A 57,671-nucleotide genomic window follows, 5' to 3' on the forward strand; every position below is an offset into this window, starting at 1 on the left:
AAGTTGAAAGTTGTAGCTGATATTTCATGTGATGTTAATGGACCAATCGCTTGTACCATTCGTTCGTCGACCATTGCGGAACCTTTGTATGGTTATTTTCCTTTGGAAGATCGAGAAGTAGATTTCTTTCATCCTGCTGCTGTTGCGGTGATGGCAGTAGATAATCTCCCTTGTGAAATTCCGAAAGATGCTAGTGAAGGTTTCGGAGAACAATTTATGGAACATGTAATTCCTGCTTTTTTCAATGGAGATAAAGATGGAATCTTAAAACGTGCAAAAATCACTGAAAAAGGTAAACTAACTGAAAGATTCAGCTATTTACAGGATTATGTAGATGGTAAATAAGAATTTTTGTTTCAGGTTTCAAGTTTCAGGTTATTATAAAAGGGGAGGGAATTTTAAATTTTCTCCCCTTTTTTAATTCATTTTATTCGTTCGATATTTCAGCTTGAAACTTAAAACCTGAAACAAAAAAATTAAACCATATCTTCAGGTTTAACCCAGGCGTCAAAATCCTCTGATTTTACGTAGCCTAAACGAACTGCTTCTTCTTTAAGAGTTGTTCCGTTTTTGTGAGCGGTTTGAGCAATTTCTGCTGCTTTGTAATAACCAATTTTTGTATTTAGTGCTGTTACAAGCATAAGAGAATTGTCTACTAATTCTTTAATTCGTTTATAATTTGGTTCAATTCCCTGTGCGCAATGTTCATCAAATGAAACGCAGGCATCTCCAAGTAAACGTGCTGATTGCAGAAAGTTGGCAGCCATAACTGGTTTAAAAACATTTAACTCATAATGTCCCTGCATTCCGCCAACTGCAATTGCCATATCGTTTCCAATTACTTGAGCGCAAACCATTGTTAAAGCTTCACATTGTGTTGGATTTACTTTTCCAGGCATAATAGACGAACCGGGTTCGTTTTCTGGGATATGAATTTCTCCAATTCCAGAACGCGGTCCAGAAGCCAGCATTCTCACATCATTTGCAATTTTGTTTAAAGAAACTGCTAATTGTTTTAGTGCGCCATGTGTTTCAACGATTGCATCGTGTGCAGCCAAAGCTTCAAATTTATTTTCGGCAGTTATAAAAGGGTGGTTCGTGAATTTTGCAATATATGCAGCAACTTTTACATCGTAACCTTTTGGAGTATTTAATCCTGTTCCAACTGCTGTTCCGCCCAAAGCGATTTCTGATAAATGTGCTAAAGTATTTTTTAATGCTTTTAGTCCAAACGCAAGTTGAGCCGCATAGCCTGAAATTTCCTGACCGAGTGTAAGCGGAGTGGCATCCATTAAATGCGTACGGCCAATTTTTACAACATTCTTGAATTCAATAGCTTTTTTGGTCAGTGTTGCATGCAGTTTTTCGACTCCGGGAATTGTAGTTTCTACTATCATCTTGTAAGCAGCGATATGCATTCCGGTTGGGAAAGTATCATTTGATGATTGTGATTTATTAACATCATCATTTGCTTTGATAAATTGCTCGCCTTCGCCAATTTCAAAGCCTTTAAGAACTTGTGCACGATTTGCAATTACTTCGTTTACATTCATATTGCTTTGAGTACCTGAACCTGTCTGCCAAATTACTAATGGAAATTGATCGTCTAATTTTCCTTCCAAAATTTCATCGCATACTGCGGCAATAGCATCTCTTTTTTCGATGGCTAAAACACCTAAATCGTAATTCGCATAAGCGGCCGCTTTTTTTAGATAGGCAAATCCTTCGATGATTTCTTTCGGCATCGATCCAGAATTTCCAATTTTAAAATTATTTCGAGAACGTTCTGTTTGTGCACCCCAATATTTATCGGCTGGGACTTGAACTTCGCCCATGGTGTCTTTTTCTATTCTGTATTTCATTTTGTTGTAAATATGTTGTTTGTAAAATGTATTCGGTTAATGTGAAATGTAAAATGTGCTGCTTTTTTGTTTGAAACATGTGTTTCTTTTGAAAATGATTGCCCTAGCCCTGATGGAAGCGACATCCTTTTGTGGCGGTGTTCGACACAAAAGATACAGCGTACAGCAGGTTTCAGCTCCTGGAAATACTCATGTTGTTCTACTTTAGAGAGTTGAATAATATTTTTGAAAAAAGCTTATTTAAAATGAATATAAATATACGTATAAATGTTATTTCATGAAAATTGATTTAGATTTTATTGCCAAGGAAGAATTTATAACCTACATTTGTCGTAACATTCAAAAATTCCGGAAAACATGTTTGAATTTTCACAGTACTTAGGCTTTTTACTTTTCTTAACCGTACTAACTATAGGGTTTTGGTTAATGTTTTTCTTAGTTGGTTTCGTATCTTATTGGGTTACGGGAGCAAGCTGGGAAATGTTCAAAGAAAAAAGAGCCAAAAAAAGACAAGAAGAACAATCAATTTAATATTAGATTGATTTCATAAAAAAGAACCCTTTGGGTTCTTTTTTTTTGCGCCAAAAAAGGAAATTCCAATGCTTTGAGTTTAGAACTTTATCAAAATTTTAAACTTTAGGAAAGTTGGACAGCTTAGTGAAAGACTTAAAATAAAAAAATCCAAATTCCAACTTTGAAAAATTGGAATTTGGATTTTTTAGTATTGGAGTTTAATATAGATTATCCTGGGAAATCGCCGCCGCCGTCACCGCCGCCGTCATTTCTTGGTGCTTTTTCTCTATCATTTTTAGGTTTGTTAAAACGATAAGTAAATGATAAATTAAATTGACGTTTACGAAATTGCATTTCTCCATATGATCTCTGACTTTCAAGTGTAGTATCATTTTGAAGGTAAGTGTACGATCTCATAATTCTTGAATTGAAAATATCACTGATGTTGAAAGCGATTGTTGCCTTATCTTTCATAACATCTTTGCTTAAAGCAGTATTCATTCCAAATTGACCTAAGTTTTTACCTTGTGCAGTTTTTTGTTCGCCATTGTAAGTAGCATTCAATTGCCAGTCAATTTTGTATGGTAAAGTCAATTTAGAGTTGATTCTTGCAAACCAAGAATTTGCTTGATTGTCAAGATTTTGTACTACTGTATTGCCTTTAGTGTCAACATAAGTATTTTCTCCTGTTGTTTTTACGTTGTAAAGATTGAAGTTGCTGTTTACTCTCCACCATTTAAACGGAGTGTAATTTAAAGTAAATTCAAAACCAAATTTTTGCTCTTTACCTAAGTTTATAGGTCTGCTTAAAATAACAGGAATTCCATTTACTTCTTCGCCGTTTGGAGTTCTAACAAAGCTGAAAACATCTTTGGTATCTTCAAAATAAGCTGAAGTATTGAAAGTTACTTTGTCCCAACGCTTGATGTAACCAACATCATATTTGTCTGTTAATGATGGATCTAAATCAGGATTTCCTTGAAAAATGTTAACATTACTTGAGTAGTTAACAGCTGGATTCATAAAACGACCTCTTGGTCTTGTTAAACGCTTGCTGTAACTTGCTGTAAAGTTGCTTTGATCTGAAATTTCATAACTGATAAAAGCACTTGGAAACAAGTTGTTGTATTTTTTAGTGTTGAAATCATTGTTGTCTAATAAGTTTACTTGAATATTGGTGTCTTCCCAACGTAAACCAAACAAATACGAAAATTTCTTTACTTTAAAGCCGTATTGTGTGTAAAGAGCATTAATATTCTCTTTGTATTCTAAAGTGTTTGATAAGTTTGGATCTTTTGCTCCTGAATCATCTGTAACGAAGTATTGATTATTTAAATCACCAAAGCTTCCTTTATATCCCGCTTCAAACTGACCGCCTTTTCCTAAAGGTAATACATAATCTGCCTGTAACTGAACTTGTTTTTGTACTTGATCGTTTAGTGTTGTATTGTAGTTTGGAGAAGCGGTAATAATACTGCTGTTGTTATCTGTGTTTCTGGAAATAGATAAATCAGCTGTAAGTTTGTGTCCTTTATCGTTGAAATTTTTAATCAAATTCGAAGTGTATTCTACATTTTGACTATTGGTTTCTCCGTTATTTAAACGAAACGAATTACCTGTAGGGTTACTATTTGAGTCAAAATTACTGTAATTGATTAAATCTCTGGTGTCTCCAGAATTTTTTTGGTAATTGATGGCGTTTGTCCAGAAAGTATTTGGAGCAACAGTCCATTCGATTCCTGCTCTTCCGTTAAATCCGTCAGATTCTCTTTTGGTATCACGATCTTCATCTAAGAAACCTTTTGGTGTACCATCAGCATTGTAGTAAGAGGTGTTGGTTAAACCACCTCCTTCATTAGTTCTGTGGTTATAGCCTAGAGTAGTAAAATAGTTTAATTTTTCTGTTTTATAATTTAGATTTCCTGTTAATCCATAGGCTTCAGGAAGTCCGCCAGAAGCAATAAAAGTTCCATTAAAACCTTGATTTTTACCTTTTTTAAGAACAATGTTGATGATTCCAGATCCTCCTTCAGCATCGTAACGCGCTGATGGATTTGTGATAACTTCAACTTTGTCAATTGCATCTGCAGGAAGCTGGCGTAAAGCCTCTGCAACATTTATAGCATTAGAAGGTCTTCCATCAATTAAAATTCGGATATTGTCGCTTCCTCTTAAACTTACATTTCCTTCAGTATCAACAGAAACTGATGGTACATTGTCTAGAACGTCACTAACAGTTCCGCCTTTTACAATCATGTCTTGACCAACATTATAAACTTTTTTGTCTAGTTTAATTTCTACTGTTGATTTTTCTGCACGAACAACAACTTCATTTAATTGAGCTGCATCTTCAGATAAATTTATAACACCTAAATTAGTATCTCCTTTAATACTTTTTTGCTTTAATTCAGTTGATTTAAACGAAATAAATTCAATCTTAATATCATAAATTCCCGGTGCAACTGCAACATCAAATTCACCTTTGGGATTGGTGATTCCACCAGCAATAACTTTAGTATCGTTTGGAGCAGTTATTGAAATTGTTGCATATTCCAACGGTTGTTTGCTTACTTTTTCTAAAACTTTTCCAGTAACTTTTACCTTGTTTTTTGCAGGCGGTCCCTGCTGTGCATAGTTGTAAAAACTTGTAAAAAGCAATACAAGGATTACAGCGAATTTGATTTTCTTCATTTTTTTTTTGGTTTCTTTGATTCTTTAGACCGCAAATGTAGCTTTTGGTTTAAAGTATAAGATCATAAAAAAATGTTAATTTGGTATTTAGTATTAATCTAAAAAAGAAGCCACTTTATCTAAATCTCTCCCAATAATTGCTTTTCCATTTTTTATAACAATTGGACGTTCAATTAGAATTGGATTATCTGTCATTGCTTGAATAATTTCATCATTAGTCAATGTTTTTTCTTTATAGTTTTCTATCCAAATTTTTTCTTTGGTTCTAACCAATTCAGCGGGCTGAAGGTTTAATTTTTCAAGAAGTTCTTTTAATTCACTAAAGCTTGGTGTTTCAGTTAAATATGGAATTATTTCATATTCTTGATTTGTCTGGTCAATAAAAGCGAGGCAGTTTCTTGATTTTCCGCAGCGTGGATTGTGATAAATTTGTATCATTTTGTTATATTTAAAGTGTGCTGAAATAGGTTCTCTAAAAAAAGCGGTATTTTAGCAATAACAAAAATAGGGTTTACTATTTAAATAGAATTCTCATTTTAAAAAATTAAATATATGTTTTTAGAGCAAGGTGTTAAACCTGAAAATAAATTTTGGAAGTATCTTTTAGGATCTGTTTTTATTATTACAGCTTCATTTGTAGGACAGGTGCCTTTTACGATTGCTGTTTTTTGGAAAAGTTTCTCAGATAAAACTGGTTTTCCAACGGATAATGATGCGGCATTAAAAATATTTGAACCAAATCTTACTTTGTTTTTAATAATGATTTCGTTTGTTTTTGCTCTAGCAGGTGTTTATTTTGTTGTAAAATACATACATCATCAAACGATGTTGTCGGTTACAACAGGGAGAAAAAAAGTCGATTGGAGCCGTATTTTGTTCTCTTTTATTTTATGGTCGGTTTTTTCTATTGCAAGTTTTTCTGTCTTGTATTTTCAAGCGCCTGAAAAATTTGTGTGGAATTTTAAGCTGATTCCATTTTTGATTTTAGTAGTTATAGGCGGCATTTTAATTCCTATTCAAACAAGTACAGAAGAATATGTTTTTAGAGGCTATTTAATGCAGGGCTTCGCAAATTTAGCACAGAATAAGTGGTTTCCGCTTATGATGACTTCATTAATATTTGGATTAATGCATATTTTAAATCCAGAGGTTACAAAAATGGGATACATAATAATGGTGTATTATATAGGAACAGGTTTGTTTTTAGGAATTATTACACTAATGGATGATGGAATGGAGCTGGCTTTAGGTTTTCATGCCGCTAATAATCTTGTGGGAGCTTTATTGGTTACTTCAGATTGGACGGTTTTTCAGACGCATTCAGTTTTTATTGATTTATCAGAACCTTCGGCAGGTTTTGATGTCATTTTTCCAGTTGTAGTGGTGTATCCGATATTACTTTTTATCTATAGTAAAAAATACAATTGGACCAATTGGAAAGAGAAATTAACGGGTAAAATTAATCTAACAGAATTATCAAATTAAATACAATCATGCAAAACTTAACACATAAAAATGTACACAATTATTTTAAATTAGACGGTTATCATTTGAATGCAGCCGATTTGTGTCAAATTGGATATAGTTTTATCAAAGAAGGCGATGCATATGAACGATCTATTGGTGAATTTTTTCTGGATTGGTTTGATCATAAGGATTATATCGAAATGACAACTTCTGGAACAACTGGTCTTCCTAAGTTGGTTAGACTTGAGAAACAAGCAATGATTCAATCGGCATTGGCAACAGGAGATTTCTTTGGTTTAAAACCGGGAGATAAAGCACTACTTTGTTTGCCGACTCAGTTTATTGCAGGAAAAATGATGCTGGTTCGAAGTTTAATATTGGGTTTAGAACTTGATGTTGTTGTGCCAAGTACAGAGCCTTTGGCTTATAATAACAAGCAATATGACTTTGTAGCAATGGTGCCATTACAGGTTCAAAATTCAATTGAAAAATTAAAAAACATCAAAAAGTTAATTATTGGAGGAGCAAAAATTGACAGTTCACTTGAAGAAAAATTATTGCCTTTAAAAACGAAGATTTATGAGACTTACGGTATGACAGAAACCATAACTCATATTGCAGCCAAAAGAGTAGGGGAAAGTGTTTTTTCAATTTTGCCAAATGTAAAGATTGAAAAAGATGATCGTGGTTGCTTGGTTATTTATGTGTCTTCAATTTCTGATGAACCTATTATTACTAATGATTTAGTAGATTTAGTAAATGAGAATCAGTTTAGTTTTTTAGGAAGATTTGATAATGTAATTAACAGCGGAGGAGTAAAGCTTATTCCTGAGCAAATAGAGGCGAAGTTAACTGGCAAAATTAACAGCCGTTTTTTTGTGACTGGTGTACCGGATACGACTTTAGGCGAAAAATTAATTTTAGTGATTGAAGGCGAAAAACAAGATTTTGCACCAGATTTTTTTGATGTTTTAGGGAAATTTGAAAAGCCAAAAGAAATTGTTTTTGTTCCGAAATTTAAAGAAAATGAAAACGGAAAACTACTGCGTAAACCGAGTTTACAATCTTAAAAAAGTTAAATAAAAAATCCCAAATTCCAAGTTTGAAAATTGGAATTTGGGATTTATCCCGATAGCTATCGGGAATGGAATTTATTTTAAGCTTTTCTTTCCAAAAGCGCCATGTAAAATCCGTCAAAACCAGATTCTGAAGCCAATAATTTACGATCTTCTACAAAAGTAAATTGCTGTCCGATTTCAGTTTTTAAGAACTTTTGTACTTGCTCTTGATTCTCAGATGGTAAAACAGAACAAGTTGCATAAACTAATTTTCCGCCTGGTTTTACAATTTTAGAATAGCTTTCTAAAACTTCACTCTGAACTTTACGAATATTGTCGATAAACTCAGGTTGTAATTTCCATTTAGAATCAGGGTTTCTTTTTAAAACTCCTAATCCGCTGCAAGGCGCATCAATTAATACACGATCTGCTTTTTCATGCAGTTTTTTGATCACTTTTGTAGAGTCAATGATACGGTATTCAATATTAAAAGCACCATTTCTTTTTGCTCTTAATTTTAATTGCTTTAGTTTGCTTTCATATAAGTCCATTGCAATTAGTTGTCCTTTGTTTTCCATTAAAGATGCAATGTGTAATGTTTTTCCACCTGCTCCAGCACAAGTGTCTACAACGCGCATTCCAGGTTTTACATCTAGAAAACCGGCAACCAATTGTGAGTTGGCATCCTGAACTTCAAAAAGCCCTTGTTTAAAAGCATCTGTCAAAAATACGTTTGCTCTTTCTTTTAAAACTAAAGCTTCTGGTTGGTCTTTTAAATACTCTGTTTCAATATTTAAATCCATCAGGGTATTTCTTAAGTTTTCTTTGGTACCTTTTAATGTATTGGTTCTCAGGATAACTTTAGCTGGTTGGTTTTGAGCTGTAATTTCTTTTGACCAAATTTTTTCGCCAAGTTCTTTTACGCCCAATTCGTCCATCCAGTCTGGAATAGATTCTTTTAAAGCTCTCACTTTCGAAAGCTCGTCAAAACGTCCTTTGATTTTTCTTTCAGGAGTTCCTTCTAATTGTCTCCAATCTGGGATTGGGTATCCTCTTAAAACAGCCCAAACAGCAAACATTCTCCATAGATTGTCTCTGTCATAAGGTTCTTTAACTTCTGCAATTTCTGCGTATAATCTTTTCCAACGAACAATTTCGTATATCGTTTCAGCAACAAACTTCCTGTCAGAACTTCCCCAACGTTTGTCTTTTTTTAATGCTCTGGCTACCACTTTGTCTGCATATTCTCCTTCGTTGAAAATTGCATTTAAAGAATCGATGGTAGTATAAACTAAATTTCTGTGTAATCTCATTTCTAATATTTGAGTTGCAAAGGTACTATTAATTGATTGAAAGTTAAATTTTTAATACTGAATCTTATTTCTGATTCTCATTAAAAGAAAAAACACTCTTAATTAGAGTGTTTTTTTTGAAATATTTTGGACGCTTTTTATTCTTTAGGAACAATACGTGTTAATCCAATGTTTTCTGGAGCATGAAGCACCATTGGGAATTTCTCTACTTTAACAGAACTGCTGTCTAAACCAAAAGCTCTTTCTTCAGACAAACTCAGTTTCTTGATAAAGAAATACGAGTTCATGATGATGTTTTCGTGCCATCTTAAATCGTTGTCATTTGATAAAAATTTCTCAGACAATACAAATTTAAAGTCTCCAATAATATTGTTTTTGTTCAATGATTCGTAACGACTTGTAATATCAACTTCACCACGTTTCACCATATCTCGAATTACTTCTCTAAACATTAAATTGATTTTTGTAGGTTCTCTAAATCCTAAATTAAAATCGATTCTGTAAATGTCGTCTTTAGCAATTTCTGTAACTTTATATTGTGTTTTATAAGGTTCAGTAAGAATGTTTACGTGAACAAACCAATAAATATCGGCTCTTTTTGGACGTTTTTGTAAGATCGAATAAATTACTTTTTCCTCTAATTCGTCAACGCGATTTGCATTAGTCATATAGACTAAGTGCGTAGCATATTTAGGAATAGAAAGGTCTTCGCTCAACTCCATTAATACCTTTTTGTAATCGTCAATTTTGACAACTTTTGTATAATTCTTGTTGATTTTTTTAGCAAGATACCAAATCGTCATTATTGAAATTAATATACTCGCAATGATTAAAGTTACATAACCTCCTTCGGCAAATTTTGTAATGTTTGCAATAAGGAAACTGAATTCTATTAATAAGTAAATAGTAATAAGAGGCACCATGAAATACAGTTTTACGCGTTTCATGATTAAGTAATAATTCAGTAAAATGGTCGTCATGATCATACATAAAATAATTGCAAGACCATAGGCATGCTCCATGTTTCCTGATTTTTCAAAGTGCAATACAATACCAACACAACCAAAAAACAATAACCAGTTTATTGACGGAATATACAATTGCCCTTTAACTTCAGTAGGATATTTGATTTTTACTTTTGGCCAAAAATTCAAACGCATTGCTTCATTAATCAAAGTAAATGAACCACTGATAAGTGCTTGAGAAGCAATAACTGCTGCTAAAGTGGCTACAACGATACCAAATGGTAAAAACCAATGCGGCATAATAAGGTAAAACGGATTTCCGTTTTCACCGCCTAATTGTTGTAAAGTACTTCCTTCATGATGAATAAGATAGGCAGCCTGACCAAAGTAATTTAATACTAAAGTCGTTTTTACAAACATCCAGCTTATTCTAATATTTTTTCGACCGCAATGTCCCATGTCTGAATACAAAGCTTCAGCTCCAGTAGTACATAAAAATACAAAGCCAAGAACAAAGAAACCATCAGGATGAACTGATAATAAATGATATGCGTAATATGGATTTATAGCTTTTATAACTTCAGGGAAGTGCATGATCTGAATAAATCCTAATGTTCCTAACATCGCAAACCAAATCAACATCATTGGAGCGAAAAACTTTCCAACTAGTTTAGTTCCAAATTGTTGTATGGTAAACAGAACAAAAAGAATTGCAATTACAATATAAACAATGGTTTGAGTTTCCATTGTTGGGTAGAATGCTCTAATTCCTTCAACCGCTGATGAAATTGAGATTGGCGGTGTAATAATACCATCTGCAAGCAGTGCGCTTCCTCCAATAATCGCGGGCACAATGAGCCATTGTATCTTGGTTTTTTTGACTAAAGCGTATAAGGCAAAAATCCCGCCTTCGCCGTGATTGTCGGCACTTAAAGTTATAAGCACATATTTTATAGTGGTTTGTAAAGTCAAAGTCCAAAACACACATGAAATACCGCCTAATACAATGTCGGCATTAATGGTATGGTCGCCAAGAATGGCTTTCATTACATACAATGGAGATGTACCAATATCTCCATAAATAATCCCTAATGTTATCAATAAACCCCCTATAGACAACTTACTATGTAAGTTTTTATGCGATGCGCTCATGTATATTTTTATAAAAGACGGTTGCAAATTTACTGTTTTAAAACAAATTAGCAGCTATTATAAGTAAAAAGATAAAAAAAAGCACAATCCCCAAATTGTGCTTTTAGTTTTAAATAAAAAATAGAAATATTTAAGTTATCCTCTTCGTCCGCCTTCTCTTGAACCGGAACCACTTTCTCTCTGCGGCTGGCTGCTTCTTGATTCCTGACTTCCTCTTGATGATTCAGAACGCTGTGCGCTTTGGGATCTTGAGTAAGAGGAGTTGTCAGAACTACCTCTGTTTTGAGAATAGCTTCTTGGTGATTCTGTTCTTTGTGCCGGTGCAGCTGATTGATTGACAGTTCTGTTTGTTGAACTTCTATCAGAAGAATAACCTCTTGATGATTCTGTTCTTTGTACAGGAACACTTCTTTCAGTGCTCATTCTATTATTTGAACTTGCTCTGTTTTCAGAATAACTTCTTGATGGCTGATTTGCTTGTTCAGAAACTCTGTTTGTTCTAGTTTCATAAGAAGTTCTTGGTGAAGAAACGTTCGAATTGTTTCTATTGTTCTCTGTTCTTACCGGATTTGATACAACTGTTGAATTTTCTCTGCTAGAATTTGTTGAACGATTCGTATTGTTATAATTTCTGTTAGATGTTGATCGGTTATCATTATAGCTTCTGTTGTTTCCAAAATCACTGTTAGAAGACACTCTGTTTGTGTTTGATCGATTTGAATTATAAGTGTTTTGAGATCTGTTTGATTCTCTGCTTGCAATTCGTCTTTGATCTAAATCGTATCTGTTTCCAGTATTAGCATGTCTTTGTTCAAAACTATAATTAGGTCTGATTTTTTCGTAACCATAAGTACGTCTTGACTCATAAAGTACAGGAGCTCTATAGCTTCTTCTATAGTTTACGTAGTTGTAGCGATTATTCACATTGATGCAAACGTTGATGTTATTTCTATATCTGTAAACAGGATACGGACTCCAAGCAGCATAATAAGTTGGATAATAATTCCAATACCATGATGAATAATAAGGTCTATAATTGGTAACCCAGAATGAAGAATAAATCACTGGAACGACATTGTAAACGGGCTCATAAATATAGTTTGTTCCATATAAATAAGAGTTTCCTACAATTTGAACACTTACTTTGTTGTAATTGTCTCTTTCTACATCAATAGTAGCTACGTCTTGATAAACGTCGCGATCTAATACAGCTTGAATAATTACAACGTGTGTTCTGTTTTCTACCGATTCGATAACACGCAAATAATCAACCTGATCATCGCCGTTTAAATCAAGGTTTGAAATTTGATATTTAGGATCATTTAAACGTCTTTCAAAGTCTTGAAGATTTGATGATTCTCCAAACATCGAGGCAACCGCTCTAAGATCTAAGTTATCACTAATGTCTGAGTTTTTTGCGTAAACAGTAGTTTGGCTTTGTGCTGAACAAGAACCTAAAACTAATGCTGCGAGCGCTATAAAAAGTAGTTTAGTTTTCATGATAAAATCTATTAAATATTAATATTGGGAGATATCCAATTACTGTGCCACAAATTTATTTATAGCTTAATGTGTTTTTAGATGACTGTTGTATAGTTGTTTATGTTTTATTTGGATAGAAAAGTAATTTTGTTTGATGGATATTAGAGGAGGGAAAAGTTGTTTTATAAAAAAGCGAAAACTTATTTGAAATGTTATAATAAATTGTATTTTAGCAACAGCCAAATCTTATTTTATATGAAAAAACTAGTTTTATTTTGCAGTATTTTTATTTTATTGATGTCATTTCAAACATTTAATTATAAAGCCAAAGTTAATTTCAGCAGCGGTTTTACATCAATGACAATAGATACTTTGTTTAAAGATAAAATTAGTATAAGAGCAATTTTAATCGATAAAAATAAAGTTTGGTATGGAGCTGATAATTCTCGTTTTGGCTATTATGATTTAGATAAAAAAGAGAAGTTTGAAGAGCATATTTATCGTGATACACTTAAGTTAGAATTTAGAAGCATTGCACAAACTTCAAAAAATGTGTTTCTATTAAGTGTTGCAAACCCAGCATTGCTCTATTCTGTTGATAAAAAAGACAAAAAAGTGAAACTGGTTTATAAAGAGATAAATCCGAAAGTTTTTTACGACAGTATGCAGTTTTGGAATGATAAAGAAGGTATTGCTATTGGAGATCCAACAGAAGATACTTTTTCTATAATTGTTACTCGTGATGGCGGAGAAACTTGGACTAAAATATTATCTGATAAATTGCCAACAAATGCAGTGGGAGAAGCCGCTTTTGCAGCAAGTAATACTAATATTGTTATAAAAGGGAATGATACTTGGCTGGTTTCAGGTGGAAAAAAAGCACGTGTTTTTTATTCAGCAGATAAGGCAAAAACATGGAAAGTTGTTGAAACTCCAATTGTGCAGGGAAAAGCGATGACAGGTATTTTTACTGCAGATTTTTATGATTCTAAACACGGTTTTATTGCAGGAGGTGATTATGAGATTCCGAGTAGAAAAGTAGATAACAAGGCCTTTACAAAAGATGGCGGAAAGACTTGGGAATTGATTGGGCAGAATATGGGATTTGGTTATGCATCATGTGTGCAATACGTTCCAGGAGGAAATGGAAAAGAGATTATTTGTGTAGGCTCTGAGGGAATTCAGTATTCTCAAAATGGAGGTGAAAACTGGACACAATTATCTACAGATACTAAATTTTTTACTGTTCGCTTTATCAATAGAAATACAGCAATAGCTGCAGGACATAATAAAGTAGTTCGACTTAATTTTAAGTAAAAAAAACAAGAACCCTAAATAATAAAGTAAGTATTATTATATAGGGTTCTTATCGCTGTTGTATTTTTAAGAAGCTTAATTTTTTCCTGCTTTGTCTCGGTATTGTTTTAATAATTTTCGATTAAAATCATCTTCAGATTTTTTAAGCTTTAATATTTTCTTTGCCGAAAGTATTTTTTTAAGATTTGCTGTGTATTTCTCGCGTAAAAGATACAGTTCTTTATCTGTAGATTCGATTTGAGATAATAATGCAGCTGCTTCTTTTTCTGAAAGAGAACTTAGATTATCGTCATCTAATTTACGCAGGTAAGTTTTCATTTTGTTATGACGCAGTTCATATTGTTTATCGTCATAAGTATTGTAAATTGGCCAAAATTTTTCAGCTTCAGTTGAAGTAAGTTCTAATTCAGTTGTTAAAAAAGAAACCTTATATGCTTTGATCTTTTCACGTTTATCATCTGCTTTGTCATTTTGAGCGTAAAATGAAAAGCTTACTAAAAACAGAAGGAATGTTAGTATATTTTTAGTTTTCATATTTTAATTTTTTTGTTTTTTATTCAGAAATTAAATTTTCAATATTTGGATTAGAAGATAAGATGTCTTCTAGAGTTTCTTGTTCCAGTGCAACATTTTTATTCAGCTTTTCAATGTCTTTAGTGTCTAATTCTCGAATTAAATCGTATTGATTTAAATTTGATTGGTAAGACAAGTAGGTTTCTAAAGTTGCTTCATCAAGTTCTTTTGATGTTGCATTATAATTGTTGATAATAGGAATCATTAATGCAATACCTACTAAAGCGGCAGCAATAAGGGTGATTGTTTTTTTGCGTTTGTATATCGGAATTATTTTAACTTCTTCTTCGTTTATCTGCTGTAAAACTTTTGCCGAGATTGTATCAAAATAATTTTCAGGAGTTTTAAATCCTGATGATATTTTCGGTTCGTTTTCTAGTTTAAATGCTTTCATAATAACAATAAGATAAGTTTTGCTGCAAAAGGTTTAATTTGATGTAACATATATTTCTATTTTTTTCACAGCATGATGATAAGATGCTTTTAGTGCGCCAACCGATGTTCCAAGAATTTCTGAAATTTCTTCGTACTTTAATTCTTCAAAATATTTCATTTTAAAAACCAACTGTTGTTTTTCAGGTAATGTAATTATTGCTCTTTGAAGTTTGATCTGAATTTCATCTCCATCAAAATAAACATCTGATTTTAAATTATCAATTGTTTTATTTTGCAGACTTTCAGAAGTAATACCATTTAGTTTTGCTTTCTGATTTAAAAAAGTCAAAGCTTCATTTGTGGCAATGCGATACATCCAGGAAAAAAGCCTGCTTTCTTCCTTGAAGTTTTTTAAGTATTGAAATACTTTAACGAAAGTGTTTTGTAAAACATCGTCGGCATCATCATGATTCAAAACAATATTTCGAATATGAGAATACAATGGTTTTTGATAATCAGATAGGAGTTTTTGAAACGCTGTATTTTGCGTTTTAGGATTTAATAATTGTTGTATAAATTCCTTCTCGTCTGTCAAACTTTTTGATTTATCAAACCTTTATATAGTGTTAGAATGAATTTTAAACAAAAGGTTTAATGACCTTCGAAAGTTTAAAATTCTGATTGCTCTTCTTCTTGAGTTTGTGTTGGTGGTGTTGCAGGTTTTGGAGTTGCCGGCTTTGGTGTAGCAGGTTTCGTTACGGCAGGTTTTGCTGTTTCGGGCCTTACAGTGTCGACACCTTCTTCTGGTTCAGATGAATAAACTGGTGAGTTGACTGGCGCTGCAGGCACGATTTTAGGAATAATAGGGAAGTAGATTTCCGTTAGTAATTTAGATGGGCTTTTTACATCTAATTTACTGATCGATAAAACTTCAAGATGCGACCAGCTTAATTCTGGTTTTATCTTTTGATTGTTAATATATGCTGTTGTTTTTGAAATAGCTTCGTTAGTATGTGAATAATCACCTTTTAAAGTTGTTTTCACCGCATCAAAACCATTTAATTTTCCTGATGAAATATCACTTCCAGAACTAATTGATATTTCTTTGTTTATAGGAAGACATATTGAAATTTTTGCTAATCCTGACGCAGTATCATAGGTATGATAAATGATAAATGGTTTTCCAGTTGTACTTAGACCATTGGTTTCGCTAAAGTGAATAAGTTTTGGAATAACAATTCTGGCATTTTTATTTACTTTCTGAATTTCACTGGTAAAAGTCTGTTTGATATATGGAGTTTCAGTTTTCTTTACAACCCCATTTACTTCTACAGCATAAGTTTTTGTTTCGTAATCTAAATTTTTGTCAATATTTGCGAGGCTTTTTTCGTAAATAGTTCCAATAACCTTGTCAGAACCGCCATTTAGCGCTGTGTATATTTTAAACAAAAAGCTCATGGTTCCTTTTGCTTTCCAAGTAACTTTTGTTTTACCTGCCAAAGTATCCTTAAAAGTCCAAGTTACGTCAGCTTCTGTGCCGTCGTATTTCATTTTTTGTTCAATGCTTTCACCTTCTTTTGTTTTTAGGGTAATTGCATTTCCATTGCCTTCATCACCTGACCAATAAAATGATGCTCCATTTCCGCTGGTTTTGTTCGGAAAAGTCATTTTTATTGATGGATCTTCTGTAGACCAAGATTCAAAATCTTCATAGTTTCTAAAATCATTTACATAATTATAGACTGTAGCTTTTGGCGAATTGATGACTTTGCTTCTTTCAACAGAAAAAATCCCTTTTTGGGTAGCAACAAAAACGGTTAGAGCGACTAAACTTAATAATAGTAAAAGAAATAAATATTTTAGAATCTTCATTGATGCAGGTTTTGCGTAAAGTTATAAATTTTATTGCGAGTCCAAACTAATAACAAAAATAAAAGTTGGATTCAATTTTGTTTCCAATTACTGGATTTTATAAAATAACGATTTGGGAAAGGTTAAATTGTGCTTTTCTTGAAAGTTTAAGTTTTGGGCTTATCTTTTTAGAAAGACTTTAATTACGAATAAAATCGCAATAAAAAGAAGAAATGCAATAAGGACTTTGTAATTTCCTTTGTAAAAAACTTTGTGCAGCGCTAGATCTTTACGGTAAGCAAAAATCATTATGATTACAAATGCGATAAAAAAACAGAGTCCGAAAATTAATTGTCCTTGACTAAACATACTTTAAAAATTATTTTTGACAAATTTAGAGAATTGTATACGATTTGTTGCTAATTTGCCATTTCATTTAATCAAATAAAAACATGAAGAAACAACTGGATGCAGTTACAGAATTTCATACTGCTTTTAAAATAGGTCACAGTCATACTCCAATTGCTGATTTAGGAGAAACTAAAAAACTGCTTCGTTATAATTTAATGAAAGAAGAAAATGAAGAATATCTTGAAGCGGTTCAAAATAATGATTTAGTTGAAATTGCTGATGCACTTGGTGATATGATGTATATTTTATGCGGTACAATTATCGAACATGGTCTGCAGGATAAAATTGAAGCTGTTTTTGATGAAATTCAGCGTAGTAATATGAGTAAACTTGGCGAAGACGGAAAGCCTATTTATCGTGAAGATGGAAAAGTGATGAAAGGGCCAAATTATTTTAAGCCTGATTTTTCGAAGTTGTTATAAAGAAGATTAAACGCAAAGGACGCTAAGTTTTTTTTCTGCTGTTCGTGTAAAAACGTAAAGTTCGCAAAGCTCTGCGTTATTTTTGTCATTTCGACGAAGGAGAAATCTTCGCTAGAAGCTCTACAAAGATTGGTCTTTCGTTGCGGAGTTACTTGTGGAGATTTCTCCTTCGTCGAAATGACAAGATTGTGAAAAAAAACGAACCCGACAGATTTTTAAAATCTGTCGGGTTTTTATATTTAAATATCTTTGAATTATTGAACTTTAACTGTCCATCCATAAGTATCTTCAGAAAGTTTATTTTGAAGACTTGTTAGTTTTTCTTTCAAGAATGAAGCGTATGAATTCTCTACTGGAGTCATTTCATAATATTCACCTTTATATGAGAATCCTTTAATTACACTGATTACTGCAGCAGTACCAGCTCCAAAAATTTCTTTTAAAGATCCGTTTTTAGCAGCTTCAACTAGTTCAGAAACAATTACTGGACGAACTTCAACATTTAAGCCTTCTTTTTCAGCCATTGCAATTAAACTTTTTCTGGTAATACCATCCAAAATTCTTTCGCTTGTTGGAGCTGTCAATAGAGTATCGTTAATTCTGAAGAAAACGTTCATTGTTCCAGCTTCTTCTAATTTTGTATGCGTGGCATCGTCAGTCCAAATAACTTGTTGAAAACCATCTTTGTTTGCTAAGTTAGTTGGGTAAAACTGAGCAGCGTAGTTTCCTGCTGCTTTTGCAGCACCAATTCCACCATTTGCAGCTCTACTGTAATGTTCAGCAATAATTACTTTTACTTCACCTCCATAGTAAGATTTTGCAGGAGAAAGTAAAATCATAAATTTATATTCGTCAGATGGATTTGCGATTACTCCAGGTCCTGTCGCAATCATAAAAGGACGAATGTACATACTTGCACCATTTCCTCTTTGAATCCATTCTTGGTCGATTTTTAATAATTCATTCAAACCTTCCATAAATACATCTTCTGGAACTTCCGGCATCGCCATACGAACAGCAGAATTGTTGAAACGCTTGTAATTTTCATCAGGTCTAAACAACCAAACATCATTATTCTCATCTTTGTAAGCTTTCATTCCTTCAAAAATAGCTTGTCCATAATGAAAGACTTTAGAAGATGGATCCATTAAAATAGGCGCATATGGCTTAATGACCGGAGTCTGCCATTGTCCGTCTTTATAATCACATTCTAATAAATGGTCTGTAAATACAGCACCAAAGCTTAAGTTTTCAAAGTCTACAGAGCTTATCTTAGACGATTCAGCTTTTCTGATTTCAATTTTGCTTGTTTGAGTTGTACTCATAATTATGTAAAGTTTTTATCTAATTTGTATTCTTTCAAATGAAAATCTAACGTAATGATCTGATGAAGAATAGGTTTTGTTGAATGCAAAATTACGGAAAAATATATAATTTGTTTAGTAAAACTGCATTAATTCCTGTATTTGACTGAGATTTGTTTATCTTATAATAAACCTAAAATTTTAGCGAAGTTTTATAAAGATTTTATGAAAAAAGTGTCGTTTTTTAAGGCTTTACGCATTTGTTTTGACTAAATTTGACTGAGAAAATGGACTATAAATCAATGTAAATTCATTGTAAAATTTGAAAATAGTGAAAAGAGAAATAATTAAAACGCTAGATGGTTCAACAACAATTCATTTGGAAGAATGGAACGAAAGTTACCATTCCAAACATGGTGCTATTCAAGAAGCAAAACATGTATTTATAAAAAATGGGTTGTCATTATTTGAAAGTAATCCGGTTTCTATTCTTGAAATTGGTTTTGGTACTGGTTTAAATGCGTTTATTACTTTTTTAGAATCAGAACAAAAGCAGAAGCACATTAATTATGTTGGAGTAGAAGCATATCCGATTGCTGCAAGTGAAGTTTTGGGAATGAATTATGTTGAAGAATTAGAAGCAGAAAATTTTTCGGAAGTATTTAAAAAAATGCATGAAAGCGAGTGGAATCAAGAAGTGAAAATTAACTCAAGATTTTCATTAACTAAAAGAAAACAATTTTTTGATGAAATTGATGATTTAGAAATTTTTGATTTGATTTACTTTGATGCTTTCGGATATCGAGTACAGCCGGAGCTTTGGAGTACAGCCATTTTTCAGAAAATGTACAATAGTTTAAAGCCAAACGGCGTTCTTGTTACGTATGCTGCTCGAGGAGTTGTTAAAAGAAGTATGATTGAGGTTGGTTTTACTGTTGAAAAATTAACAGGGCCTCCTGGGAAAAGAGAAATGTTTAGAGCTTTTAAAAAGGTTTAAATGAGTTGTTTAGAACGATTCTAGATTGATTTATATGTAGTAAGAAAACGTATTCGCTGCTAAAGTTTTTAAAAAAATAAGTTAAAAATTGTCTTTATGAATGATATTTGCTTAAATTTGGCTCGAGTTTAAAATAATAGATAATCCCCGAAAATCTTGTTTTATTATGTCAAAAATAATGTTTGATTACACGAAATCAATACTTGAAAGAGTAAGTTTCGATCCGATACTTTTTTGTAAAGAACTAGAAAAAGCTATCAAAACACTGTTGCCATACGAAATGGAACAATTGCAAGAATGGTTATTAAATTTTATAATTGAAAAACCAGAACTTAAACAAAGTCTACTACTAATTAAAGTATAAAAGAAAAGGAGCCGAAATTGGCTCCTTTTTTATTTTTATTTCTTTTGCAGCGGACTGATGATTTGCACGTTTTGAAAAACAATGGCTCCTTTTACGACGCCGGCAATTGTTGATCTAAGTGCATCAATAATTTGCATTTTTAATTCGCTCTTCGGGTAAATTAAACTTACTTCGCGAGCAGGTTTTGGTTCCTTAAAATTTCGCAGTTTCAGTTTATCGGATTCTTTTAAGTCTAAAGTGTGCAAATACGGAAGTAATGTTGTGCCCAAACCTTCGTCGGCTAGTTTTATCAAAGTTTCAAAACTTCCACTTTGAATTTGAAAATTATTTTGGTCAGCATCAGCACTATGTTTGCATAAATTTAAAATTCCATCTCTAAAACAATGCCCGTCTTGTAAAAGTAAAATTTCATTGATGTTTAAATCAGCAACTTCGATTTCTTCTTTTTGAAAACTGCTGTGATGTTCTGGAATATAGGCTACAAATGGCTCAAAGTATAAAACGATCTCTTTTATTTTTTCATCTTCAAGCGGAGTTGCTGCAATAGCTGCATCCAAATGACCGTTTTTTAATTTTACAATAATTTCATCCGTATTAAGCTCTTCAATTAAAAGTTTAACCTTTGGATATTTCTTAATGAAATTATTTAAAAACATAGGTAAAAGAGTCGGCATAATGGTTGGGATAATTCCTAGTCGAAATTCTCCGCCAATAAAACCTTTTTGCTGCTCAACAATATCTTTAATTCGGTCAGCTTCGTTTACAATATTTTTTGCTTGGTTTACAATCTTTTGCCCAATATCCGTAAGCTGAATAGGTTTTTTACTTCGGTCGAATATTAAAATATTTAGTTCTTCTTCAATTTTTTGGATCTGCATACTTAAAGTAGGCTGAGTCACAAAGCATTTTTCAGCAGCAAGCGTAAAATTTTTATGCTCTGCAACGGCTAATACATATTGTAATTGAGTTATCGTCATTTTAATAGAATTTTTTGATGCAAAAATAACTAAATATAATTTTTTTTTATGTTTTTTTTAAAGAAGTTAGCTTAAATTTGTAGTAAACTCATTATAAAAAATGAAAATTATGAAAACAAATATTTTAGGACTTCCAGTAAAAGAATCAGAGTTATTAGTAAAAGAATTAAATGTTCTATTGTCAAATTTTCAAGTTTATTATCAAAATCTAAGAGGAATTCATTGGAATATTAGAGGGAAACGTTTTTTTGATCTGCATGTTAAGTTCGAAGAATTGTATACAGATTCACAATTAAAAATTGATATGATTGCCGAAAGAGTTTTGACAATTGGAGGAACACCTTTACATACATTTGAGGATTATATTAAAAATAATAAATTAACTGTTGGAAAAAATATATCAAATGACGAGAAAGCGGTTCATTTAATTGTGAGCTCTTTATCGGATTTGCTAAAAATTGAGCGGGAAATATTGAATAAATCTGCAGAAATTAACGATGAAGGTACGAATTCGATGATGAGTGATTTTATTGCAGAGCAGGAAAAAACGATCTGGATGATGAACGCTTGGCTTGACGAGGAGTTATAATAACTTGTTTGTTAATAAATTAAGAGGCAGAATGAGTAGGTTACCCATTCTGCCTTTTTTATGAATGTTAAATTTCTATGAAAATTTTGGTTTGATGCTTTGATTTTGTTTGTATAACGTTATTTTTGCTGGAATGAAATTAGTTGCTCGCATATTATTATTCATATTTATTGCTTTCTTATCTACCCCTACAATTATTACGGTGATGAAGAAAAGCACAGATACGTCTATATTTTTCAGTTTTTCTGAAGAAGAGCATTCTCATAAAGAACTTAAGGCTGCTGTATATCCAGCAATACTTCAACATGAAGTTGTTATGCCTGTCTATATCGAAAAAAAGACGATTGCGTCTGAAAATATTGTAAAACTAGACAATATTTCTCCGAGCATTTTTGCTCCACCTCCCAACTTGGCATAATACTTCCGATTTATTTTGAACTAACTGTATTTTTGATTAAATGCGGTAAAACTTTGATGAATAATTTATTTAGTATTGTATTATGACAAAAAAAATTAATCTTTTTGCCAACCTTAAGTCTGACTTTGCTTCAGGTTTAGTGGTTTTCTTGGTCGCTCTTCCGTTGTGTTTAGGTATTGCAATGGCTTCTGGAGCGCCTTTATTTTCTGGAATTATTGCAGGTGTTATTGGTGGTATAGTAGTTGGTTATTTGAGCCAATCGCATATCAGCGTTTCAGGACCAGCTGCCGGACTAACAGCTATTATTTTAACTGCGATTACTGATTTAGGTGCTTTTGATGTGTTTTTGATGTCTGTTTTTATTGCAGGACTAATTCAATTAGCATTAGGGTTTTTAAAAGCCGGAAGTATCTCCAATTATTTTCCAACAAATGTTATCGAAGGAATGTTGGCAGGTATTGGAATTATCATTATTTTAAAACAATTACCTCACGCATTTGGTTACGATGCAGATTTTGAAGGCGATCAGGCTTTCATTCAAAATGACGGAAGTAATTCATTTTCATTTCTGTTTGATGTAGTTAATCACATTCATTTAGGAGCTGTGGTAATTTCGCTTGTTTCTCTTGCTATTTTAATTTCTTGGGATAAAGTTCCTTTTTTAAAGAAATTAAAATTAGTTCCAGGTGCGCTTGTTGCTGTTGTTCTAGGAGTAGTTTTAAACGAATTTTTTGTTTCTTCAGGAAGCTCATTGGCGATTGCAAAAGAACATTTGGTTTCATTGCCAGTTCCAAAATCTTTTGACGAATTTAAATCTATTTTAATTACACCAAATTTTGCTGCGGTTACAAATCCTCAGGTTTGGGTAGTTGGTATTACAATTGCCATTGTAGCTTCTATTGAGACACTTTTGTGTATTGAAGCTGCAGACAGAATGGATGTTCAAAAACGTTATACGAATACAAATGTTGAGCTTAGAGCACAAGGTATTGGTAATATTGTGAGTTCACTTTTAGGAGGTTTACCAATGACTTCTGTAGTAGTGAGATCTTCTGCAAACAATAATGCAGGAGCAAAATCAAAAATGTCGGCTATTATTCACGGTGTATTATTATTGATAAGTGTTTTATCGATTCCTACTATTTTGAATAAAATTCCATTGGCAACATTAGCTACCGTTTTAATTTTGGTAGGATATAAATTAGCTAAACCAGCTACATTCAAACATTTCTGGGAAAAAGGAAAATATCAGTTCATACCTTTTGTTGCAACCTTAGTATTTGTTGTAGCAACAGATTTACTTAAAGGTGTAGCGTTAGGAATTATTATCAGTGTTATTTTCGTATTAAGAGGAAACTTAAAAAGAGCATACAGCTTTAAGAAAGAAGAATACGAAGACGGAGATATTATTCATATCGATTTAGCGCAAGAAGTTTCTTTCTTGAACAAAGCTGCGATTAAATTGACTTTGAGTGAGATTCCTGAAAACTCTAAAGTAGTTATTAGTGCAGAAGATACAGAGTATATTGCGCATGATGTTTTAGATTTAATTCGTGAGTTTAAAGAAACGCGCGCTATTGACGAAAACATCGAAGTGAAGCTGAAAGGATTTAAAGAAGCTTACGAACTTGAAAACACACCAGAGAATAATAATCATGTCTCTATAGAACATTATTATGATGTTGCTAAAAGAGAAATGGTACAGAAAGAAAAAGTTTAAACAAATTATATTAATTAAAGGTATTTCTTCATGGTGAGAAGTATTAGAAAATTAGATAACTTTACCGTAAGTTATTTTTTATATGTTTAAGCATGTTGAAGTACCAATCAAAAAATCAAAAAAATGAAAGAGTTTTATAAGCAGTTACTAGAGAACAATAAGCAATGGGTTGAGAAATCATTAGCATTAGATCCTAATTTTTTTGCTGATTTAGCAAAAGGGCAGACTCCGCCTTTATTATGGATTGGGTGTTCTGACAGTCGCGTTCCTGCAAACGAAATTATTGGAGCAAAAGCTGGTGAAGTTTTTGTACACAGAAACATTGCAAACATGGTTGTTCACTCAGATATGAATATGTTGAGTGTTTTGGATTATGCCGTTAATGTTTTAAAAGTAAAACACGTTATTGTTTGCGGACATTACGGTTGTGGCGGCGTAAAAGCGGCTATGGGTCAGCAATCTGTTGGAATTATCGATAACTGGATTCGTCATATTAAAGATGAGTATCGTTTACACGATAAATATTTAAACTCAATTCAAGATGAAACAGAGCGTTTTAATGCTTTTGTTGAAATCAATGCTAAAGAGCAGGTTTATAACTTGGCAAAAACTTCGATTGTACAAGGTGCATGGAAAAGCGGTCAAGATTTAATGCTTCACGGATGGGTTTACGGATTAAATTCAGGTTTTGTAACCGATTTAAATGTAAATATTAGTTCAAACGAAGAGCTTGATGAAGTTTATCAGCTTGATCTTTAATAGTTAAATAAAAATTGTTATGAAAAAATCGCCTCAAAAGGGCGATTTTTTTTATTCGTTTTCATTTAATCAAAGTAATACATTTCAAATACATCACCAGAATACCAGTACTCGCGAATATCATAGTAGGTCGAATTATTTAAATAATTTGTAAAAAAACGATAACAATTATCTGTCTCAGAATAATAAATTATGCTTTTGTGATTATCAATCATATATATTGTGGGGTAATTTTGTGTGCTGCTCTGTTCGTATAGTGGTTTTATTGAAATCTTAATATTATGATAGTATTTGAGTATTTTTTCTTTACTTGTTAAATCAGGAATGTTTTTATTTTGATTGTTAAAAAAGATTACATTAATTTCTTTATAAAATAATGAATCATTTCTAAAAAGATAAGTGATAATTGTATTATCTAATTCTTTTTTAAGATAATCAATGTTTTTTTTCTTTTTAATTGAATCTTCATGGTCAAAATTCCATAGTTGCGTTGGACATAATTTCCCTTCTTTATTTACTTCTGGTTTTACATTAGAATACATATCATATTTTGCAATAGATTTAATTGTGTCATCAACTTGATCTTCATCATCTAGTATTGCGGTATATGAATAGTGGTAAAAACCATTCTTTTTCAAATCTTGTTGTGTTATAGGTTTGGTTAAAAAGTGATTAATTGTATCTTTCTTTTTGCAAGATATAAATGTTAACGTAAGGAATAATAGGGCTATATTTCTCATATCATGTTATTGCTAATCCAGATTCTTGTAATTCTTTCAATATATCCCTCACTTTGTTAATTGGCTTGCCTTCTGATCTCTGGGGAGAAACATAACCATTTGTATTGTTTCTTTTGTAATGTTGATAGAAGGTTTGCTCGTCAAGATAAACAGGTCCGTTAACAGGATAAGTATATTCTGCAAGACTAAATCGTGGCTCAGCACTTAAGGCAAATCCTAAAATTTTTATTGATGTGTCTGCGATTACAGATGCTTTTCCTGGTAAAAAACCAACAGCAGCTGTTGTGATTCCTAATAGGCTTAGCTTTTTATTTAAATCATCTCTGTTTTCAGAAACTTTTAAATAGGTATAATTTATATAAGTTCTGCGGTTGCAAATGGAAGCTTGTTTAATGTACTCGTGGAATTTTTTTAGTAAATATATTTTCCCATTCCTGAAAGTAATCTGCTTGTTCTTTATTACCAGATTATGAAGTTCCTTTTTGTCAACACATTGTTCTAGCTCTTTTTGTATTTTGGAAGAAGGGTCTAAAATGTGCTCTCCATTTACATACTTTAATTTGAATGTTGTGTTGACTTTTTCTCCTTTTATTATTCGTCCTTTATTATCCATATAGATGGTTAAGGCGCTCAAATAACAATTTCTTGGGGTTGTTGAAACATCGCCTCTTTCAACAGGATCAGTGTAACATTTATTCAGTTCTAAAGATGTCAAAGCGGTAATACAATGAAATAAGCCATTTATTTTCATTGATATACTTTGTGTATAGTAAGATCTATATAAATCTCTATATTGATATTCTTCCCAAGGTTCAGGTACAATATCTGGTTCGTAATTGCCAAGACTAATTGATGGTCCCATCTTTATAATTTTACTGTTTTAGTAAAAATATTTTATCTAAATGAGACTAGAGGCCAGTAAAAGGTGAAAAAGTAGTAAAATAAGGTATTTTTTTAAATCCGAAAGTCTTTTATGTATTAAAAATATTACATAAAAAAACACCCTTTGCAAGGGCAATTTTTTTTATTCGTTTTCGTCTAGATTTTCATTAAAAGCAGACGGTAATAATGTTGGGATAAACTTGATTAGAATAGGCAGCAATAAACTTCCGCCGGGAAGTAAAAAGATAGTAAGCGACGGAATGGTTTTGCAAATATCTAAAAGCTGTTTTTTTACTTTCTTCTTTTCCTTGGCATCCAAATCTCGCGTAGTAGAATATGCCAATAAAACCATTAATTCTTTACTCTGGATAATTTCCTTAACCAATCTGTTTTTGTTTCTTACAATCAATTTTACAACGCTGTGTGTCATTTGATCGTAAAAATGTTTGACAGGATTGGAGTAGTTAAAATAGGGGATTTTCTTTTTATGAGTGGTAATAAAAGCATTTGTTGTAGCAATACTATTTGAAACAAAATCATCAGAAACTCCCATCATTGATCCTAATGAATACAAAAAGTAGGCTTCTTCATTTTCTACAACACCATCGCTCCATAAAGCCATTCCAGCCATATCGATTAGGTAATATTGTTCTAATTTGTTGCCGAAATAGTCCAGTTGTAAAGTCTCTAAAGTTTCAACAGTAACTTTCGAGAATTTAGAATAACGAATAGATGCTTCAAAAAGTTTAATTAACAAATCATCATGCTGAGATTTGATGGTTTTGGTTTTTAATGCCAGCGCAACAATTCCAAGAACAGTTTCTTCGATCCGTTTTAAATATTTTTCAGGTATTTCGCCATGCACTAAATATTGTCTAAATGCCAAAACATCAATAAACAAAAGGGCATTGGTTACCAGATGCGAAAAGTTCTTGCTGATAATACTATCGTTTGTTTGTACTCTTTGATCTATTATATTTTCTAAAGATAAAGAAGGAGTGTCTTTTGGCAGTAAAATTTTAAACAAATTGAAACCTTCAGGATTCATTTGTTTGTAGAATTTTAAAACTTCGGTAATAAAATGAAGAGGTTCAAAATCTCTTTTTTCTAAACAAAAAACATTGTAAAGTGTATTTAGTAAAGCGACTTTAGAAATTTCGGTTTTAAACCAGCCTTTTATCGGAATTGGAATTCGAGAATCGATAGCAATAATATGTCCATATATAAAACCAGTTTCTCTAACTTTATAGTAGAACGAATCTGTAGTCTCAAAAGGGATTGCTTCTGAAAACTTTTGTTCGCTAAAATACTTGTCTATCCAGCCTGGTGCAGATGGGTTAATCATTGACTTCAATTTATAGCTGCAAAGCTATATCTTTTTCTTGTTTTAGTGTGAATATAAAATAAAATAACCACTAGATTTTTGTGAAAAAATAGTGGTTATAGGTTTTATTTATTTGATAATTCCTGCACAAGCAACTCTTCCGCCGGCATTTCCAGTTGGTTGAGTAGTAAAGTCGTCAGTACCTTGATGAACAATTAAACCTTTTCCTAGAATATTTTTTGTCTCATCTTCGCAGCCAATGCACCATTCATCAGTTGTCATTGTAATAGTTCCATTTCCTTTTTCATCAGCGGTGAAATTTCCAATATCACCTTTGTGATATTCTCCAACGCCCCATTTTCCATGCTTTTTAAAGGTTGGATTCCAGTGTCCGCCTGCAGAACTTCCATCAGCCGAAGTACAATCTGCTTTTTCGTGAATGTGTATAGCGTGAACACCCGGTGTTAATCCAGATATTTTTGCTGTAAAAGTGACCTTACCGTTTTTCTCTGTAAAAGTTGTCGTTCCTGCTACCTTGCTGTTGCTTTTTGGTTCTAAAGCAACCGTCAGAGTTTTGGCATCACTTGATTTTGTATTTGTTTTACAACCAATGACTAAAGCTGTAATTATAGCGAAAGACGCGATTATTTTTTTCATATTTATGGGCATTTAAATTAAATATTAAGTAAATTTAACATAAAATAACGACAAAGCGAGGTTGTAAAAGTTAAATAAAAGTCAAACTACTCCTTGTAATTTATTGAAAGCACCAATACGAAACGAATTATAATATGTAAATTAGTAGTGATTTTGAGCCTTGTTTTTTTTAAAAAATAGGCTCAATTTGTTTAAATTTAATACTTTAATTTTATGATGAAAAGAATTTCGATCTTAGCCTTTCTTAGTATAATGCTGCTTTCTTGTAGTGTTTCTAAAGACAAAAAAGGTGATGCAACGGCTAAACTTGATGGAAGTTGGGAACTTAATTTTATTACGGGCCCAAGAATTGCCTTTGAAGGATTATATCCAAATAAGAAACCAATAATAAATTTTAATACAAAAGACAGTCAGGTTTCGGGTAATAATAGTTGTAATTCCTATACAGGAAAACTTGTTTTAGATGGTAATAAAACAGATTTTACACAACCTATGGCAGTTACCAAAATGATGTGCCTTAACGGACAGGGAGAAAGTGTGTATATGAATACACTTCAAAAAATAACGTCATATGATATTACAGATGATGGAAAAACACTTCTATTTATTTCTGGTGATATTGTCATGATGAGATTCACGAAAAAACAGTAAGGTTACTTACTGTTTTTTTTTGATTACGATTTAATGTTAAACAATATAAATGCTGTTTAAAATGAAAACTAAATTATCTATTTTATTAGTATTGCTGGTCTTTGTGAATTTTTCTGTCTCAGCACAGCAAAAATCTAAGAAAGAACTAAAGGCCGAGAGAGAACTGCAAAAACAGAAAGAAATTGAGGCTTTGATCGAGGCTAAAGATTTTGTTTTTGAAGCGCAAAAAGCTACTCCTACAGGAGGCAGGATTATTGATTTAGATTATAAAACTTATTTTTTAAATTTTAATACTGTAAAAACAACTTGTGATTTACCCTTTTTTGGACGTGGATTTAATGTTGGATATGGAACTGACGGCGGAATTAAATTTGAAGGAGTGCCTTATAATTTAAAGATTGAAAAGAATAAAAAAAACTATATTGTGAAAGCGACAGTTAAAGGGAAAAATGATGTTTTTGATTTGGTATTTACCATCTTTTTTAATGGAAGCAGTTCTCTTTCTATTAACAGTAACAATAGATCTTCTATTTTTTATGATGGTATAGTAAGCGCGCCTAAGAAGGCTGTGGATAAGTAGTAAAGAGTTGTTATTAATGATGCCCTGAATTATTTTTATGCTAAAAAAATCGTCTTGTTTTTTGTCTGCAAAGTGTTTGTTTGCATTATTATTTTTCTTTGGGGTATTATATTCCTATAGTCAAGATTTAGAACCAAGAGTTTACGCTAATGTTGCTAAAGATTTGAATGTTGCAGCAATTGGTTATGTTTTTATGAATGGTAATGTGCTCACAGATCCTTCGCTGCCAATTACAGATTTTACGCTTCACAGCCACAATTTAGCAGTAAATTATATTCGAACTTTTGCAGTTTCTGATAAATTGGCTCGTGTGCAAGTTGTGTTACCTTATACATTCATGGATGGTTCGCAAACACGCACAAATGGTGATGTTTTAACAGGATCACGAACTGGATTTGCAGATATGAAAGTTCGGTTAGGAATTAATTTACTCGGTTCGCCTGCACTCGATAAGACAGAATTTAGAAATTTTGAGCAAAAAACGATTTTAGGGGTAAGTTTAGTAACTTCAATACCAACGGGCAGATATTATAATGATAAACAAGTTAATATAGGAACAAACCGTTGGGGATTTAAACCTGAAATAGGAGTTTCAAAACGTTTTGCACATGTATATGCTGAAGCCTATGGCGGTGTTTGGTTTTATACTAATAATAATGATTTTCTTGGAAAAAAATTAGAGCAAAAGCCAACTTACAGTTTACAGGCACATGCCAGTTATTATTTTCAGAATAAAATGTGGGTGGGATTTAATACAAACTGGTTTTTTGGCGGGAAAACAATTACAGATGGTGTTTCTGATGACAGCCAAATTGATAATTGGCGGGTAGGAGCAACATTTTCAACTCCTGTAGCAAAAGGGCAGTCTATAAAATTTCAGTATCATGTTGGAGCATATACTAATAACGGACTTAATTATTATGCTTTATCAGCGGCTTATCAATATTCATTTTTTTAGACAGAAAAAAAAATGTACGATTAATGTGTTAAAAATCAGTATATTTGAGTATGCATAATCCACTAAGAACAAATTTAAAATCAAAATTATGAAAAAATTAAGTCTTATTTTTATTTTGGCTGCGGCCACGTTTTCTTCTTATGCTCAATCTTCTTTCAAAGAAGACTTAGATGTTGTACAAAGTGTTTATGGAAAATCGAAAAGTGATCTTGTAAAAGAATACATGAATTTATCTGATACTCAATCTGCAGCATTTACAAAAGTTTATGACAGCTATGAAGCGCAGCGTAAAGCTCTTGGTCAAACAAAATTTCAATTGCTTAATGATTATGCGGCCAATTACGCAACATTAACAGATGAAAAAGCAGATCAATTGGCAAAAGCAGCTTTGAAAAATGAAATTGATTACGAAAAGTTATTTTCAAAAACGTATGGTCAGGCAAAAAAAGCTGTTGGATCTATAAATGCGGCAAAATTTATACAGTTAGAAGTTTATCTTCAAACAACAATTCGTAACGAAATACAAAATTCAATTCCGTTTATTGGAGAATTAGACAAAGCAAAATTGAATTAAGAGATTTATATTCACATAAAAAAGGCAGTTATTGTAATAACTGCCTTTTTTTATGCTCAATTTTCGTTTTCGTCTTTCTTTTTATTTTGATCCTGTTTAATATAAATATCTTGCTGTGGAAAAGGAATCTCGATATTATTTGCTCTAAAAACTTTATCAATTTCAATAATTAAATCACTTTTTACATCACTTGCAAAATTTATATTTCCAACCCAATATTTAATAACAATGTCAATAGAACTGCTGTTGAAAGTAGTTATCCAAATAATTGGTTCTGGATATTGAAGTACTAAAGTGTGGTTTCTTAATATTTCATTCAACAAGGATTTTACATTTTCCAAATTAGTTCCGTAAGCCACTCCAATAGAAATGTCTGTTCGTTTTTTATTGTTTGAAAGTGTCCAATTCGTTAAATGCTGGCTCAACAAATCTCCATTTGGTATTATAACATCGGCGCCGTCAAAAGTTCCCACAACACTGCTTCGTATACCGATAGATTTCATTTTTACCATTTGACCGCCTATTTCGATTGTATCATTTATATTAACAGGTTTTTCAAAAGCAATTATTAAACCGCTGACAATATTATTTACTAATGTTTGAAGTCCAAATCCGATACCAACACCTAAAGCACTAATAATAATCGTTAAACGGTCAACAGGAATACCAGATGATATAAAAGCAAGACTTATTCCGATACTAAATATGGCAATTTGTATGAAAAGCATCCAGCTGCCAAATTTATTTTTTTTAACGCCTGAAGATGAATTAATAGAGGTACTGGTTAAAAATGCAACAATTTTAGCAATGACTACAGAAGCAATAATGATAAAAAAGAAAACCAAAATACTTTGATATGAATAATTGAAGTCACCAATATTTCGAGGTTCTGTAAAAAAGCCAATAATTGGATCGAGAATGGCTTGAAAAAGGTATGAATTCTTGCCGATAGACACCAGCCATCCAAGAACAAATAAAGTGTTAATTTTAGGATCGGTACTGATTTTTTCTAATTCGTTGCTGTTTAATAATTTCTCTTCGTTTGATTCTCTCAAATAATTGGAATAGTTTATAATGTCAGCAAGTAAACGATATGTTGTGGTGAATAAATAATACATTAAAACCGTTATAATACCGTTTATGGCTAGAAGCTTTCCTAAATTATAGTTTTTACCAATTAGGATGAATAATATAGAAGTGATTTCAAAAGTTATTAAAACATATAAACTGTATTTAAAAAAGGGATTTAAAATCTCTTTATTCTTTTTTAGATTATAAATTGTAAATGCAATTGATGAAAAAGCTATTATTAAAATTAAAATAACCTCTTTTACAGAATGTGTTAGAATATTATTGTCATACAATCCTAGAAGAATAATAATGACATAAGCTTTCCATACAAACTTTTCTTTTGGAGTAAAATATTCTTTATTTACTATGGTTAAAGCAATTATCGATACCAGCCAAATGAGCGCTGTAAAGGCAAAAGGAGGGTAGGTGAAGAAAAAATTGAACAAAGTAAACGAAACTAATACAGCACAAGAAACCGGGTGCCTGAATATTTGTTTGGAAAGTTTTGTGGTATTGTAAACGCCCTCTTTTTTATATTTCTTTTTAAGAAACAACAGATAAATGACTAAAACTACTGCAAGCAGAAGCATTAAAACAATCGTTTTAAAATGATTTGAGATAAAGAATATTAATATGATCGATTCCTTGGTAAGGGAGTAAAAAAAAGATTCATAAAATGACATTTCATTTGAGTTGGTACTAAAAATGGTTCCGTCAGAGTCTAATAGATTTTGAAATTCATTTTTTCTAATATTATCGGTTTCGATGATGTCGTTTTGAAGATCATACTTAAAATGTCTCGCAGTTATTTGCAGCTTGCTGATACTGTCAAGTGCATCTTTAAATCGCTTATTAAGCGAGTTGACATTAGAGTACATTTGAGAATAACGATCATAATATAGAATCTTTCGCAATGAATCTTTTGGAAGTATAAACAGTGATTTTTGAATCGTTAAAGAGTCAATTTTTCCTTGTATTTTACTTAACTCAATACTGTTGTTTTTGATCTTTGAAAGCTGAATTTCTAGACGCGTCTGCAATTCATTAAGCATAATCGATGTAACGGTTATGTTTCTAAGCGTTTGAAAATCATTTCGATTTTTGATTATACCATCTATAGCTGTTTTTTTTAGTTTAATTGCATAATCTAGTTCTGTGGTGAAAGCTTTGTAATCAATACCCGTTTTTAAAATGACATTGGCATCCTGAATGTTTTTAGAAATAGCATCAAATAATAAATTATGATTTTTGGTTATTTTATTTTCAATATAAAGCTGCCTGCTTTTCTCTTCATCTAATTTGAGTAAACTTTCAATTTTAGTGTTTTTAGGAATCTCATTTTTTAGTTTTAGACTATCTTCTAAAATTGAATTTTGAGCATAAGAAGTATAAACTGGACTTGCCGTTAAAAGTATAATTGCAAGTACTTTTAAAACAGTAAAGTTAATTATGATGTTTTTATAAAAAATAGTATTGCGAATTATAGTCGAAAATATCATAATACTTTGCTTTTGGGAGTTACCCCAAAAATACTACAAAAAAAAACAACCTAAAAAAAGTTTTTTTAGGTTGCTTAGTATTCTGATTTTATTTGTTTCTAGTTTCGTATATGGTATTTACCATTCCATTGCGAGGAGCATCTAGAGGAAGTTCCCAGAACATGATACCGCCAAGTTTCTTAGCTTTTGCATATTCTGTTTTGGCTTTTATTGAAGTTAAATCGTCACCAGTTGCAAATGTTTTTTCTTTTTCATTGTACCAGTAAGGCGCTTTAGCTTTATCATCCCAAAAATATTTCCATCCGTTAGCTTCCGTATAATAAGTAGAGAAGTTTTTAAAATCAACCCCTTGAATATGTTCTCCAGCTTGATAAAGACCATTGTTTATATTAGCGACGTTTTTCCATGTTCTAGTGTAAAAAGCACCTCCAATAACTAATTTTTCTGCAGGAATTCCAAGTTTTAGCAAGTAAGTAACAGCTCTGTCTGTTGATTCTTCTTTTGGATTTGTACTGTATAACGGAGTATGATGTCCAGTTACTTTAGAATAACCGTTTACTAAATCATAACTCATAATATTAATGCGATTTACATATGGTGCAACTGCTTTCCAGTCTATAGATTCATCCAGACATTTTTGAAAACCACCTGCAGCAAAACTTAATTCATATTTTTTACCCAATGTTGAGCGTAAGATTTTAAGAAGTGCCGTAAAATTTGGCTTGTCAGCTGCCTGATATAAATGACCAGGAAGACCTTCGATAGATGGATATTCCCAATCTAAATCTAAACCATCAACTTTAAAATAATCACTAACTTCTTTTACAGATTTGGCAAAAGTTAATCTTCCCTCAGCAGTAGAAAATGCAGCAGAGCAAGGTTCGCAGCCACCCCAGCCGCCAAGTGAAAGTATGATTTTTAATTGTGGATTTTTAGCTTTTAAGGAAACTAAATGTTTAATTGTAATTGAGTCTTTAGGAGAGTCAACACCTAATTTTCCATCTCTTAAATGGCAAAAACTAAAGATAATTTGATCCAGCTTATTTACTTCGTATTCGTTTATTAGTTTATCATCGCCTGTGTAATAAGCTATGATATCCATTTTTTTGTTTTTTTGTGCAAAAAGATTTGTTGATAAACAGCACAGCAAAAGCATGGCAATCAGGTTAATTTGTTTCATTTTATGTTTTTTTAGCGTTTTTAGAATGCTAAATATAAAGGAATACAATTGATATTTAACTATTTCATCGACCTTAAAAAGTTAATTTTAACGAATATTTTGCAAATCGTTGCAAAAATATTGCGCTTAATCATTGCACATATTTACGTAAAGAACACAAACAAAAATAAACCCGCACAGTTTCGGAGTTGTGCGGGTTTAAACAAATTAAAAGCTAAAAACTATTTTTATATTAGAAGCAGTAAGTATCTTCGGCAACTAATTTTGCGGCAATTTTTTCTCTCAATGCCACTACGTTTGGTAAGTTGGTGTATTTAGTGAAACGTTTAAGTCCCATTAACATCATACGTTGTTCATCACCTTCAGCGAAAGAAGCAATTCCTTCTTTTCCTCTTAGGTTTACGATATCTACAGCTTTGTATAAGTATAATTTTGCCATAGCGATTTGCTCTTGTACTTTGTTTTCGCCTTGAGCTTTTGCTAACTTTTCAGTTCTCAAGATTGTACTTTCAGCCATGTAAATTTCGATTAAGATATCAGAAGCAGCCATCAATAATTGTTGGTGAGCATCTAATTCTGGACCATATTTTTGAACAGCGCTACCAGCAACCATTAAGAAAACTTTCTTAAGGTTTGCGATAATTCCTTTTTCTTCAGCAAATAATTCAGAGAAATCTGGAGTATCAAAAGATGGAATTCCCATTAATTCTTCCTGAACTTTCATTGCTGGTCCAAGTAAATCAACGTGACCTTTCATTGCTTTTTTGATCAACATACCTACAGAAAGCATTCTGTTGATTTCGTTTGTTCCTTCGTAGATACGAGCGATACGAGCATCTCTCCAAGCACTTTCCATTGGAGTATCTTCAGAGAATCCCATTCCGCCAAAAATCTGAATTCCTTCATCAGAACAAGATTGAACGTCTTCAGAAACTGCTACTTTCAAGATAGAACACTCGATAGCATATTCTTCAACACCTTTCAATTCAGCTTCTTGGTGAGAAGTTCCTTCTGCTTCACGAGCAGTAATTCTATCTTCGATATCTTTTGCAGCACGATAAGAAGCACTTTCTCCAGCGTAAGCGTTAGTTGCCATTTCAGCTAATTTAGAACGGATGGCGCCAAAAGTAGAAATAGAAGTATTGAACTGTATTCTTTCGTTAGCATATTTTACAGCTCCAGAAGTAACTCTTCTTTGAGCATCAAGACATGCAGCAGCCAATTTAATACGACCAACGTTCAAAGCGTTCATTGCGATTTTGAAACCGTTTCCTCTTTCAGACAACATGTTTTCAACAGGAACTTTTGTATCGTTGAAGAAAACCTGACGAGTAGAAGAAGCACGGATTCCTAATTTATGCTCTTCTTCATTCATAGAAATTCCGTTTGAAGGATCGTTTTCTACGATGAAACCTGTAATATTTTTATCATCTCCAATACGAGCAAAAACGATGAAAACGCTACAGAAACCTGCATTCGAAATCCACATTTTTTGACCTGTAATAGAGTAGTATTTTCCGTCTTCAGATAAAACAGCTTTTGTTTTTCCTGAGTTTGCATCAGATCCAGCGCCTGGTTCCGTTAAGCAATAAGCTCCAAACCATTCTCCAGAAGCTAATAACGGAACGTATTTTTTCTTTTGTTCTTCAGTACCGTAAAGTGTAATTGGCATAGTTCCAATTCCTGTATGTGCACCAAAAGCAGTTGAGAACGAACCTGTTGCTCCAGAAATGTAGTCACAAACTAACATTGTAGAAACAAATCCCATTCCTAATCCACCGTATTCTTCCGGAACCGCAACTCCAAGAAGTCCTAGTTCACCAGCTTTACGCATAGATGATTCTGTATAAGCATAATCTTTTTTCTCAAAACGATCTTTATGCGCCCATAATTCTTTGTCAACGAACTCTTTTACAGAGTCACGCATCATTAACTGCTCTTCCGAGAAATCTTCTGGTGTGAAGATATCCTCGCATTTTGTTTCTTTAACTAAAAACTGACCACCACGAGTCACGTTTTTTTCGATTGTATCTGCCATTGCTAATGTTTTTTGTATGTTTTTTATTTATGTTTTTTGTACACAATCTTGTCATTTCGACGAAGGAGAAATCTTCGCAAGTAGCTTTAAAACGAGATTCTAATCTTTGTCGAGTTTCTCGTGAAGATTTCTCCTTCGTCGAAATGACAAACTGAATGTATACTTTACTTAATAATACTTATAATACTTCGTAGATTCCAGCGCTTCCTTGCCCAGTTCCCACACACATCGAAACGATTCCGTACTTATTACCTCTGCGTTTCATCTCATCGAATAACTGAACAGAAAGTTTAGCTCCTGTACATCCCAGAGGGTGACCTAAAGCGATTGCTCCACCGTTTACGTTTACAATTTCAGGGTTAATATTTAACTCACGAGTTACTGCTAAAGCTTGTGAAGCAAAAGCCTCGTTTAGTTCAATTAAATCGATATCATTCAATGTTAATCCTGCTTGTTTTAACGCTTTCGGAATTGCTTTTACCGGACCGATACCCATAATTCTTGGCTCAACACCAGAAGAAGCAAAGTTTACCAAACGTGCGATTGGCTCAAGATTTAATTCTTTTACCATTTCTTCGCTCATAATTAAAACAAAAGCAGCACCGTCACTCATTTGAGAAGAGTTACCCGCAGTTACACTTCCGTCAGCAGCAAAAACTGGTCTTAAACCTGCTAAAGCTTCTTTAGAAGTTCCTGCTCTTGGTCCTTCGTCTTTATTTACAACGTATGATTTTGTTTCTTTTTTACCATTTTCATTGATGAAAGTCTGCTCAACAGTAATCGGAACGATTTGTTTGTCAAATTTTCCTTCTGCTTGCGCTTTTAAGGCTTTCATATGAGAGTTGTAAGCAAACTCATCCTGATCTTCTCTAGAGATTTTATATTGATTGGCAACCGCTTCAGCAGTTAAACCCATTCCCCAGTAGTAATCCTCGTGACCTGCAGCTGCAACTTTATAATCCGGAGTTGGTTTGTAACCTCCCATCGGAATAAAACTCATACTTTCAGCTCCACCGGCAATGATACAATCTGCCATTCCTGATTGGATTTTAGCAGTCGCCATTCCAATAGTTTCTAATCCGGAAGCACAGTAACGGTTTACTGTAACACCAGGAACGTCTTCCACTTTTAATCCCATTAGAGAGATTAAACGTCCAACGTTCAAACCTTGTTCAGCTTCCGGCATGGCATTTCCTACCATAACGTCGTCGATACGTTTTTTATCAAAATCAGGCAGTTCGTCCATCATAAACTGGATCGTTTCTGCAGCTAATTCATCAGGTCTTTTAAATCTAAAAACACCCTTTGGAGCTTTTCCAACTGCTGTTCTATATGCTTTTACTATATATGCTGTTTTCATTTGTTTTTGTTTTTTTAAGATTTATTAGAAGAAAGAGGCAAGAGGCAAGATATTTCTAAAGTCTTGCTTCTTGTTTCTTGCATCTTTTATCTAATTACGAAGTGGTTTTCCTTTAGTTAACATATATTGAATACGCTCCAGTGTTTTTCTTTCTGTACATAAACTCAAGAAAGCTTCACGTTCGATATCTAATAAGTATTGTTCAGATACTAAAGTTGCTTCAGATAAATCACCACCAGCCATTACGTAAGCCAGTTTGTTAGCAATTTTCTTATCGTGCTCAGAAATGTATTTTCCGGCTTCCATTTGATCCGTTCCTACTAAGAACATACCTAAAGCTTGTTTTCCTAATACTTTAACATCCGTTCTTCTGATTGGTTGTGTATAACCCGCTTCTGCCATTAGCAAAGCATGTTTTTTAGCTTCAGCAATCTGACGATCTTTGTTTACTACAATAACATCTTTTCCATGTTGAAGAAGTCCAGTATCAAAAGCTTCATAACCAGAAGTCGAAACTTTAGCCATTGCGATTGTTAAGAAATACTCTTGAAGAACGTTCAATTCCACATCATTTTTGCGGAATAAATCTGAAGCTCTTAAAGCCATTTCTTTAGATCCACCTCCGCCAGGAAGTACACCAACACCAAATTCAACTAATCCCATATACGTTTCTGCAGCAGCAACCACTTTATCAGCGTGTAAGCTCATTTCGCATCCACCCCCAAAAGTCATTCCGTGAGGCGCAACTACAACTGGAATAGAAGAGTAACGAACACGCATCATTGTATCTTGGAACAATTTAATTGCCATGTTCAATTCGTCGTATTCCTGTTCAACTGCCATCATGAAAATCATTCCGATATTAGCACCAACAGAGAAATTCGCTGCCTGGTTACCAATAACAAGACCTTGATATTCTTTTTCAGATAGGTCGATTGCTTTATTGATAGCTTGTAGAACATCTCCACCAATTGTATTCATTTTAGATTGGAATTCTAAGTTTAAGATTCCGTCTCCTAAATCCTGAATGATTGCACCACTGTTGCTCCAAACTTTTTTGCTTTCGCGAATGTTGTTCAGAATAATAAATGAATCTTGTCCAGGAACTTTTACTTGTGATTTTGTTGGAATATTATAGAAATAAGTCGCTCCTTCTTTTACAGTATAAAAACTATCGCTTCCAGAAGCCAGCATTTCAGTAACCCATGCAGCAGGGGCTAAACCTTCCGCTTTCATGATTTCAATTCCTTTGGCAACACCAATAGCATCCCAAATTTCGAATGGACCGTTTTCCCATCCAAAACCAGCTTTCATGGCATCATCAATTTTGTATAATTCGTCTGAGATTTCAGGAATTCTGTTTGACACATACGCAAACATTCCGGCGAAACTCTTACGGTAGAATTCTCCCGCTTTGTCTGTTCCTTTTACTAAAACTTTAAAACGATTGATTGGTTTATCAATAGTCTTTGTTAGTTCAAGAGTAGCAAAATTTGCTTTTTTCGCAGCGCGGTATTCTAATGTATTTAAGTCTAAAGAAAGAATATCTTTATCTACTTTTTTGTAGAAACCTTGTCCTGTTTTGCTTCCTAACCAGTTATTTTCCATCATTTTGTTGATGAAATCAGGAAGTTTGAACAATTCGTGTTGTTCGTCGTTCGGGCAGTTTTCGTAAATACCGTTGGCAACGTGTACCAAAGTATCCAATCCAACAACGTCAACGGTACGGAAAGTAGCCGATTTTGGGCGACCAATTACTGGTCCAGTCAATTTATCAACTTCTTCAATTGTTAATCCCATTTCTTTAACTAAATGGAATAAACTTTGGATTCCGTAAATACCAATTCTGTTTCCAATAAACGCTGGAGTATCTTTAGCAACAACAGAAGTTTTTCCTAAGAATTTAGATCCGTATTCGTTTAAGAAATCCAATACTTCAGTAGAAGTTTTTGGACCAGGAATAATTTCAAATAATTTTAAGTAACGCGCAGGGTTAAAAAAGTGAGTTCCGCAGAAGTGTTGTTGAAAATCTTCGCTTCTTCCTTCGCTCATAAAATGAATTGGAATACCAGAAGTGTTTGAAGTAACCAAAGTTCCCGGTTTACGGAATTTCTCGATTTGTTCAAAAACCAATTTCTTAATGTCTAAACGCTCTACAACAACCTCGATAATCCAGTCAACATTGGCAATTTTTGCCATATCATCAGTCGTATTTCCAGTCGTAATTCTATTTGCGAATTTTTGACTGTAAATAGGAGATGGTTTCGATTTTAATGAATTCGCCAAATGTTCGTTTACCACACGGTTGCGAACGGCTTTACTTTCAAGTGTTAATCCTTTTTTAGCTTCAGCTTCGGTCAGTTCACGCGGTACAATGTCTAGAAGTAAAACTTCGACACCAATGTTAGCAAAATGACAAGCTATACCTGAACCCATAATTCCGGATCCAATTACAGCAACTTTTTTAATTGTGCGTTTCATAATTTGTTACTATTTGTTTTTTGTATGAGAATCTGAATTATCTCTTAAAAGAAATACTATTCTTTTTCTGTGTTTTCTGTTTGATTAAATATGTTTTTATCGTGAATCAGTTCATTTATAATTTCAGAGACTTCGATAAAATGTTTCAGCTTTTCTTCCGAAACATGTTTCTTAACGGTTTCATTAAATTTTAGAACTGTATTTTTAGATAAATCTCTTTTTTCTTTTCCAAATTCGGTTAGGTAAATCAAAACACCTCGGCCGTCGCTTGGGTTTTTCTTGCGAACAATTAAACCCTTTTCTTCCATAGATTTTAAGGTTCTTGTTAAGCTTGTTGCTTCCATACCCATTCTTGGACCAAGAGCCGTTGACGGGGTTCCTTCTTCTTTATCCATGCTTAAAAGAGCAAATCCCGTTGCCATTGTAGCATCGTACTTTGCAGCCTCTTCATTATACATTCTTGAAACAGCCTGCCATGTAGCTCTCAAAATATAATCTATTGTTTTGTCTTTCATAGGTAACTATATCGATTTCAAATATAATTAAAAAATACTATGCATGCATATAATTTTTTAATAAATTTTTGGTTAATTAAAAAACATCCCTGATTTAGAGGGTTTTGCTGGTTTATTTATAGTGAAATATACTATTCTTTTTTTAGATTTTAACACTTTTTATGTTGTAAAAAACTTTTTTTAGTTTTTAAAACGTTTTTTATTCTGTATTCTGTAAAAAATTATGCATTTAATTCAGTACCGTTTTCGGTTTCATATCTTGAGATTGCCTTTTTTAGAATCGTTTTCATGCGATTTCTTAGATTTTCAGGCCTTAAAATTTCTATAGAATCTCCAAAACCTAATAAAAGTCGTTCCATTTCATAGTTAGGTGAAATAAACAAATGCACAATAATACTTTTATCTTCATTTTCCCTAATCAATCGCTGCGACGAATGCAAAGGTTTTGTCAACACATAAGGTGCATTTATTGCGTCAATCCAAAGCTCAATGCGTCTGGGCTGTAAACCAGAATTTACAGTGACACCAATTATATCCTTATAATAAGTATCAGCATCAAAATGTTCTTCTAAATAAGGAATGTTAAAATCGTAATCAATTGCAATAATTCTGTCCAAAGCCAAATTGGTGATTGGTTGTGAGGTTTTTTTCTTTCCTATTAAAAACCAGCGGTTATTGAATTCCTTTAATATAAAGGGATGAAAATGAAATTTACTCTCTTCTTTTGATTTGAATGATTTGTAAGTAATCACAAGTACAACTTTCTTAATGATCGCCTGATAAACTTCGTCTAAATAGTGCAAACCTTTTAAACTCTCGTTTTTGTCTAAATAAATAACAGGTTTTGTATGCGATTTTTCGGCATAGATTTTATCTTCTAAACGTTGTAAGATATCCGAAACATCATTAAAAAGGGAGAAATCTTTAAATTGTTTTAACATCGAAACGGTTTCTGTTAAAACATTCATATCGGTTTCCGTCAGCGGAATATCGGTTATGGTAAAATCTTCGTCTTCATATTTATAATACTTTTTATCATAAACGACAATAGGAGCGTTATACCCCAGTTTTTCACTCCGCATCAATTGAATATCCATCTGAATAGTTCGCTTGCTGATTGGGTTCTGACGTCCTTCATATTCAAATAATGCTTCAGAACAGCATTCGATTAAATCTTCTAATGTCCATTGGCGATATTGGTTTTGCAGAGATTTATCGATGGTTTTGTACCGAATTAAGGCGTTTTTGTTTTGTGACATTGCTTTGTGTGTTTTTTTGCTCGCAAAGTCGCAAGGGCGCAAAGTTTTTATTTTTTAAGCCACTCCCGATAGCTATCGGGATAAAGGATTAAAATAATTTTCCCCCATTTTATGTCATTTCGACGAAGGAGAAATCTCCACAAGTAACTCCGCAACGAAAGTCCAATCTTTATGGAGCTTCGCATGAAGATTTGCTTCGCCAGTTTGCTATCGCTCGAATCTTCTTCGTCGAAATGACAAACTGTGTGTTTAATTAATACTTTAAATAAAAACTTTGCAACTCTGCGTCTTTGCGAGATTCAATTTTTTAGCTTAATAACTTTATTTCTTTTTCAATATTAGCCCGAGCTTTCTCTTCATACAAACTCCTAAATTCCTCGGTCTGAAAAATAAATTCATTTTCTAGAAAATGCTTCAATGCTTTTGCGCGTCCGGGTTTGTATAGAAAATCAGGATAAATGCGATATTCTTTCCGAATTTGTTCGAAGTAGATTTTATAATCATCCCAATCTTTAGTAAGTATTTTCAAATCAAAATCGATTAACCAATTGATGTCTTCAATCTCATTTTGCTGATGTTGCTGTGTTGCACAGATTGCATCAAAAACTATTTGTTTATTTAGATTGGTATTATCAGGTAAAATTGCCAAAGCATATTCAGCACTTTTGAGTTCGTTATCTTTTTTGGAAGCCGAATACACAAAATCATGATAAAAGATTGAAAATAATACTTCATTAGGATTTTGAAGTTTATCACGATACGTTTCAAAACTGGCAATCATTTCTTTTAAATGCGTGAGATTGTGATAATATCTTGATTTTTTGGAATATGCCTTTTCTAAATCCAACCAGTTTTGCTGAATATCATCTGCTGAAAAGCCAATATTCGAAAGTAATTCAGAATAGATTTTCCCTAAATTCATGTTGTTTTTTACTCAAATTTAAAATTCTTTTTTTACTGCGCAAAATAATTGCGCAGTAGTTTCGAAATCTTTGCTCAAGAAATAAAACAATAATCATTGTCTAATTTTAAAAACCAGAAATTATGAAATTCAATTTTTTAGCAAAAGAGAAAAACAATATAGTTAATCACGAAAATGCTCCGGCTTTTTCTTTAACATCGGAATATGAATTATATACAGCAGTTGTAACAACAAGCTTAAGTGCTTCATTTTATGAAAAAGATACAACTCGTTTGGAACGCATCAAAAATTTGATTCAAAAATGTAATCCAGTGTTTGTAGCAAAACTTGCCGTTTATGCTCGAAACGAAATGCATATGCGTTCTGTACCATTAGTTTTGGTTGTAGAATTGGCTAAGATCTATTCTGGCGATTCTTTAATCAGTAAAATGATAATTCACGTAATTCAGCGTGCAGATGAGATAACAGAATTGTTAGCGTATTACCAAATGGCAAACGAACGAAATGGCGTTAAAAAATTAAACCGTTTGTCAAAGCAAATACAAAAAGGTTTGGCGGTTTCATTCAATAAATTTGATGAATATCAATTGGCAAAATACAATCGCGATGGTGTGGTTAAATTAAAAGATGCTTTGTTTTTGGTTCACCCGAAAGCAAAAGATGAAGCACAGCAAGCAATCTTTAATAAAGTTGCGAGTAACACTTTGCAAACGCCATATACTTGGGAAACTGAGTTGTCGCAATTAGGTCAGGTGAAATTCTATAATGAGAATGAAAAGCAAAAAGCATTCACTCAAAAATGGGAAGAATTGATCGACAGTGGTAAAATAGGTTACATGGCATTGTTGCGTAACTTACGAAATATCTTAGAAGCTAATGTTTCAGGTTTTCATATGTTGAAAGTATGCGATTACCTTTCTAACGAAAAAGCAGTCGTAAACTCAAAACAATTGCCATTCCGATTTTTATCTGCTTATCGTGAACTGAAAGATTTGAATTTTAAATTAACTTCAATGGTTTTAGATGCTTTGGAAGATGCCGTTACAATTAGTTCACAAAACATAAAAGGATTTGATGTAAACACGTCAATTGTAATTGCTTGTGACGTTTCAGGTTCAATGCAACAGCCAATTTCACCAAAAAGTAAAGTATTGCTTTATGATATCGGTTTGATGTTGGGTATGTTAATGCAAAGCCGTTGTAAAAATGTGGTAAGCGGTATGTTTGGTGATCGTTGGAAAATAATCAATATGCCAAAACGAAGCATATTGGCCAACGTGAACGAATATTACAAACGTGAAGGTGAAGTAGGTTATGCTACAAATGGTCATTTGGTTTTGGAAGATTTGATCAGCCGAAAAGAAATTGTAGACAAAGTAATGTTGTTTACCGATGTTCAAATGTGGAATAATGCTTACACAAAAGACTCATTTGCAAACTCCTGGAACCGATACAAAAGAATCGCACCAAATGCAAAATTGTATTTGTTTGATTTGGCTGGTTACGGTCAGTTACCAATAAACATCGAAAAAAACGATGTATATTTAATAGCCGGTTGGTCTGATAAAGTGTTTGATGTTTTGAATGCTTTAGAAGATAAAAACAGCGCTTTGAATTACATTAACCGAATAGAATTGTAAAAAAAAGAATCTACTGCGCCAAATAATTGCGCAGTATGATTTGAATATTTGTAAAAGAAATAAGTTCATTGAAAATAGAATAAAAAACAAGTGTCGTAGATAAGTGTTACTTCGTATTGATAACGCCCGGGACGTGGGTTCGATCCCCACCAATTCTGTTTAATTACAGAAATGTAGCTCAGTGGTTAGAGCAGGATATGTCACTTATCGTTTATTGCCTTGTTTTAAAATAAAAAAAGAATGTCGTAAATAAGAGTTACTTCGTCTCAAATTTGGGGAGGAATAGCGAAGTTGTAAAATCAGCAAGGTTATCCAGTTCGACTCTGGCAAGACAAGCCCCGTTTCTCTTATTGCTTTTTACTTCTTTTTAAAACTGAAAAATGTCGTGTATAAGAGCTACTTCGTTTAGGTTGAATATTAACTCTTATAAATTATTACTTTTTCAAAAAATTAGATGCCGTCTATAAAGCGCTACTTCGTGGCATGATAATATTAGGTTCGAATCCTAAAAGTCGCTTATAGAATATTGCTCTTAAAAAAGAGTGTCGTCAGGAAATGGTTCCTTCGTTCCAAAGAAATTTAAACCATTCCTAAGTGTTACCTCTTTTAAAATTAAAAAATGAATGTTGAACATCAATTAAATAAAATTAAAGACACAGTGTGTCATTTCGAGGAACGAGAAATCTCCACGAGAAGCTCTACAAAGATTGGCGATTTTGATTGCGGAATTACTTGCGAAGATTTCTCGTTCCTCGAAATGACAAACGGCGTGTTAATCACTTTAGATAAAAACTTTGCGTCTTAGCGACTTTGCGAGAAATATGCCTTCGGTTGGCAAAAAAACCTTTGCGCCTTTGGCACTTTGCACCTTTGCCCCTTAAAAAACAAAAAAATGAAAACACAAATAAACGGTACAGATATATTAGAATTAGGATTCCCAGAAGGAAAAATAATCGGAATCGCCTTAAAAATAAACAGCAAAAGAAACGGATTCACAAGAGACGAAATGATTACAAATTTCAAAAACGTCTTAGAAACTCCGGAGAATTATATAGAGGATAAAATCTTCAGCAAATTAGCCGTTGCTTTAATCGAAAAATCAAATGAAAAACCAGAAGATTTCATCGCTTTAAATGAAAATCCGAATGCGTATTCGGCTTACGGATTAGATCATATTGAAGACGGAGCCAGAAAACAAATGGAAGTTGCCATGAAACTTCCTGTTACGGTTGCGGGCGCTTTAATGCCAGACGCGCACCAAGGTTACGGATTGCCAATTGGCGGAGTTTTGGCTACAAAAAATGCCATTATTCCGTATGGTGTTGGAGTTGATATTGGATGTAGAATGGCGTTATCGGTTTATGATATTCCAGAAGATTTTTACTTTGAAAACGAAGCTAAATTCAAAAGAGAATTAATCGCGCATTCTAAGTTTGGAGCAGGTCACGGATTTCACGGTCAGTACAAATCAGATCATGCGGTTTTGGAGAATGAGACTTTCAATATGAATCCGTTTGTGAAGAACTTGAAAGATAAAGCCTGGTCGCAATTAGGATCTTCGGGTGGTGGAAATCACTTTGTGGAATTCGGAATCATGGAATTTGCGCAAGACGATGCAGTTTTGAATATCCCAAAAGGAAAATACGTCGCTTTGTTAACGCATTCCGGTTCACGCGGAATGGGAGCCACAATTGCCGGACATTATACGAAAATCGCCAAAGACGAATGTAAACTTCCAGAAGTGGCCAAAAACTTAGCGTATTTAGATATGAATTCGCAATTAGGTCAGGAATACTGGCTGGCGATGAATTTGGCGGGAGATTACGCTTCGGCTTGCCACGAGATTATCCATAACAAAATGGAACGCACTTTGGGTACGACGATTTTAGCCAAAGTCGAAAACCACCATAATTTCGCCTGGAAAGAAATCTGGAACGGCGAAGAAGTAATCGTACATAGAAAAGGAGCAACCCCAGCCGGAAAAGGCGTTATGGGAATCATTCCGGGAAGTATGACCGCACCGGGATTTTTGGTGAGAGGAAAAGGCGAGGAGAACGCCATTAATTCGGCGTCGCATGGAGCAGGAAGACAAATGAGCAGAACCCAAGCCATAAAAAACATCACACAAACCGAAATGAAATCCATCCTGAAAGATCATGGCGTTACGCTTATCGGAGCAGGACTTGACGAAGCCCCAATGGTGTATAAAGATATCAATCAGGTGATGGAAGCACAACAGGATTTAGTGGATGTTGTGGCGAAGTTTACACCGAAACTGGTTAGAATGGCAGATGATGGAAGCAGAGAAGATTAGTTTCTTTTGAGGTTCAAAGGTGCAGAGAGGCAAAGGTTCAAAGGTTTTTAACCGATTGAATCGTAGAGACGCACAGCAGTGCGTCTAACACAACGTATCCTCATTTTATGTCATTTCGACGGAGGAGAAATCACACGCGGGATTCGACAAAGATTGGCGACATTCTGTGCGGAGTTTCTAGTGCGATTTCTCCCTTCGGTCGAAATGACAAACTTTGTCCCTCTGTCCCTTTGAACCTTTGCAACTTAAAAATAAAATAACAAAAAGACTCAAAGAGAAGAAACCTTTGTCCCTCTGTCCCTTTGAGCCTTTGTAACTTTAAAAAACATGAATTACATAGACATAGGAATCAACCTAACCAACAAACAATTCCAAAACGACATAGACGATGTCGTACAAGACGCGCTTGACGCCGATGTATCACAAATGATACTCACAGGCACCAATGTTCGAAATAGCGAAGAATCTGCGAAGATTGCAAGACAATATCCGGGCGTGCTTTACGCTACGGCGGGAATACATCCGCATGATGCGAAGAGTTTTGATGCGCAGAGTATTTCGAAACTCAGGAAATTATTAGAACTGAAACACGTCGTTTCTGTTGGCGAATGCGGACTCGATTTTGATCGTGATTTTTCGCCCCGAAACAAACAGGAAGAATGTTATAAAGCTCAATTAGAATTGGCGATTGAAGTTCAGAAACCTTTGTTTTTGCACGAAAGAAGCGCTTTTAATTCGTTTATGAATATTACCAAAGACTATTTACCGCAATTGCCAAAAGCTGTTGTGCATTGTTTTACGGGAACTTTGCAAGAAGCCAAAACCTATCTCGATAACGGATTTTATCTGGGTTTTACGGGAGCGATTTCAGATGCCAAACGTTTTAGTCATTTAAAAGAAGTCATTCAGTACGTACCGCTCGACCGAATGATGATTGAAACTGATGCGCCGTTTATGCTTCCTAAAAATGTCCCGAACAGCCTCTTGAAGAAATACCACGAACGCCGTTGCGAACCTGCTTTTCTGCCGTATGTTGCCGGAACAATTGCACAGTTTAAAGGAATTACTTTGGATAAAGTTGCGGAGGAAACGACTAGGAATTCTAAAAGCTTTTTTGGGATTTAACTGAATAAAATGCGAAAAAAGTGCATTTTAACCGATTTACAAGTTAGTTGTAGAATAAAATATTACTAAGAAATTTATTATAAATAGATTTGAATAAATTGTGGAAAATAAAAAAAACAAAGATATGGTTAAAACTCATTACCATTTTAAAATGAGTTAAATTAAATATATAAAATTATGGGATTTGACAAATCTGACTATTTATTTAATGTGCTAGAAACACATAAAATGAAACATATCGATTCATTATTCGATAAGTTTAAAGAAAGAAGAAAAGAGATTAAAGAGAAGTTAGAGGAAAAGTTTGGTGATGATATTTATACAACTTTTAATTCAGGATCTTATGCTAAACATACTGCTGTAAATGCCAAATTTGATTTGGACATTGTTGCTCCTTGTAAAAGAAATTCTTTTTCCACAATAACAGGAATGTTTGATGACTTTTTTGATTTTTTGCAAACGGAATATAAAGAGATAGCTTATGTACGAAAACAAAAAGTTTCTATTGGAATTGAATTCTTTGCAGATGAAGATAATGAAGTTGTGCAAATTGATGTAGTACCGGGAAGAGAATTGAAGCAAGGAGATTATCCAAATGATAATTATCTTAATATAAATATAAATGTTGATGGTTCAAATTATACCCAAACTAACATTCATGCTCAAATAGAGAATATAAAAGGAAAGAGTGATGCGAGACAAATAATTAGACTTCTTAAAATATGGAAATACCAAAATTATAAGGATTATAAATCTTTTTTCATTGAATTAATTGTAATCAAAGCATTTGAAAACAAAATTGTTTCTGGCAGTTTATGGTCAAAATTTAAAACGGTCTTGGAATACATTATAGATGAAATTGAAGAAGATAATTTTTCTTTAAAAGATCCTGGTAATTCGAGTAATGATATTGCGAAAACAATGGATAGTTATAAAAAAACTTTACTAAAAAACGATCTAAAATTTTTACTAGATCAAGTAGAGTTAAATGATGAAAATTTAAAAAATCATTTTAAAGAAAACGAAAAATTTAAATTTGTTGAGCAATCTTCTGAATCTAAGGGATCTTATAGAGTTAATGATTCATCTAGAGCTATTATTCCTCCTAGTAATCAATTTGGGTAATAAATGGAAGAAAGATTAAGTGCAATTATAAATATTTTTCAACAGTTTGATGATCTTAAAATAATTAAAAATTTTGAGATCATCGATAGTTACATAAGTGGAAAAATTGAGATTTCGTGTTTACAGAAACCTAATATTATTTTTGATGTTAAAATTTCAAATAATTATCCTCTAAAATCAGGTACTGTAGAGTCAATAAGTTTTATAAATAAAAATCTAAAAAAATATTCCCATATAAATTTTGATGGATCTGTCTGTTTTCATAATCCAACACATCCAGATTTAGAATATAAATTAGAGTTTGATATTAAGGCATTATTGGAGTGGGTCGATAAATATTATATTAAGGAATTAAATGACGGGCACTTTGAATATCTTTTTTATAAAAATCAGGATTCAAATCAAGTTTTTTTATTTTCTGATCCTGATAATTCAATCACTAGAGAGGATTTTGGTTTTATGTTTTTTAATAAACATAGTACATTTAATGATAAAAATACATTTTTGATCCAAGGATTAAAGAGTCAAACTGGAAGAAATAATATTATTTTTGGATGGAGTAAATATTATAGCGGGTTTAAAGGAGCAAATAAAGGATTGTATTACATTGCAGAAAAACCACCAGTTTATTACCGCAATTTTGCTTATGAGAAGTGGTCTGATTTTAAAACTATTTTATCGAATGAGTTTTTTAAGTTTCTAAATGATTCCAAAAGACATATTGAAAGAAAGCATTTATTAGATAATAAATACTTGATATTATTGTATGGCTATCCAATAGATAATGAAAAAATGCATTTTGAGACTTTAAAAATTGATTATTATAACATTCCAATTTTTAAGAATGAAATTTCCGATGATTATATTACATGGTGTAAAACGGTAGACAGTTCTTATGAATTGTTTTTTGGAAGGGGAAAATTAAATGATAATTTGACTGAAAAGAAAATATTAATAATAGGAATAGGCGCTGTTGGTAGTAGTTTATCTGAATCTTTAGTGAGAGGAGGGTGCAAGTATGTCGATATTTTAGATTACGATATTAAAGAAATTGGAAATATATGTAGAGCGAAGTATAATTTTATGCATGGAGAGAGACCAAAGGTAGATGAATTAAAATTTTCGCTAATTGCGATTTCTCCTTTTGTAAATGTAGAAAGTTATAATCTACCATTATTACCACTTCAAACACTACCAGATTTAAAAAAGAATTATGCTGATTATTTAGATAAATATGATTTTATTTTTAATTGTTCTGCTAGTAATGATGTTAATATTATTTTAGATCAACTAGAAATTAAAAATAAAACAATTGTTAGTATATCGATATCAAATCATGCTAATGATTTAGTATGTATAATCGGAAATGAGAATATATATAACAGTAATTCAGAGATTTTTCAAGAAATTAACCAAGATTTAATTGATATGTTCAATCCTCAAGGTTGCTGGAATCCTACGTTTAAAGCATCGTATCACAATATCAATGCTTTAGTCAATTATGCATTAAGTAACATTGATTATAGATTAAAGAAAGGACTTGCATTGAAAACATTTTTATTACAAGTTGCAGAAGAAAGTAATTATAAAATTAATTTAAAAGATTGAAGTGATATTAAAAAATGCTGAAACTGGTTTACAAATAGAATTTGAAGATGAAATCATTAAAGAATTTGAAAAAATTGCATTAAAATTTTATCCTAATGAAATAGGAGGATATCTTATGGGATATTATACTGAAGATAAAAGTAACGCAGTAATAGTCAAACAAATTCTTTCTAATAATTTTGAGAATTCTCCAACTTCATTTAGACATGTTGTAGATCAGAAACTAAAAGAAAAATTTATAAAAGTATTTAATGAAGAAAAGATTCACTATTTAGGAGAGTGGCATACACATCCCAACTCAAATTCAAATTATAGTTTAACAGATTTTAATGCTTTAAAAAAAATAGCTAATAATAAAGATTCTAATATTAATAATCCAATTTTACTGATAATTGGATTTGATAAGACAGGAATCAAAGACTATAGTTTTAATGTTTTCTTTAATAACAAATTATATAAATATGAGTAAAATAAATTTAAAGGAGTTATTTGGAGGTTTGCAGAATCAAATGGTAGCACAATTAAACACCAATCGTGAATATATTAGTCATCCTGGCTCTGTAGGAGATGCTTTAGAAAATGTTTGGATTGATTGGTTAAGAAAGTATCTCCCTAACAGATATTGTGTTGATAAAGCTATTGTCATTGATTCTAATGGAAATACTAGTCATCAAATAGATGTCGTAATTTATGATCAACATTTTACTCCTTTCGTATTTAATCAAAATGGGTTTATTTATATTCCTGCAGAAGGAGTTTATGCTGTTTTTGAAGTAAAACCTGATTTTGAAGGTAGTGTAGCTGTATCGAAAAGTGAAACAATTAGCTATATAGAATACGCAGGTAGAAAAATTCAAAGTGTTAGGGAGTTAAAAAGGACTTCCGTTGGAATAATTAATGCAGGAGTTCCTTGGAGCCCAAGACCGTTAACAAAAATTATTGGAGGAATATTAGCAAGTACTAATAGTATTAAGAAGCAAACAACTCTAAACAATCATTTACAGAACTTAACAGGATTAAAAACCATGGAAATGGGATGTTCGATAGAATTCGGAAGTTTTTATATTGATTATGAAGGGGTACAGGAACTTTCTATAGACAATGTCCAAGAAAACATAGAAAAGTATTACATGAATAGAACAATTAAAGATATCGAATATAGTGATAAGGAAGTTTCTCTTGTTTCTTTTTTTCTTCAATTAACTCATTATTTACAGCAAGTTATAGGGACAGTAGCATCTATTGATCTAGATTCATATGCTAAAGCAATTGGATTTAGTATTGATAAAAGTATATAATTAAAAGTAAGCTTTTTCTTTAGAGAGGGTTTAGTGCATCTAAATTTTCTATTATGTAAAAAGAAAACCAGATAGTGCAGATTTGTAATCCATGCCCGCAAAGATTGGATATATGAGCACTATCAGGTTTCAAATAAAAACCCAAACCCTGCAAATACCAATTTGCAGGGTATTTTTTTAGTATCAAATCGTACTTTTAATTCTGAGATTTTTTAACATTTTAAAGACATTATTTTAAGAATAAACTGATTTAAAATTCTTACATTACCACCTCGAAATAAAAGCCTATTAAAGATGAATATCAGCATCTCAGTTAAACAATTAGGAAAAAAACATCCGCTTCTTCAGGGAAAAAATATAGCGCTGGCTATAGAAAATCCTTTCATTTCCACACAAAAACTAATCGAATCGATTGTAGATTATCAAGTGCAATTATTCCATGCTTCTTCTTTTGAGTTTGAGGACGAAGACAAAATCCATCTTCCAAAAGAAAATTACCTTCCCATTCTAACCGACACAGGAAAAGTAGGTTTTGGCGCACTTTACAACCACAACAAAGTAGATTTGGCCAAAGCGCAGGAAAATGCCATAGTGGCCTTCGAAGACGGAATGTACGCTGTTTTCTACGGCGACGATCAGCTCGAAACCTTAACCGAGGAAATCGATTTATCCAAAAATAAAGCCATCACTTTTATCAGACTTACGTTTCTGGCGGGAAGCTATTGGTAAAAAATCAATGGCAATGACAATATCAATTTGAATGTCAATTACAATAACAAAATTCAATTATGTGTTGTTTTCCACAACTCATAACTCATAACCCATAACTCATAACTACAAAAATTATGACAATTGAAGATTTATTAAAAAGCAAAGCAATCGAGAATCCGATTAAGAGGTTCAAGAAAGAATTGGAAGAAATTGTAAACAGTAATCTGGTTACGAAATTATTTTCCGGATCAAAACTCAAAAAAGAAGTCGCTGAGTTTGGTTTGGAGTTTCTTAAGCTTGACGACAATTATTACAGCAATTATATTTCGCTGGGATCTAAGCAGGCCGAAAAGTTTACAGCACTGATAAAAGACAATATTTGGGAAGACAAAAACTATTATGATCTTTTGGTTTTCTTTTTCGGGGAAGAAAATGCGGTTTATGTAAAAGAGGCCTGGAACAGACTTCCGCAAAAAATGTATCAAACAGGATATTCCAGACGTTCTTTTAGAGCACCAAATCATAAAAAATATCTGCTGGTTAATCAGGTTAATTTTCTGCGTTCGTTGTTAAACGGAGCCAGTAAATACCATTATCAGGACTCGAAAACGGTTTATTATAATTTGAGTTTAGAAGATCAGATTCGTTATGATACTGAGATTTCAAATTCGGGTAACCAATTTATGATTTGGTCAACGGCACTTGATTTGAATAAGTCGAATCTGTATCAGCTGTTTGAAGATATTATTTTCAATAAAGAGCCACAGGGAAAAGTTTCCCGAAACATCATCAAAGCACTTTTAAACAGTGATAAAAAGGAAAACTGGGAACTGGTAGAAAAATTATTGCTTTCGGCACAGCGTCAGGAAGGATTGCGTCAGGTTGTTTTAGAAGCGTTGGACGAAACCAGTATCGGCGCTTTGCAATACATGATCAAAGTGATTATCGACAATAAACTGAGCCGTTTTTCATCAGTGGTAAGGGCAATCGACACATGGACAGGTTTAGGTTGGGAAGCCGAAAAAGAAACGACGGTTCGTAATATTTTGGATTTGGCATACGGTTATTTTTCGAATCAAGAAACCATTCCGACAGGCATTCGCAGTAAAAATAATAACGAATCCTATATGGCGCTTTGGGTTCAGGGCGTTTTAGATGTTGAGAAAACGGTTCCGTTTCTGCATGAATTAGTAGAAAAAGGTTCGGTAGAAAAGAAATGTCTGGCGCTGAAATTTGCCGGAGAAACTGCCGATCCGTATATCGAAATGCCTCTTTATTTTAAAGCTTTAGACGATGAAAATCTTCAGGTTTTGGCATTTGCCGTTCCAAGAATGAACGCACTTTTGGATGCCAACACCAAATCGAAATATTATGTCGAAAATGCCGATTATCCGGATTTCTTCAATAAAGTGTACAATCTTGCCCAAACGATAACCGTAAAAGAAAAAACTTTTGAAGGAAAAGTATTTTCATGGCTGAATGCGAAGTTCGAAAAAGATACTTTGTATTCGTCGGCCATCAATTTAATTGGCGATCACAATGATAGATTGGAACTAATTTTAAATCAGTTCGAAAGTTTTTCTATTAATTTAAGAGAAAAACTGACGCGTGAAATTCTCGGCGATTATTACAGTTATTCGTTTTACAGTTTAAAAAACGATAGCGGAAAAGAGAAAAAAGCACCAACAGATTTTCAAAGAAGTTTTGCCTTAAGAATTTTGAAAGACAGGGGAGAATCTCTTGTAGCTTCGGCAATTTCTACCTTGAACAACCTGACGCTTACAGCTGACGAATTGGGAATTTTTCAGGAATTGTACAAACGTAAAAACTCCAATTTAAAGAAAAACCTAACGGCAATTTTACTGAAACAGGAAGAGTCAGAAATAACTTCTTTTGTAGGTTCGATTCTGGAAAAAGGCGATATGGAACAGCGTATGTCGGCTTTGGATATTATGCTGCAATTGCAGAAAAACAATAAACTGACCGATAAAGTAAACGATTGGGTAAAAGCGTATTCGGCACGACCAAAAATTACCGAAAAAGAAACCAAATTTATCGAACAGTTAGAACCGTCGCAAAAGAAAAATATTCTAAGCGCCGAAAACGGATACGGTTTCTTTACACCAAATCAGGTCTCAGCTTATGAATTGCCAAAACCAGCTTCGGATTCTTTGTATTCAAAAGCGGTAAAAGCACAGCAATATGGTTTTTCAAAATCGATGTCTCATATTAAAAATGAAATTTCGAAACTGTATCAATTATTCGAAGAAAACCGAAATTATGAATACGAAATCGAAAACTACGATAATAGTAAACAAACGGTTTTGCTTGGAAATACTTTCAGAACATTAAAAAATCTGAAAGACGAAAAAGACAAGGAAGCTTTGGCGACAAATTATCCTTTATACGAGGTTTGGTCTGGCTGGTTTCAGGATTCAGGATTAGACGAAAGAGATTTGTTTTTAATAACGCTGATAAGCAATTGCGACCGAAAAGTTTGGCGTGATTTCCTCGAAAAACATATTTTTTATTATAAAGAATTATTACCGCATCCCAACAAAAGAGGTTACGATTGGGACAATGCGATTCTGAATATTTTAAATGCTTTAAAGCTAAAATATGCCTTTAAAGAAGAAACAGATTTTTTGATTGATGCTTGTACGACTTTGTATGCAGATCTTCCGCAATCTGTTTTGGAGTTTGAATACAAACCTGGAAAAGACCAATATTATTACAATTCAGATAGTGGAAATGGCTGGCAGAATCAGGGCTTTTTTGATATTTATCTGAACAAAATCAGTTTAGCCGATTTAACCCCACAACAGGAAAATAAAGTCTGGAATTTGTACAGATGGCGACAACTCAACGGATTGGAAAGAAATATTTCGTACTGTAAACCGCCAATTCATTTATACTGCACCGCTTTTGAACAAAAATTAATTACCGAAGGCGAATTGTACGAAGGTATTTTGGAACCGGAAAGAATTTCGGTTTTAACCAGCGAAAGCAAACATTACAGACATTATGGAAGCGAAGAATTGCTAAAAACGTTCCCATTTTTAGTTCCGATGATTGATGAAATCCGCGAAACATTTTTGGATATCGAAGTCAAAAGAGGCGATTCGAATACTTCGGTTACGCCTTTGGTTCAGAGTTTTCAGAAAATTTATGGCATTAATCGTTTGGTCGAAATGCTTACTGCGCTTGGAAAAGCAAGTTTGTACAAAGGCTATATTTATTCGTGGAGTTATACCGAATTGACGAAACAAAAGCTATTCAGTTATTTACTGAAAAGATGTTATCCGTTAGAATCGGATACACAGCAAATTTTTAATGAAGCCGTTAAAAAAGCCAAAATTTCAGAAGAAAGATTGATTCAAACTGCAATTTATGCTCCGCAATGGCAAAAGTTCATCAGTAATTATTTAGACTGGAAAGGTCTGGATGAAGGAATCTGGTGGTTTCATGCGCATACTAAAACGGCAAGTTACAGCGCTGTAAATTCGGAATTGGAAAGCGAAATGGCGAAATTCTCGTCAATCGATTTACAAGATTTTAAAGACGGAGCGGTTGATAAAGATTGGTTTGTTTCGGCCTATAAAAAATTAGGCAAAGCCAAATGGGAAATGCTGTACGAATCGGCTAAATATGTAACCGACGGAAACGGACATCGTCGCGCTCGTTTATACGCAGACACGATTACGGGCGACTTGAAAATTAGGGAAGTTACCGCAAAAGTAAAAGACAAACGTGATCAGGATTATTTGCGTGTTTACGGTTTGGTGCCTTTAAGCAAAGCAAGTCCTGAAAAAGATATTTTGGCACGTTACGAATATTTACAGCAGTTTAAAAAAGAAAGCAAAGAGTTTGGTTCGATGAAACAAGCAAGCGAAGCTTTGGCAATTCGTGTAGCTTTGGAAAATTTAGCCAGAAATGCGGGATATCCGGATCCTGTTCGTTTGACTTGGGCAATGGAAACAAAACAAATTCAGAATATATTATCTAAGGAAACGGAAGTTAAGTTAGATGATGTAACGATAAGTTTGGTCATCAACAAAGAAGGAAAAGCCGATTTGGTTACTTTGAAAGGTGATAAAGAATTAAAATCGATTCCGCCGAAATACAAAAAAGACAAAGGAATTCTGGAACTGACAAATTACCGCAAAACAATGCGCGAGCAATGGACACGTTCAAGAAAAGGTCTGGAAGAAAGTATGATTCGAGGAGACGAGTTTTTATTCGCAGAAATGCAGAATCTGTTCGAACATCCTATTATTTCTAAACATTTGGAGAAACTGGTTTTTATTTCCAACGAAGATCAAATTGGTTTTTATGTAGATGGAAATTTGGTATCGGCTTTAGGAGAAATGATTTCGTTAAACGAAAAACAGACTTTTAGAATCGCACATTGTTTTGATTTGCATAAAAATAATGTTTGGACAGATTTTCAGAAATATTGTTTTGACAATAAATTGCAACAGCCATTTAAACAGATTTTCAGAGAATTGTATGTTCCAACGCCAGATGAATTAAAAGAAAAATCAATTTCAAGACGTTATGCCGGACATCAGGTTCAGCC

At 32.9% G+C, this 57,671-nt stretch carries 49 protein-coding genes (2 of these 49 cut by a window edge); 25 read left to right on the forward strand and 24 right to left on the reverse strand.

Features of this window, described 5'->3' with window-relative positions; genetic code table 11:
• A protein-coding gene (locus tag B0A75_RS04795) for an NAD(P)-dependent oxidoreductase (RefSeq protein ID WP_089053156.1) crosses the window boundary here: on the forward strand, positions 1-345 show its 3' portion. It extends 858 nt beyond the left edge of the window; the window shows 345 of its 1,203 coding nt (coding positions 859-1,203); its start codon lies off the left edge, out of view; it ends in the stop codon at positions 343-345.
• Positions 346-476: 131 nt separating this feature from the next.
• On the opposite strand, the gene fumC is transcribed toward B0A75_RS04795, so the two are convergent.
• Positions 477-1,862 carry a class II fumarate hydratase gene (fumC, locus tag B0A75_RS04800; RefSeq protein WP_089053157.1) on the reverse strand — a complete coding sequence of 462 codons (1,386 nt, stop codon included), beginning with the start codon at positions 1,860-1,862 and terminating at the stop codon, positions 477-479.
• A gap of 357 nt (positions 1,863-2,219) precedes the next feature.
• Between fumC and B0A75_RS04805 the strand changes: the two genes are divergently transcribed.
• A complete protein-coding gene (locus B0A75_RS04805) occupies positions 2,220-2,393 on the forward strand; it encodes a hypothetical protein (RefSeq protein ID WP_089053158.1) in 174 nt (57 codons plus the stop codon).
• Positions 2,394-2,603: 210 nt separating this feature from the next.
• On the opposite strand, the gene B0A75_RS04810 is transcribed toward B0A75_RS04805, so the two are convergent.
• Positions 2,604-5,066: an outer membrane beta-barrel family protein gene (locus B0A75_RS04810; protein WP_089053159.1), complete on the reverse strand. Its 2,463-nt coding sequence runs from the start codon at positions 5,064-5,066 to the stop codon at positions 2,604-2,606.
• A 93-nt stretch (positions 5,067-5,159) separates the two neighbouring features.
• Positions 5,160-5,504 (reverse strand): arsenate reductase (glutaredoxin), encoded by a 345-nt coding sequence (arsC, locus tag B0A75_RS04815; RefSeq protein WP_089053160.1) that lies wholly within the window; start codon positions 5,502-5,504, stop codon positions 5,160-5,162.
• 114 nt (positions 5,505-5,618) lie between these two features.
• Between arsC and B0A75_RS04820 the strand changes: the two genes are divergently transcribed.
• Positions 5,619-6,551, forward strand: a complete 933-nt coding sequence (locus B0A75_RS04820) for a CPBP family intramembrane glutamic endopeptidase (protein ID WP_089053161.1) — start codon at positions 5,619-5,621, stop codon at positions 6,549-6,551.
• 8 nt (positions 6,552-6,559) lie between these two features.
• Positions 6,560-7,603 (forward strand): AMP-binding protein, encoded by a 1,044-nt coding sequence (locus B0A75_RS04825; RefSeq protein ID WP_089053162.1) that lies wholly within the window; start codon positions 6,560-6,562, stop codon positions 7,601-7,603.
• Between the two features lie 86 nt (positions 7,604-7,689).
• On the opposite strand, the gene B0A75_RS04830 is transcribed toward B0A75_RS04825, so the two are convergent.
• The 3 genes from B0A75_RS04830 to B0A75_RS04840 all read right to left on the reverse strand — a co-directional run bounded on the left by B0A75_RS04830 (position 7,690) and on the right by B0A75_RS04840 (position 12,521).
• A complete protein-coding gene (locus B0A75_RS04830) occupies positions 7,690-8,904 on the reverse strand; it encodes an RsmB/NOP family class I SAM-dependent RNA methyltransferase (protein ID WP_089053163.1) in 1,215 nt (404 codons plus the stop codon).
• 137 nt (positions 8,905-9,041) lie between these two features.
• A complete protein-coding gene (locus B0A75_RS04835) occupies positions 9,042-11,021 on the reverse strand; it encodes a KUP/HAK/KT family potassium transporter (RefSeq protein WP_089053164.1) in 1,980 nt (659 codons plus the stop codon).
• A 135-nt stretch (positions 11,022-11,156) separates the two neighbouring features.
• The gene (locus tag B0A75_RS04840) at positions 11,157-12,521 is read right to left on the reverse strand and encodes a hypothetical protein (RefSeq protein WP_089053165.1); all 1,365 of its coding nucleotides are present in this window, start codon (positions 12,519-12,521) and stop codon (positions 11,157-11,159) included.
• Between the two features lie 237 nt (positions 12,522-12,758).
• Between B0A75_RS04840 and B0A75_RS04845 the strand changes: the two genes are divergently transcribed.
• The gene (locus B0A75_RS04845) at positions 12,759-13,820 is read left to right on the forward strand and encodes a beta propeller repeat protein (RefSeq protein ID WP_089053166.1); all 1,062 of its coding nucleotides are present in this window, start codon (positions 12,759-12,761) and stop codon (positions 13,818-13,820) included.
• Positions 13,821-13,895: 75 nt separating this feature from the next.
• On the opposite strand, the gene B0A75_RS04850 is transcribed toward B0A75_RS04845, so the two are convergent.
• From B0A75_RS04850 to B0A75_RS04865, 4 genes are all read right to left on the reverse strand, one after another.
• Complete coding sequence (locus tag B0A75_RS04850) at positions 13,896-14,354, reverse strand: sensor of ECF-type sigma factor (RefSeq protein WP_089053167.1); 459 nt, start codon at positions 14,352-14,354, stop codon at positions 13,896-13,898.
• Positions 14,355-14,373: 19 nt separating this feature from the next.
• A complete protein-coding gene (locus tag B0A75_RS04855) occupies positions 14,374-14,787 on the reverse strand; it encodes a hypothetical protein (protein WP_089053168.1) in 414 nt (137 codons plus the stop codon).
• Between the two features lie 33 nt (positions 14,788-14,820).
• Positions 14,821-15,363: an RNA polymerase sigma factor gene (locus tag B0A75_RS04860; protein ID WP_089053169.1), complete on the reverse strand. Its 543-nt coding sequence runs from the start codon at positions 15,361-15,363 to the stop codon at positions 14,821-14,823.
• A gap of 74 nt (positions 15,364-15,437) precedes the next feature.
• Complete coding sequence (locus tag B0A75_RS04865) at positions 15,438-16,640, reverse strand: SRPBCC family protein (protein ID WP_089053170.1); 1,203 nt, start codon at positions 16,638-16,640, stop codon at positions 15,438-15,440.
• A 431-nt stretch (positions 16,641-17,071) separates the two neighbouring features.
• On the opposite strand from B0A75_RS04865, the gene B0A75_RS04875 reads away from it, so the two are divergent.
• On the forward strand, positions 17,072-17,452 hold the full coding sequence (locus B0A75_RS04875; protein WP_089053172.1) for a pyrophosphohydrolase domain-containing protein: 381 nt from the start codon (positions 17,072-17,074) through the stop codon (positions 17,450-17,452).
• Positions 17,453-17,706: 254 nt separating this feature from the next.
• On the opposite strand, the gene B0A75_RS04880 is transcribed toward B0A75_RS04875, so the two are convergent.
• Positions 17,707-18,777 carry a branched-chain amino acid aminotransferase gene (locus B0A75_RS04880; protein WP_089053173.1) on the reverse strand — a complete coding sequence of 357 codons (1,071 nt, stop codon included), beginning with the start codon at positions 18,775-18,777 and terminating at the stop codon, positions 17,707-17,709.
• 310 nt (positions 18,778-19,087) lie between these two features.
• Here B0A75_RS04880 and mnmD point away from each other — a divergent pair, with 310 nt between their 5' ends.
• Entirely contained in the window at positions 19,088-19,753 is a 666-nt protein-coding gene (mnmD, locus tag B0A75_RS04885) for a tRNA (5-methylaminomethyl-2-thiouridine)(34)-methyltransferase MnmD (RefSeq protein WP_089053174.1), read from the forward strand.
• Between the two features lie 166 nt (positions 19,754-19,919).
• Positions 19,920-20,117 carry a hypothetical protein gene (locus tag B0A75_RS20680; protein ID WP_089053175.1) on the forward strand — a complete coding sequence of 66 codons (198 nt, stop codon included), beginning with the start codon at positions 19,920-19,922 and terminating at the stop codon, positions 20,115-20,117.
• A 35-nt stretch (positions 20,118-20,152) separates the two neighbouring features.
• On the opposite strand, the gene B0A75_RS04895 is transcribed toward B0A75_RS20680, so the two are convergent.
• Positions 20,153-21,094: a LysR substrate-binding domain-containing protein gene (locus B0A75_RS04895; protein ID WP_089053176.1), complete on the reverse strand. Its 942-nt coding sequence runs from the start codon at positions 21,092-21,094 to the stop codon at positions 20,153-20,155.
• 109 nt (positions 21,095-21,203) lie between these two features.
• Here B0A75_RS04895 and B0A75_RS04900 point away from each other — a divergent pair, with 109 nt between their 5' ends.
• The 4 genes from B0A75_RS04900 (at position 21,204) to can (ending at position 24,580) form a co-directional block, all read left to right on the forward strand.
• Positions 21,204-21,683, forward strand: a complete 480-nt coding sequence (locus B0A75_RS04900) for a Dps family protein (protein ID WP_089053277.1) — start codon at positions 21,204-21,206, stop codon at positions 21,681-21,683.
• Positions 21,684-21,816: 133 nt separating this feature from the next.
• Positions 21,817-22,101, forward strand: coding sequence for a hypothetical protein (locus B0A75_RS04905; RefSeq protein WP_089053177.1), 285 nt, complete (start codon positions 21,817-21,819; stop codon positions 22,099-22,101).
• A gap of 82 nt (positions 22,102-22,183) precedes the next feature.
• On the forward strand, positions 22,184-23,821 hold the full coding sequence (locus tag B0A75_RS04910; protein WP_089053178.1) for a SulP family inorganic anion transporter: 1,638 nt from the start codon (positions 22,184-22,186) through the stop codon (positions 23,819-23,821).
• 123 nt (positions 23,822-23,944) lie between these two features.
• Positions 23,945-24,580 carry a carbonate dehydratase gene (can, locus tag B0A75_RS04915; protein ID WP_089053179.1) on the forward strand — a complete coding sequence of 212 codons (636 nt, stop codon included), beginning with the start codon at positions 23,945-23,947 and terminating at the stop codon, positions 24,578-24,580.
• A 65-nt stretch (positions 24,581-24,645) separates the two neighbouring features.
• Here the strand turns inward: can and B0A75_RS04920 are convergent, their stop codons facing one another.
• The 4 genes from B0A75_RS04920 to B0A75_RS04935 all read right to left on the reverse strand — a co-directional run bounded on the left by B0A75_RS04920 (position 24,646) and on the right by B0A75_RS04935 (position 28,183).
• The gene (locus B0A75_RS04920) at positions 24,646-25,320 is read right to left on the reverse strand and encodes a hypothetical protein (RefSeq protein ID WP_089053180.1); all 675 of its coding nucleotides are present in this window, start codon (positions 25,318-25,320) and stop codon (positions 24,646-24,648) included.
• A gap of 1 nt (position 25,321) precedes the next feature.
• Positions 25,322-26,182 (reverse strand): hypothetical protein, encoded by an 861-nt coding sequence (locus B0A75_RS04925; RefSeq protein WP_089053181.1) that lies wholly within the window; start codon positions 26,180-26,182, stop codon positions 25,322-25,324.
• Between the two features lie 162 nt (positions 26,183-26,344).
• The gene (locus B0A75_RS04930) at positions 26,345-27,547 is read right to left on the reverse strand and encodes an LETM1-related biofilm-associated protein (RefSeq protein ID WP_089053182.1); all 1,203 of its coding nucleotides are present in this window, start codon (positions 27,545-27,547) and stop codon (positions 26,345-26,347) included.
• Positions 27,548-27,655: 108 nt separating this feature from the next.
• Positions 27,656-28,183, reverse strand: a complete 528-nt coding sequence (locus B0A75_RS04935) for a superoxide dismutase family protein (RefSeq protein WP_089053183.1) — start codon at positions 28,181-28,183, stop codon at positions 27,656-27,658.
• 213 nt (positions 28,184-28,396) lie between these two features.
• Between B0A75_RS04935 and B0A75_RS04940 the strand changes: the two genes are divergently transcribed.
• The 4 genes from B0A75_RS04940 to B0A75_RS04955 all read left to right on the forward strand — a co-directional run bounded on the left by B0A75_RS04940 (position 28,397) and on the right by B0A75_RS04955 (position 30,946).
• A complete protein-coding gene (locus B0A75_RS04940; RefSeq protein ID WP_089053184.1) occupies positions 28,397-28,834 on the forward strand; it encodes an META domain-containing protein in 438 nt (145 codons plus the stop codon).
• Between the two features lie 61 nt (positions 28,835-28,895).
• Entirely contained in the window at positions 28,896-29,414 is a 519-nt protein-coding gene (locus B0A75_RS04945) for a DUF4251 domain-containing protein (RefSeq protein ID WP_089053278.1), read from the forward strand.
• Between the two features lie 61 nt (positions 29,415-29,475).
• Complete coding sequence (locus tag B0A75_RS04950) at positions 29,476-30,372, forward strand: transporter (RefSeq protein ID WP_244284346.1); 897 nt, start codon at positions 29,476-29,478, stop codon at positions 30,370-30,372.
• A gap of 88 nt (positions 30,373-30,460) precedes the next feature.
• Entirely contained in the window at positions 30,461-30,946 is a 486-nt protein-coding gene (locus B0A75_RS04955; protein ID WP_089053186.1) for a hypothetical protein, read from the forward strand.
• A 56-nt stretch (positions 30,947-31,002) separates the two neighbouring features.
• Here the strand turns inward: B0A75_RS04955 and B0A75_RS04960 are convergent, their stop codons facing one another.
• From B0A75_RS04960 to B0A75_RS04995, 8 genes are all read right to left on the reverse strand, one after another.
• Positions 31,003-33,516 (reverse strand): mechanosensitive ion channel family protein, encoded by a 2,514-nt coding sequence (locus tag B0A75_RS04960; RefSeq protein ID WP_089053187.1) that lies wholly within the window; start codon positions 33,514-33,516, stop codon positions 31,003-31,005.
• An 88-nt stretch (positions 33,517-33,604) separates the two neighbouring features.
• Positions 33,605-34,696, reverse strand: coding sequence for a glycoside hydrolase family 18 protein (locus B0A75_RS04965; protein WP_089053188.1), 1,092 nt, complete (start codon positions 34,694-34,696; stop codon positions 33,605-33,607).
• Positions 34,697-34,928: 232 nt separating this feature from the next.
• Positions 34,929-36,734, reverse strand: a complete 1,806-nt coding sequence (locus B0A75_RS04970) for an acyl-CoA dehydrogenase family protein (protein ID WP_089053189.1) — start codon at positions 36,732-36,734, stop codon at positions 34,929-34,931.
• A 178-nt stretch (positions 36,735-36,912) separates the two neighbouring features.
• Positions 36,913-38,094 carry a thiolase family protein gene (locus B0A75_RS04975; protein ID WP_089053190.1) on the reverse strand — a complete coding sequence of 394 codons (1,182 nt, stop codon included), beginning with the start codon at positions 38,092-38,094 and terminating at the stop codon, positions 36,913-36,915.
• A gap of 90 nt (positions 38,095-38,184) precedes the next feature.
• The gene (locus B0A75_RS04980) at positions 38,185-40,575 is read right to left on the reverse strand and encodes a 3-hydroxyacyl-CoA dehydrogenase/enoyl-CoA hydratase family protein (protein WP_089053191.1); all 2,391 of its coding nucleotides are present in this window, start codon (positions 40,573-40,575) and stop codon (positions 38,185-38,187) included.
• A gap of 56 nt (positions 40,576-40,631) precedes the next feature.
• Positions 40,632-41,090, reverse strand: coding sequence for a MarR family winged helix-turn-helix transcriptional regulator (locus B0A75_RS04985; protein WP_089053192.1), 459 nt, complete (start codon positions 41,088-41,090; stop codon positions 40,632-40,634).
• A 221-nt stretch (positions 41,091-41,311) separates the two neighbouring features.
• Positions 41,312-42,349 carry a helix-turn-helix transcriptional regulator gene (locus B0A75_RS04990; protein ID WP_089053193.1) on the reverse strand — a complete coding sequence of 346 codons (1,038 nt, stop codon included), beginning with the start codon at positions 42,347-42,349 and terminating at the stop codon, positions 41,312-41,314.
• 307 nt (positions 42,350-42,656) lie between these two features.
• Positions 42,657-43,271: an HD domain-containing protein gene (locus B0A75_RS04995; RefSeq protein ID WP_089053194.1), complete on the reverse strand. Its 615-nt coding sequence runs from the start codon at positions 43,269-43,271 to the stop codon at positions 42,657-42,659.
• Positions 43,272-43,393: 122 nt separating this feature from the next.
• Here B0A75_RS04995 and B0A75_RS05000 point away from each other — a divergent pair, with 122 nt between their 5' ends.
• The 9 genes from B0A75_RS05000 to B0A75_RS05040 all read left to right on the forward strand — a co-directional run.
• On the forward strand, positions 43,394-44,911 hold the full coding sequence (locus B0A75_RS05000; RefSeq protein ID WP_089053195.1) for a TROVE domain-containing protein: 1,518 nt from the start codon (positions 43,394-43,396) through the stop codon (positions 44,909-44,911).
• A gap of 892 nt (positions 44,912-45,803) precedes the next feature.
• On the forward strand, positions 45,804-47,225 hold the full coding sequence (locus B0A75_RS05005; RefSeq protein ID WP_089053196.1) for an RtcB family protein: 1,422 nt from the start codon (positions 45,804-45,806) through the stop codon (positions 47,223-47,225).
• A 327-nt stretch (positions 47,226-47,552) separates the two neighbouring features.
• A complete protein-coding gene (locus tag B0A75_RS05010; RefSeq protein ID WP_089053197.1) occupies positions 47,553-48,350 on the forward strand; it encodes a TatD family hydrolase in 798 nt (265 codons plus the stop codon).
• Positions 48,351-48,527: 177 nt separating this feature from the next.
• Positions 48,528-49,475, forward strand: a complete 948-nt coding sequence (locus tag B0A75_RS05015) for a nucleotidyltransferase family protein (protein ID WP_089053198.1) — start codon at positions 48,528-48,530, stop codon at positions 49,473-49,475.
• Positions 49,476-49,478: 3 nt separating this feature from the next.
• Entirely contained in the window at positions 49,479-51,083 is a 1,605-nt protein-coding gene (locus tag B0A75_RS05020; RefSeq protein ID WP_089053199.1) for a ThiF family adenylyltransferase, read from the forward strand.
• A 1-nt stretch (position 51,084) separates the two neighbouring features.
• Positions 51,085-51,552: a Mov34/MPN/PAD-1 family protein gene (locus B0A75_RS05025; RefSeq protein ID WP_165765092.1), complete on the forward strand. Its 468-nt coding sequence runs from the start codon at positions 51,085-51,087 to the stop codon at positions 51,550-51,552.
• Positions 51,545-52,381: a DUF6602 domain-containing protein gene (locus B0A75_RS05030; protein ID WP_089053279.1), complete on the forward strand. Its 837-nt coding sequence runs from the start codon at positions 51,545-51,547 to the stop codon at positions 52,379-52,381. Before B0A75_RS05025 ends, B0A75_RS05030 begins: the two co-directional genes overlap by 8 nt.
• A 294-nt stretch (positions 52,382-52,675) precedes the next feature.
• On the forward strand, positions 52,676-53,110 hold the full coding sequence (locus B0A75_RS05035) for a hypothetical protein (RefSeq protein WP_089053201.1): 435 nt from the start codon (positions 52,676-52,678) through the stop codon (positions 53,108-53,110).
• Positions 53,111-53,226: 116 nt separating this feature from the next.
• Positions 53,227-57,671, forward strand: the 5' portion of a protein-coding gene (locus tag B0A75_RS05040; RefSeq protein ID WP_089053202.1) for a DUF4132 domain-containing protein. Its footprint extends 628 nt past the window's final position; the window shows 4,445 of its 5,073 coding nt (coding positions 1-4,445); the start codon lies at positions 53,227-53,229; its stop codon lies beyond the right edge, outside the window.

It is taken from the genome of Flavobacterium oncorhynchi (assembly GCF_002217355.1).
Classification (GTDB): Bacteria; Bacteroidota; Bacteroidia; order Flavobacteriales; family Flavobacteriaceae; genus Flavobacterium; species Flavobacterium oncorhynchi.

Excerpts from the sequence above, each read along its gene's own strand:
- fumC (WP_089053157.1), bottom strand. The coding sequence starts at position 1,862 with ATGAAATACAGAATAGAAAAAGACACCATGGGCGAAGTTCAAGTCCCA.
- B0A75_RS04805 (WP_089053158.1), top strand. The coding sequence starts at position 2,220 with ATGTTTGAATTTTCACAGTACTTAGGCTTTTTACTTTTCTTAACCGTA.
- B0A75_RS04810 (WP_089053159.1), bottom strand. The coding sequence starts at position 5,066 with ATGAAGAAAATCAAATTCGCTGTAATCCTTGTATTGCTTTTTACAAGT.
- arsC (WP_089053160.1), bottom strand. The coding sequence starts at position 5,504 with ATGATACAAATTTATCACAATCCACGCTGCGGAAAATCAAGAAACTGC.
- B0A75_RS04820 (WP_089053161.1), top strand. The coding sequence starts at position 5,619 with ATGTTTTTAGAGCAAGGTGTTAAACCTGAAAATAAATTTTGGAAGTAT.
- B0A75_RS04825 (WP_089053162.1), top strand. The coding sequence starts at position 6,560 with ATGCAAAACTTAACACATAAAAATGTACACAATTATTTTAAATTAGAC.
- B0A75_RS04830 (WP_089053163.1), bottom strand. The coding sequence starts at position 8,904 with ATGAGATTACACAGAAATTTAGTTTATACTACCATCGATTCTTTAAAT.
- B0A75_RS04835 (WP_089053164.1), bottom strand. The coding sequence starts at position 11,021 with ATGAGCGCATCGCATAAAAACTTACATAGTAAGTTGTCTATAGGGGGT.
- B0A75_RS04840 (WP_089053165.1), bottom strand. The coding sequence starts at position 12,521 with ATGAAAACTAAACTACTTTTTATAGCGCTCGCAGCATTAGTTTTAGGT.
- B0A75_RS04845 (WP_089053166.1), top strand. The coding sequence starts at position 12,759 with ATGAAAAAACTAGTTTTATTTTGCAGTATTTTTATTTTATTGATGTCA.
- B0A75_RS04850 (WP_089053167.1), bottom strand. The coding sequence starts at position 14,354 with ATGAAAACTAAAAATATACTAACATTCCTTCTGTTTTTAGTAAGCTTT.
- B0A75_RS04855 (WP_089053168.1), bottom strand. The coding sequence starts at position 14,787 with ATGAAAGCATTTAAACTAGAAAACGAACCGAAAATATCATCAGGATTT.
- B0A75_RS04865 (WP_089053170.1), bottom strand. The coding sequence starts at position 16,640 with ATGAAGATTCTAAAATATTTATTTCTTTTACTATTATTAAGTTTAGTC.
- B0A75_RS04875 (WP_089053172.1), top strand. The coding sequence starts at position 17,072 with ATGAAGAAACAACTGGATGCAGTTACAGAATTTCATACTGCTTTTAAA.
- B0A75_RS04880 (WP_089053173.1), bottom strand. The coding sequence starts at position 18,777 with ATGAGTACAACTCAAACAAGCAAAATTGAAATCAGAAAAGCTGAATCG.
- B0A75_RS20680 (WP_089053175.1), top strand. The coding sequence starts at position 19,920 with ATGTCAAAAATAATGTTTGATTACACGAAATCAATACTTGAAAGAGTA.
- B0A75_RS04895 (WP_089053176.1), bottom strand. The coding sequence starts at position 21,094 with ATGACGATAACTCAATTACAATATGTATTAGCCGTTGCAGAGCATAAA.
- B0A75_RS04900 (WP_089053277.1), top strand. The coding sequence starts at position 21,204 with ATGAAAACAAATATTTTAGGACTTCCAGTAAAAGAATCAGAGTTATTA.
- B0A75_RS04905 (WP_089053177.1), top strand. The coding sequence starts at position 21,817 with ATGAAATTAGTTGCTCGCATATTATTATTCATATTTATTGCTTTCTTA.
- B0A75_RS04910 (WP_089053178.1), top strand. The coding sequence starts at position 22,184 with ATGACAAAAAAAATTAATCTTTTTGCCAACCTTAAGTCTGACTTTGCT.
- can (WP_089053179.1), top strand. The coding sequence starts at position 23,945 with ATGAAAGAGTTTTATAAGCAGTTACTAGAGAACAATAAGCAATGGGTT.
- B0A75_RS04920 (WP_089053180.1), bottom strand. The coding sequence starts at position 25,320 with ATGAGAAATATAGCCCTATTATTCCTTACGTTAACATTTATATCTTGC.
- B0A75_RS04925 (WP_089053181.1), bottom strand. The coding sequence starts at position 26,182 with ATGGGACCATCAATTAGTCTTGGCAATTACGAACCAGATATTGTACCT.
- B0A75_RS04930 (WP_089053182.1), bottom strand. The coding sequence starts at position 27,547 with ATGATTAACCCATCTGCACCAGGCTGGATAGACAAGTATTTTAGCGAA.
- B0A75_RS04935 (WP_089053183.1), bottom strand. The coding sequence starts at position 28,183 with ATGAAAAAAATAATCGCGTCTTTCGCTATAATTACAGCTTTAGTCATT.
- B0A75_RS04940 (WP_089053184.1), top strand. The coding sequence starts at position 28,397 with ATGATGAAAAGAATTTCGATCTTAGCCTTTCTTAGTATAATGCTGCTT.
- B0A75_RS04945 (WP_089053278.1), top strand. The coding sequence starts at position 28,896 with ATGAAAACTAAATTATCTATTTTATTAGTATTGCTGGTCTTTGTGAAT.
- B0A75_RS04955 (WP_089053186.1), top strand. The coding sequence starts at position 30,461 with ATGAAAAAATTAAGTCTTATTTTTATTTTGGCTGCGGCCACGTTTTCT.
- B0A75_RS04960 (WP_089053187.1), bottom strand. The coding sequence starts at position 33,516 with ATGATATTTTCGACTATAATTCGCAATACTATTTTTTATAAAAACATC.
- B0A75_RS04965 (WP_089053188.1), bottom strand. The coding sequence starts at position 34,696 with ATGAAACAAATTAACCTGATTGCCATGCTTTTGCTGTGCTGTTTATCA.
- B0A75_RS04970 (WP_089053189.1), bottom strand. The coding sequence starts at position 36,734 with ATGGCAGATACAATCGAAAAAAACGTGACTCGTGGTGGTCAGTTTTTA.
- B0A75_RS04975 (WP_089053190.1), bottom strand. The coding sequence starts at position 38,094 with ATGAAAACAGCATATATAGTAAAAGCATATAGAACAGCAGTTGGAAAA.
- B0A75_RS04980 (WP_089053191.1), bottom strand. The coding sequence starts at position 40,575 with ATGAAACGCACAATTAAAAAAGTTGCTGTAATTGGATCCGGAATTATG.
- B0A75_RS04985 (WP_089053192.1), bottom strand. The coding sequence starts at position 41,090 with ATGAAAGACAAAACAATAGATTATATTTTGAGAGCTACATGGCAGGCT.
- B0A75_RS04990 (WP_089053193.1), bottom strand. The coding sequence starts at position 42,349 with ATGTCACAAAACAAAAACGCCTTAATTCGGTACAAAACCATCGATAAA.
- B0A75_RS04995 (WP_089053194.1), bottom strand. The coding sequence starts at position 43,271 with ATGAATTTAGGGAAAATCTATTCTGAATTACTTTCGAATATTGGCTTT.
- B0A75_RS05000 (WP_089053195.1), top strand. The coding sequence starts at position 43,394 with ATGAAATTCAATTTTTTAGCAAAAGAGAAAAACAATATAGTTAATCAC.
- B0A75_RS05005 (WP_089053196.1), top strand. The coding sequence starts at position 45,804 with ATGAAAACACAAATAAACGGTACAGATATATTAGAATTAGGATTCCCA.
- B0A75_RS05010 (WP_089053197.1), top strand. The coding sequence starts at position 47,553 with ATGAATTACATAGACATAGGAATCAACCTAACCAACAAACAATTCCAA.
- B0A75_RS05015 (WP_089053198.1), top strand. The coding sequence starts at position 48,528 with ATGGGATTTGACAAATCTGACTATTTATTTAATGTGCTAGAAACACAT.
- B0A75_RS05020 (WP_089053199.1), top strand. The coding sequence starts at position 49,479 with ATGGAAGAAAGATTAAGTGCAATTATAAATATTTTTCAACAGTTTGAT.
- B0A75_RS05030 (WP_089053279.1), top strand. The coding sequence starts at position 51,545 with ATGAGTAAAATAAATTTAAAGGAGTTATTTGGAGGTTTGCAGAATCAA.
- B0A75_RS05035 (WP_089053201.1), top strand. The coding sequence starts at position 52,676 with ATGAATATCAGCATCTCAGTTAAACAATTAGGAAAAAAACATCCGCTT.